The organism is Nitrosomonas sp. Nm132, from assembly GCF_900100485.1.
Classification (GTDB): domain Bacteria; phylum Pseudomonadota; class Gammaproteobacteria; order Burkholderiales; family Nitrosomonadaceae; genus Nitrosomonas.
On sequence record NZ_FNDH01000015.1, the window covers coordinates 1 to 57,671 of the forward strand.

Sequence of the window (57,671 nt, forward strand, 5' to 3'; positions counted from 1 at the left end):
TCTTGCCCGACTACTCAAACAAAACCTTAACCATCCGTTTGCACCACAGCGCACGCGCACATACTGATGAGGTCATCGCTAAGCTTTGCGAGGAGCTCAATGCTACTGAGACCTTCTTTCCTCGATCTGGACTTCGTCTGATCTTTAAATTGGGGTCATCTTAAAATCGTCGGGATCAGGTGGTCTGAGATTAGTGAAGGGGGATTGTAGCAATTACCGAGGTGCCTATAGCGGAAGAAGTTAAGCGCAAAGCTCCACCTTCAGCTTCAATTCGCTCTTTCATATTGCGCAAACCTAATCCCCGATTTGGAGCATTGTTGACACTAGCTATACCGAACCCGTGGCCATCATCATGGATTGTTAAGGTTACACTACGCGAATTGTTCTCCAACCTCATGGACACTTGCTTGGCCGACGAGTATTTTATGGCGTTGGTGATAGCCTCTTTTCTAAGTATTGAAGGATTAAGAATGAATTACCTAACCTATATTCAAACAAAGGAGAGCTGTGTCAAAGGAGGTCACATGATAGAAGAAATAATTAAGCGAAACTTGGAACATTGCTTTCGACCAAATTCAAACGTTAATTTGAAACGGAGCCTAAATAAGGCAAATAATTTAACCGGTACATATCCGGGCTTTAAGTTCTTAACCCAATCTACTGGCTTTAGCCAGGGTTATTTGGCCTTTCTCTACCTCAAATGTCGCCATCCATCGCTACTTTTAGCAATGGCAGTATTACTTCTTCTCAGTGGATGTAATGTTTGGGATGCCGAGATATCCTGTCTAAAGGTGCTCGTGCAGGGTGATATTCAGAGAGTTGCACAAATAAGAGAGCAGCGGTTTCTGGGAAAGGTCCCTGAGGGGAGAGCCCATTGTCTCGGCGGAGATCATGCTGTGACCTTTAGCCAGAGCCCGTGGCAGGATTGGCCAAATTACTGGGCTACTGGTGATAGCTCGTCACTATCTCCTCATACTCTGTTAGATAAAACATTTTTCGGTCCCAACGCGCGTGGTCTCAACGGCGCCCTCTATGAATTGGAGTTGCAACGGGTCGAGCTTATCAAATTCAACCTTTTCGACAATAGCGGAACCTACGAGGCCTATATCACAGGCCGTGATGGCACGGCGGGTCCAGTGTTGCAAGCCTGGCCAGAAATGCAGTTGCCTCCGAATCATCCTAATTATAAGGATATTGAGAGCAATCCGGAAAAGGTCTGTGGGGGTGAATTAATTCGTTTCCGTACCGTTACTGGAATCTGTAACGATATTTACAATCCATTGATGGGTTCAACTCATCAACTCTTTGCGCGTAACGTTCAGTTTGATACGACCTTTCCTGACCTGGATTTAAATGAAATAACTAAGAATCGCCATGGTAACCGATTAGGGCTATTGAAACCTGATCCACAGGTCATTAGTCGGAAACTGTTCACCCGCATGCAGTCTCAGCCTGACAAATGTCAAAGAGGCTATGGCTTGCCTGACAGCACAGCGGAGGCCGAGTGTGATTACAAAAAGGCGCTGACCTTTAATGTATTGGCGGTTTTTTGGATTCAATTCATGACCCACGATTGGTTCTCTCATGTGGATGAAGAACGCAATCAGCCACAGTGGATGACTGCTGGCTGCGCGACACAACTTGTCGACAACATCGAACAGCCATTGACGAGTGAGGATATCGAGAAGCTGGGCTGTCGGCCAGATGACAGGATCAATATCGCGCCTGTCGCTGACAACACGCCACCCAGGTCATTTACGCATGACGGCCAGCCCTATTTCACCCGGGCACCGAAGACAACACGCAACAATGTGACGGCTTGGTGGGATGCCTCGCAACTCTACGGCTATGATGAGCGGTCTAGCCAGCGAGTTAAGAGAGACCCCAAAGATTCAGCCAAATTGTTGTTGATGTCCGATAATGAAAGTGCGGGCGAAGTCGATAAATTAGGGTACTTGCCGACTTTTGAGTCAACCGATCCGATCAATCCGGAATGGTCAGGTCAAGAAGCTACTGCTTTTCCTGATAACTGGTCCATCGGACTGAGTTTCTTTCACAACGTCTTCGCGAGAGAGCACAATGCTTTTGTCGATGAATTTCGCAAGCTTGTCACCCAAACTCCTGATGCCGACAGTGGCTTGAGAAATCCAGCAAAACCCGAGGTCGTTATCCGCTATCAAGATGTTACACCGGACGAGTTATTCAATGTCGCTCGATTGGTTATTTCTGCTGAGATCGCCAAGATCCACACCATCGAATGGACCACGCAACTGCTTTATAACGAACCGCTGTACCGGGGGATGAATGCCAACTGGCACGGTCTTTTCCACGAACATGAAGCTGTATCCGAGGTGCTGAGAGAAATTATTCGTCAACTCGACAACACGGATGATGTCAGGAAAGCAAATAGTTTCTACGCAGCTTTCGCTGGCGGGGCTGGCATTTTTGGGTTAGGCAATCATCGCTATGAAGGAACGCCATTCTATTCTTTGGTCGATCGCGGCAGGAAGGATATCTGGACACTCACCAGCAATGATGACATCAATGGCGGAGTCAACCATTTTGGTTCTCCCTTTAATTTTCCCGAAGAATTTGTCACGGTATACCGGTTGCATCCTTTGCTGCCGGACTTGATCGAGTACCGTGAGTGGAATAAGGATCCAAACGTCATCAAGCAAAAAATACCCATAATGGAGACCTTCAGGGGGAAAGCAACCGAGGTGATGCGACGGAAGGGCCTGGCAAATTGGGCGCTCAGTATGGGCCGCCAGCGAGCAGGAGAGTTGACGCTCCAGAACCATCCACAATTCTTGCAAAACCTGAAGATGCCGCACTTGCAGTCACCCACTCAGCAGGTCGATATCGCTGCGCTTGATCTCATTCGGGATCGGGAACGAGGCATTCCACGTTATAACGAGTTTCGCCGGCAGTATGGGCTGAAACAATTGACCAGCTTCGAAGATTTCATTGATTCGCATTTACCCGAGAACTCGTCAATTCGGCGTGAGCAGGGACAGCTCGTGCAGACGCTGCGTGAGGTCTACGGACAACATCAGTGCGATGAATCCAAGGTAATCACACAGGCTCAACTGAACGATGACAAATCGCCCATCAACGATTGCCTGGGGCATCCAGATGGCAGCTTCATTGACAACATCGAGGACGTCGATACGGTAGTCGGATGGTTAGCGGAGTTCAAACGGCCGCATGGTTTTGCTATTTCTGAAACCCAGTTTGTCGTGTTCATTCTCAATGCTTCGCGCAGGCTCTTTAGCGACCGGTTCCTCACCTCGAGTTTTCGCCCAGAATTCTATACCACCCTTGGGGTAGAGTGGGTGATGCACAATGGACCGGGTCCGCAGATGATAGAGAAGGGAATGTCTAATGGTCATAAACAGCAGCCCGTGTCCCCGATGAAGCGTGTTCTGTTGAGAACGTTACCGGAACTAGCAGGCGAACTCCAGGGTGTGGTCAATGTATTCGATCCCTGGGCGCGAGATCGTGGAGAATATTACAGCACCCAATGGAGAGCCACGCCTGAGGCTGAAGGAGACGCAGCGTTCGCTAAATAAACGTAAATGAAACAGCCTGGCAAAACTGATTCGGTCAGATTTTGTAGATAACTATGCAATTCCTTTTTTCGCGTCTTCAGCAATAATCTCACTTGCTTTCTCACTGATCATGTAGACGGCTGAAACAATGAAGAAACCTGGGATTTTGGGAAAGATTGAGGCATCCACAATACGCAAATTTGTGGTTCCGTACACACGAAATTGGTTATCAACAACTGCCATTTCGTCGTTTTCCGGTCCCATTTTGCATGTACAGGAGGCGTGATGTCCCCAAGCTTGATCTTTGATGAATTGACGAATGTCTTCACGGCTTTTGATTTTTGCTCCGGGATAAATTTCCTCGTCAATTAAATCTCCACAATGTCCAATGATGTTACGCACAGTTTCCACGCCGTTTACCACTGATTCCAGATCTTCCCCTCCGTCATCTTCGGAAAAGTATTCGAAATTAATTTTAGGAACATCGCGAGGATCCTTGGACTGCAATGTCACACTGCCTCTGTTACTGGTGTGAGCTTTGAGAATGGCCCAGGTAAAGATATTTTCTTTGCACGCGTCTGAGGAGCCGCTATTTTCTTTACAAATATCATTTGGATAGTTGTTATTTTCTTTGCTGATATCATTTGAGTATCCCGGATAATACCCTCGGAAATTACCAAGTAATCCAAAAATCAATAAATCTGGATCATCATCGGAATGTTGGTAAAAAGAGCGTTTGATTAATGCGATCGTAGCACCATTGGTTGTATAGGGACCTATACCCTGAAGCCACAGGGCATATTGTGGATCCGGTTCATCTCCCGGTTCTGGAGGGTGCAATTTCATTCCCTTAATTAACGAAATATTCTCTTTAAGTCTCGTCACTACGCCTACTTCGTATCGATCCTGCAAATTTTTCCCTACGCCTGGCAAATCCACCTTTACTTCAATACCATGTTTTTCCAATTCTTTTCTAGGACCGATCCCGGAGAGCATGAGTAACTGAGGCGTATTGAAAGCGCCTGCTGATATAATTATTTCTCGTTCCACACAAACTGTTTTCGTTTCGGAAATGACCGCCTTTTCGTGTTGTGGATCAGCCCGATATTGATGAGCACCCACACGATATTCCACACCATAGGCTTTATTATTGGCGTCGAGCAGGATGCGGTGCACTAATGCGCGCGTTCTTACTACCAAATTGTCGGGGCATTGTTCACGAATCCGCGCTATGTATTCTCTGACTCCTACCCGCTTGCCGTTTTGGGTAGTAATCGGAATTTTGCATAAGCCTTCAGGGATTCTGCGAATTAAACGCCAATCATTGGGATCAAAGCGAATGATAAGTTTCAAAATCCCCAAAAAAAATCGATGTAGCGGATGCATCATGCGTCGAGATTCTTCTAATGCGGCGGCCGTTAATTTTTTTAATACCTTGTCCTTCCATAGCATGCAAGGATCAGCTTGATTGGTAGGCAGCCAGCCGTCAAAGCCATGACGGCTTCTGTAACAGGTCCACGCCAGCCACTTTGGGATGTATTCACAACGCTCCAGGCGCTTGAAATACTTGTGCATATGCTTGCTGTTCCAGTTTGGATCATTCATCAGTTCCGCAATTTTGTCCCAGTCACTATTGTGGGGATACATCAGGACCATGGCGTTATGGGCAGTACACCCGCCGAGTGTACCCGAGCGCGGGTAAAGCACGCCATCTTGCTGCGGGAGAAACTTGCAATCCCGTTGTTGTTGGATTCTGTTGGCATAATGCCGCACGAAATAGTCCCACCGAAGAGCCTCATGCTCAGAAGCACGTGCATGAAATGCCGGTACCTTATAATCGATAGGTTCGTCATCTCCTCCAGCCTCCAACAGTAATACACGGAAACCTTTCAGCGCTAGATTGCAGGCAAGCGGTCCTCCCCCAGCTCCGGAACCTACGACGATATAGTCAAATTTTTCGCAATCATTACCAGTCTGATTATTTTCCAAAGAGTCAGGCTTAATCACAAATTATCTCCAGCAAAATTATTTCAAAAATCTTTGACTGCTAACGGAGAATGCCAATTGAAAACCACGCAGGTTGAGAACACAGTAGTACCCCGCTTATAAATAGCGGGGCACTTTATTCACGAAAAATTACAGGGTCTTTAGAAACTCGATTAAAGCCCGCTTGTCGTCATCATTGAGCACCGCCCTGCCTTCCTCCACCGGCAGGTAATCCGTGCCAAAATAATGTCCCCTGTTCACCACGAAGTCTGGGCATTTGTTTACTTCCAGTAGCGGATCGACTATGCCACTCAGAATTTTGCGCAACTCTTCGTCGGTAATGCTCTTAGGATCTTCCTGTGCTTTCCACAAAGTAAAGATATCCCATCCAACGGCCTTTGAGATATTCCACAACAGGGAGGCTTTCTGACCCAAGTCCATTTCCATATTGATATTGGAAACCAGATTCACCGGAATACCTTCGGGAAATGGGCCAAGCTCCAGTCCGTCGCCAATAGGAAGAATTCTTACATACCAAGGTAGATAACCCCCAGGTATCTTTAACTCGCTTCTTTTTGTCGTCCGGTCGATAATACCTGGTATTTCTTTGCCTGATCGGGTGAGATAGGTTTGTCCCTCGCAACTACTCGCCGCTTCCGAACCATATGCATCTTCCCCCTCATATAAATCTTTTTGGTCGCAGTAGCGTTTCTCGGGCCATAGCAATTGCTTTATGCTGATATCGAAAGACTTCATGCGATCCTCTACTGAACCTGAAGGAAAAAACTTGCCTACCGTGTTATTCAGCAAAAACGGTGCTGTCGACCAGATGCTGGTGAGAGAAGGCGGACGGATATAGCCGCGCCCCCCATCTGGCATGACATAATCCTTAGGTTCTCGGGTAACCAGATCATGAATCTTCGCTTTTCCTACTGAAGGCAGATTTTTGTAGGAGGTAGACGAAAAATTATCCCAGGTATCTCCCTTGATTGCGTTAGTGGCTATGGAAGCGCAGATATTGGTTTCTAGCAGTGTAACCGGAACGCGCAAATCAGTAGAAAGGAAATTTTCATTGAGAAAATCTTCCTCCAATACGATCTTTGTCATTTTTTCTTTGAATTCGGAAGAGTTGGTCCAACTCCAATATTGATTCCAACAATTCAAGTAATTAGGGCCGACACATCCATTGTTTGGAAAAAACTTGAATGCTTCCTCCGGGAGCTTGCTCGAATGACAAGCGGCGCAGTTCTCAGCAAATACTTTCTTGCCGTGTTCCAGGATTTCTTCATCATCGGTCAAGTAGCGCTCGCCCTCAGGCGCTTTCTTTAGATAGTCTGGAGGAGTTGCAGCTAGAAAAAACAAAGCAGTGTCCAGCGTCTGTTGCTCTGTAGCCCGCCAATAGCTGGAATTTTGTTCTGCTGCTTTGATTGGGAAGGGAGTAAATGGCTTTCCTCCTACCAAAGGATTAATATGCTGTAGCCATTCCTCGCTGAATAAACCGATATTAACGAAGACACGATTCAATGCGCCTAGCGCACCCACTGAGTCTGAACCATCCTTGAGAACGCGCGGTGTCAGCACTTTACTAGGCTCTTTAAAAAATGCTCTGAGAGGGCTGTTAGGAGGCACTGCTTCAAAATGATTGAATTGTTTATTGTCTCTTTCACCACCGGTGATCTCTTCTTCACCCCAGCGTAAGGCATTCAGCATACGTGCAGGAAGATTATAAACAGCGTTCATAGTACGTGGATTGTTGATATAGTCGGTGGAGATGAGCGAGGTATCCAATGCGCCTGGCCGATTAGTATGAAGATGTTGGTAGGCGTAACTGGTTTTATCCGCTTCATAAGCGAATACCCGATCAAACCAGAAATATTGCGCGCCCGGATTGGAGTTGAGATTAGCCCACTCTGGATTTTCCGGGTCTTTGGGTGGGTTGGTTGGATTGGGTCCAACGTGACAGAATCCACAAGACATGCCCACCCGATAAGGTTTGACTAATTTAGGATCATTGTAGTATTCAGGATCAGAGTAGTATTTTTCTGGATTCCAGCGCTTCTTTGCTGTCTCATCGAAATCAGGATTTGGAAACAAACGAAGGCCTACAATCCCCGTAGCATAGCCATAATAAGATCCTACAGGCACGGTTTTACCACGTGCGCCGATTTGGATGCCTGGATATTTCTGCTCGTTCTCGAAAGGATCAGGAGAACAATTCCGGTCACGTATATCCAGATACAAACCAAAGCGGTCAGGGCGTCCGACCAGTTTGCCCTGCACATCGGTATTTTTCATAAAACACGGCTCATTGACCAGACCAAACCAATTCCACCGGTTGTCACGGCTGTATCCCGGGTTTTTCTGGAGCTCAGGATGATTCGACAATACTTTCAATAGATCGAAGCTACCAAAGCTTTTAGCATTCATATAATCCCAGAACTTGTCATTGCCGCCAGTCCAAACAATCCAATTGTTTCGACCTCTGATCACAGATTTGACGGCCTCATCCGGCGCTTGGGAGATACCAGGTACAAAAGGCTCTAGAGCGGCAACGACCTTATCAGCGTTCTGACTGATTCCATAATCCATATCCTTGAAATAATCTTCATCCGCCCCAGGAATGGTTTCTTCCGATCGATTCACACATTGTGCTTCATCCATAATTGATCCCGTCTTCGCATGACCACCTTTGATACATTCGGTTGCGATCCTTAAGGACTGTTCGTCAGAGCACCCGGAGAGAGATAAAGCTAGACCAAGTCCAAAGAAAAAGAGTATTTGGTTATATTTCTTCATAGGAACCTCCGAAAAAACCATTATTAAGAAGATTTGTACTGACTTATTCCTTTTGCAAATATCACTTGATTTGCTGCTCAACTAATAACAATTCCCTATCTTTGCTCTCTGTTTCAGTTCTTCATTGTCCTATAAAGTACTGAGTTATTGAAAAGCCAGTTTATACCTTGATGCTAATCGAACACCTCATCTCCGGTTGGTTCGAGGTGTGTAGTTTGATTCATTTCTTGACGGAATTTGGATAGCTCGTAATACATTCTAAATCGCGCCCTATTCAGATTGCCTAATGGCCGATGCTCAGGGAGACAATGCCAAGGATTCATTTTCAGCCGCTTAGCAAACTCAAACTGCGCATCCGAATCAAATTTCTGCTTCGGGATATGCACTGTGGCAGCGGGAATAAACGGGGAAAGGTTTTCTGGCCAGCGTACCGAGCCGTCTTCAATTGGCATTAAATGAGGGTCAGTCTGTATTTGAATCATAAGATCAAACTCAACATCTTTCTCATTCAAAGTCTTGATCATATTCTCCCGTAGATAATTGAACGGAGGCGTACCAAAAGGCAGGCCGGGAATATACCTTTCAACGTCCTTTGTTTTTGGCACGAATGAATACATCATCGCCTGTCCTTCACCCAGCAGATAAGGCGTGCAACTCCAGTAACGCTGTCCTAATGGGTTATACTGAGTGGCAGTCCACAGGCTTTGCATAAAGAAGTCAAGCAAATGGGAGTCCTTCGGATTGAGGAAGTAATAAAGTGTCATATCTACCAGACTCCAGTATTGCAATTTGGCATTTTCTCGGGTGTTGGGTGTGACAAACGTCGCGCCACCGCTGGTGGTGATAAAATCCTGGGTAAATTTCTCCTCACTCATGAGTTTTTCACCCGGAACACCCATGAGCTTCACCGCCATACTCATAAAACCGACATCGTTAATATCAGCCGGCACATTTGGCCCAGGTCCGGAGTAGCGTATATAGGCCGGATAACTGCGTGGGTTGGCAAAAATGCCTTTGCGGCAATGTTCTGGCAGGTCATCTCGTATGGTCACCGTGGCACGCACAATGCCGTGTGTTTTGGTATTACCACCCCGCTCATATCCCCCCGGTTTGAAACGTCCGCGCATCTGATCCATCATAAGGTCGACAATTTTATTTAAGCTCTTTTCTTCATCTGGGTCGAATTTTTCCTCAGCCAGTTGCAAACCTTCGTTCTTGCGTCGTCGATTAATTAGAAACTGGATAAATCTTGAACTGGGTTCGCGAAAGAGATAGTCCCACTGCGGGCGGAACCAAGGCTCTAACCGGCGCTCAATACGGAGCAGCAGAATCAGCAAATGGTGAATAGCTTTGAGTATTCGGTTCTTGATCGTCGTCATGATGAGTGATCGCTCCCGTTAGCAGGTAAGGCTGAAATGTACTTTAGCGCACGCAGCCCAGGCATAAAGAAATATCCGCCGCCATGTACAGTAATAAACTGTGGCAAATTACAGGTTTTTTGCATCGGTCCGGATGGCTCGGGATGATTAAAATGATCGGTGCTTTCACCGCTCATTAGCGGTTCGCGATTCCCCAGCAAGGGATCTCTTTCCTGCTGCAGTCCACTAAATTTACTACTCATGGTCCAGGCATTCTGAACAAATTCAAATTGCCGCGATATGTTGGCGACCAGACAGATAAACTGCAGACCATGCTCGGCGACAGGGGCGTCCAGTTTGACGGCGTCTTCCGGCGCAAGGATGGGACCATAACTGCGGCCACGCCGCAACAAACGATGAAAACGAGAGGAAGCAACCAGGTCCTCCTCCGGCTTTTGCCCAAACCCCAGGATTTTAATCAGCCGGCTGATAAAGCCGGTTACACCTGGCGGTAAATCACCGGTACGTGGATTAGACCTGCGAATATGCGCGCTAATCGGACAATGATTTCCTGTTGGGTCCAAGTCATAGGTAAAATGGTTACCGTGATCCTTGCGTGAGATTCCTGGAATGTGCTCCGCAATCAATGGTGTGCCATTACGTTCTCTACCCACCATCGATGCGGCAAGTTGTTCGCGTTTTTCCGGCACGGATCCCGATACCTTGTCAAGAAACTGCCAAAAACCGGGAACATTCTGATCCAGTTGCCGAAGCACTAGATATGTTCCATTACGACTAAAATCCTTCAGCGTGGGATCATCTTCGGCATTAGGCAGACCCGTTGCGTACCTGTCTTTTCTGGGATCAATGAGCGGTCGTGCAGTATATTGTCCATATTCATTACGGTAGCCAAGCACCATCTCTCCAACCGCCAATAAATTAGAGTAACGATCGCGTTCATGTAAGTCCGTGCTTTGTCGGCATGTCCAGTCAATCGTTGGTTGACTGATGCCGTCTTCGAACCCGAAAGGTTCAATCCGTCCCATATCCGAGGTGGGCAAATGTCTTAATAACTGAAATGCCTGTGAGAAATGCTCATCTTCAACTGTTCTCCGCCAAGCTTCGAGGCCTCCCTTTTTGGCATAAAGTAGCAGCAAAATATGCGGCATCTCTGCTGAATTATTACCCCACTTCCAGTACTTTGGAGCATTGCGCCCGATATCCCCAAGACGGCGAGAACAATTTTCATTTCTGGTCATACCGTAGATGAACTCATCGGAAAAACCATTAATAATCGATTCACTCACTCCCAGTTTCTTTAAACCTTGCACAGAAAAAGCAATCTGCAGCGCCGTATCAGGTGGCGGATTTGTTTTGATGGCCCTGCTGACTGGCGCCTTATCCAGCCATCGCTTAGCCGCATCGACATTGGCAATATTCAGCAGCATGAAACAGGTATCGGTTAATTTTCCATACCCAAAGTGTAGCAACCCTTGCAGATCATCAAATTCAAAATCGCTTGATTTTCTCATTTTCATACTCCCTGCTAGATCAGACTGAGCCATTCACGGATTTCCGCATCATTCGATTGACGAATTTCCACACCTTGCCGGATACGACTGTTACGCGCTAAATCAACGGCTGTTAACCCTGGATAAGCCTTATACCAGACCTCTGTAGGTATTTGATGTCGCCTTTGAGTATATTTGAAGGCATGCTCACGCTGTGCACCTTCTTTAATAATCCACTTCGTAGTAGGGTAGCCTACAGCATTACTAAAGACGAGATTGAGACCCCAGCCCACCTTATTAATAAAATCGTCCATATAGCTTTCGTGGCTACCATCGTAATTACTGGCAAAAAAGACTCTATGGTTATTATCCATGAACACCCAGCGGGCAAAATGGATGGTTTTGATTCGAGCAAGAAAGCCCCGGTTGTATACATGCCTGGCAAACCAGTCGGTCAACATGAGTATGAACTTGAAGGTCAACAAGCGAAACAGACCCGGTTTCACATCACCAAACACGCTATATTGATTACTGACATCCCAATCTTCCTGTGCTGAAAGTTCTTCTATGTGTTTGTAGTCAGGCCGAATGAAGAGTTCAGGGTCAGAACGCTCTAGCATTCTTAAACGTAATGCAAAGAAAGGCGCGATAACCAATAGCAATGGGGATAAGAGAAGTAGGGTTAACGGGACTCCAACCTTATGCAGCAGATTGCGGACTTTCCACTCAGTGAGTGTCGGTTCTGGCGGGGATAGCGTAAGTCTGCCTTGATATTTTTCCATTTCGACATAAGACAAAAGCTTCTGCCGTAAGGTACGGATATTCTCCCGGCCAACATCATCAACAATTTTCTGTAAATAGGCAGACAAACTTTGATGTAACGCTGCCTCTTCATGTATTTGTTTGACAGTTCGACCGATCCAGTTAACATAATTAGCCTTGGGATTGATATTGTGTTCGTTCATCCATCCCAGCAGATTCTGATTTTCCTCAGAAAAATCTTCGCAATGAGAGAAGATTTTTCTTAAACCTGAGTCCGCATGGTCTGCGAGTTCGGCTAAAAAAGCATGTGTATCCCCATCAATGTCACCAAGAAAGGCAAGGGTAGGTCGCCACGGTCTTGGTCTTACGCCAAATTCTTTAATTTCGTGTGTCGTATTGGCTTCTATGATCACAAAGCGCGCAAAATGCAACCGATCAAACCTGCTGAATGGAATCAAGCTATTACCAGGGTCAGCATGACCCGGCACTTTGTTCATCGAGGCCAACAAGGCGCGCAGGTTTTTCAGCTGCCCAACACGCACCGTCGCAGTAATCATGAAAGTAGATTGAGGTGTCATGGTTTTCTATCTCAAGTAAACATTTACACGACTTCTTATTTAATATCGCTTCGTGTCAAGGCGAAATCCAGGACACGCGTTTTACCCCACCACACTTTCCCAAGATAAACACCGGGTTCGACTTCACGAATCTCATCGCGGATCACTTTGGCAATGAATGAAGTTTTAGAATAATCAATGACGATGGTATCTTTCCCATCAAGCCAGCTTTTGTCGCGATATACTTTTGCGACAATAAATGTCAGACCAAACGGTGTAATTTTGTTGACAAGAACACCTGCCTGGCCACCTGGGCAAAATAGATCAAACACTTTGCCTTGCCAAGCAAAGAGGCGTGCAAAGGCAGCTACGATTTTTGAGAAGATTGACCCTGCCAGAATTGCTGTGCCACGGGTATCACCCGCTGGAATATTTCCCGGTGTGGCATTGCGATAGATTTCATCTAATTCCTCGCGTGACTTACTCAACCAGGCTCTTACCGTATTATTCATTTCAGTTACTCCTTATAACTCTTACAGAATTGATCAAAGTCACAAAGTCAATAATTTGAGTAACACTGCAATAGTTGCTGACTACAAATAACACTTGATTAGACTAAAAATTACGCTTCCTTGAAGAAAGCTGAAATAAGCAAAAACCTTAATTTAGTCTCAGGATAATGCTTAAAAAAACAAGAGCAAGAAAGTTTGTAAAGCGATGAAGTCGAACTTTAAAGTATCTCCTGTAACACTTCACGCGGAACTTGCTTGGCTTGCATGATGATGCTAAGACATAACAAAGAGGCAGGCAATAATGCAATAGCATACAATTTCTATTTCTCAGTGCACGATTTTGCAAGCACATGGCTGCGCTGTAATGCCTTGGTATGGAACACTCATTTACTGCGACGTTAATGTGACCGAAGGCATTATCTAATTTTCATGGATTCGCTGAGTGCAGGGATGCAAAGTTCTATGAAACAATAGGCATAATCGCGTAAATAGTGATTCTGGCGAATCGAGATATGGGTCGTATTTTTTTCAAATAGATGCGAACCATCGAGTCTGACGAGCATAGCGTCCCGTTCTGGCACAAATGCTACCGATGCGATGATGCCTACACCCAGCCCAAGTGCGACATAGGTTTTAATTACATCGGCATCCAGAGCAGACATGGCGATATCGGGCACTACGCCCGCTTGGGAAAATGCATGATCAATCCGTGACCGTCCGGTAAAGCCGTGGTGATAGGTAATAATCGGGTATTCTGCGATGGCTTCGAGCGTAAGGGGATGAACCGATTGCAGGGGATGGCCAGCAGGCACGATGATGGCATGGTGCCATGTGTAATAGGGAAAAGAGACTAAATCGACGGTGTTTTCCAGCGCTTCCGTCGCAATGCCGATGTCTGCCTGGCCGCCAAGCAGCATGGATACGATTTCACCCGGGCTGGATTGATGAAGCGCCAAGTGTACCTTGGGAAATATTTTCTTAAACTTTTCTACTACGGTTGGCAAGGCATATTGAGCCTGCGTGTGGGTTGTGGCGACAGTTAACTGGCCTTGATCGTGCTGACTGAACTGTTCGGCCAGGCGCTTGATATTTCGGGTATCCAGCAAGATACGTTCAACAATCTTGACCAGTTCTTTGCCCGGTTCAGTCAGTCCGGTCAGTCGCTTGCCTTTGCGGATAAATAATTCAATACCTAGCTCGTCTTCCAGGTCCTTGATATGCTTGCTGACGCCGGATTGCGAGGTAAACAAGGCATTGGCTACCTCCGTCAGATTGTAGTGCTGGCGAACGGTCTCACTGATGATGCGAAGTTGCTGGAAATTCAATGGTTAATTCCTTTGCTGATATTTGATTACGCTATCTTAGCCCGAATATTTCATAAATTCGCGTGATGATCACGCAGGATTTTGATTAATAGGGAAGTTTTGAGAAAGAGGGGTGTGGTGATTCATACACCCGACTGAACAAAATCTTTCTTATTAATCAAAAGGTAAGTGAGGACACGTGCCAATTTATGAAATATTCGGGTTAGTGTGATTGATGAGGAAACAGATCGAGACGGCGCGGTTTGATAAAAACCCGATCACCCTTTGCTAACTGTAATTCACGGAAACGTTCTTTGCTGATCTCGGCTTGGACAAGATTCCTGTCCTGATGATCTTCACGGGTGAGTTCCAGTCTCACTACCGGCCCAACTGAGAGAATATGACTGACACGCGCAGGCAATGCCGAGTCACCATTAAGGAACCGGTCGACTTCGATATCGTGCGGTCGCACATAAGCGATTGCAGCCAGATCTTCCGCTTCAGCGTGTTCGGGCGCATCGATTTCGATATCGCCAATCCAGGCGCGGCCTTGATGTATCCGGCCATGGAACAGATTGACATGCCCCAGAAATTCGTACACAAACGGGTTGACTGGCTGCTCATAGACTTCATCGGGTGTTCCAGCCTGCTCGATCCGCCCCTCGTTCATGACCACAACCCGATCGGATACTTCCAGTGCTTCTTCCTGATCATGGGTGACAAAAACACTGGTGATAGGCATCTCATCATGCAGTCTTCGCAGCCAGGAGCGTAATTCCTTGCGCACCTTGGCATCGAGTGCGCCGAATGGCTCATCCAATAGCAGTACTTTGGGTTCCACCGCTAAGGCGCGGGCCAAGGCAATACGCTGGCGCTGGCCGCCAGAGAGCTGATGGGGATAGCGGTCTGCCAGCCAGTCGAGTTGCACCAGTTTCAGCAGATGAGTGACGCGCTCGTGGATTTCCTGATTTTTCAGACGGCTATGCCGGGGGCGAACACGCAGTCCAAAAGCGACGTTCTCAAAAATCGTCATGTTACGGAACAGCGCATAATGCTGGAATACAAAACCTACTTGCCGGTCACGAACATGCTGACGGGTTGCATCTTCGTCATTAAACAGCACTTGGCCCGTATCGGCTGTTTCCAGTCCTGCAATGACGCGCAGTAAGGTGGTCTTGCCCGATCCTGAAGGTCCCAGTAACGCCAGCAGTTCGCCTGCATGGATTTTCAGGTTGATGTCGCGCAATGCGGCAAATGAGCCGAATTGCTTGTGGAGATGGCGTATTTCAATGCTCATGGCTTAATTTTCCTTTTTGTGGGGTTACTTTTGATTCGACGAAAGTTTTGATGGCAAGCGTAATTAAGGCGAGCAACGCCAGGAGCGATGCGACTGCAAATGATGCCGCATAGCTGTATTCGTTGTAGAGAATCTCGACATGCAGCGGTAAAGTATTGGTATTGCCGCGAATATGCCCAGACACCACCGAAACCGCGCCGAATTCACCCATTGCGCGCGCATTGCACAGGATGATGCCGTATAACAGACCCCATTTAATGTTAGGGAGTGTGATGCGCCATAACGTCTGCCAGCCACTTGCACCGAGTACCACAGCGGCTTCTTCCTCCTCCGTTCCCTGCGCCTGCATCAATGGGATCAGCTCACGGGCAATGAATGGCACCGTTACAAAAATCGTTGCGAGCACAATGCCGGGCACTGCAAAGATGATTTTGAGGTCATGTTCAATCAGCCAGGGTCCTAGCCAGCCTTGCAGACCGAACACCAGTACATAGATCAATCCGGCAACGACAGGTGATACCGAGAAGGGTAGATCAATCAGCGTGATCAGGATGTTCTTGCCATGGAATTCGAATTTGGCGATCGCCCAGGCAGCCGCTACGCCAAATACCAGGTTAAGCGGTACGGCAATCGCCGCGGCAGTCAGGGTAAGTTGAATCGCTGCAAGGGCATCTGGCTCCGTGATCGCGGCAAAATAGACATCCACTCCTTTCTTGAGCGCTTCGTAAAATACCGAAATCAGGGGCACGAACAGAAACAGCGCCAGAAACGTGAGCGCCAGCCCGATCAGCATCCAGCGTACCCAAGCTGGTTCCTGGGTAATGATCGTCTGCTGTTGTATTTTGATTGGGTGAGAAAGGGTTATCGTGGTCATTGAGGGTCTCTCAGGCTAATGCGTTGCGACGGCGGCTCCACCATTGCAACAGGTTGATAATGAGTAACAGAACAAAAGAGATGAGCAGCATGACGACCGCAATGGCGGTTGCACCAGCATAGTCATACTGTTCCAGTTTGGTAATGATCAGAAGCGGCGTGATTTCCGAAATCATGGGCATATTGCCAGCGATGAATATGACCGATCCGTATTCTCCGATAGCGCGCGCAAATGCCAGCGCAAAACCTGTCATGAGTGCCGGAAAAATAGTCGGAAAAATGATCCGCAAGAAAGTCTGTAGCCGGTTCGCACCCAGCATGGCTGCCGCTTCTTCCAGTTCGGTCTCGATATCTTCCAGCACCGGTTGCACCGTGCGCACCACGAACGGCAGGCCAATAAACGTCAGCGCTACGTAGACGCCAAGAGGGGTAAAAGCCACCTTGATGCCGAGCGGCTCGAGGAATTGACCGATCCAGCCATTGCCGGCATATAGGGCCGTAAGGGCAATGCCTGCCACAGCAGTGGGCAGGGCAAACGGCAAGTCTATCAGGGCATCAACGATCCGTTTGCCAGGAAATTGATAACGAACCAGCACCCAGGCCACCAGCAACCCGAATGCGGCGTTGGTCAGGGCAGCGGCAAATGAGGCGCCAAATGTCAGTTGATAGGAAGCCAGCACACGCGGCGAAGTCACTGTGGCCCAGAACTGCGGCCAGGGCAATTCAGCAGTACGGATGAACGCGGCCGAGAGCGGGATCAGGACGATCAGACTCAGATAGAGTAACGTAAATCCCAACGCCAGATTAAATCCTGGTAACACGCTATGCTGCTTGAATGTACTCACCTTATAACTCCTAAAGAATTCAATTTTTCTTATCTACTTAGGGCATTTGTACTCAATCCTGGTGCGGAATTTCTTGGGTCAATCGGGCGAAATCGTATGGATGGCCCGTGCTGGTTTGCTCAGATAATTTCCTTGCAGATAATCTGCCCCAGCACGTCTGGCGGCGGTTAACTGATCAAATGTTTCAATATTCCACACCAGGATACTTGCTCCGAAATGGTGTATTGTCTTGATGAGGGCATCAACTGCATTATGATGTAACAGATCGTATGCCTCGATCCGCACGATGTCCGGATACAAACTGCCCAGTTCTGATATCCAATTGCTGCTTGAGTCGCTGTAATGAGCCGCAATCTGGTAGCCGCGTGAGCGATAGTTATTAATGACCCTGCGCAGTAATTCCTTGTAACGATTGATGATGGGGGGAATTTCAATCGTGACTCGAGAAGTTCTCACGCCAATCAGGTTAAGGAAATCTTCAAACGCACGACCATGATCAGTTTTAACGTTCTCCAGAAGACGAGGATGCACGCTTATAAACAATTTGCCTGGACTGGAAGTTTTATTGAAATAATTGAGGGCATGAATTGCTCGGCATAAACGATCCAGGTTAACCAGTTGTGCATCATTGGCAGCCTGGGCAAAAATTTGCCAGGGTGAAAGTGCAATTTCTCGATTCGACTCTGAACGGATATAGGCGGTATGCCCAATGGTTTTATTTTGAATCGTATTGACAATGGGCTGAAAAGCACTGGTTAGCTTGCAACGATAGAAATGCCCACTTATCCAATCGTCTTCGGCACGTTCCAGCGGATAGTCTGTAGCCGATTGAATCAACTCAAATTCATCTTCAGCGATAAAAATATTGGTTGAGGGGATGTTCATAGGAAAATTCCTGTTAGATAAGGTGTTGATCTGCGCGGCAGGAGCCGTCTCTTGCTCATGTTAATTTCTCAAAAGCTGTAGCAATGACAGCAACCTTCATCGATTTTTTCCTTGTTCAATAATTTATGTTTGAGTTCATGTGCGGAATGACGGCAATAGATCAGGGGAATACCTTTACGGCTGGCCTTGTTCTTCAGCGAGTTCGCCAAACTATGACTGACGTAGTCACACACCATGACAATCAGCCGCGTGTTATTGGATAGTGAACGTTTGAGAAATCCTTTTTTGCGGCCGCTCCAGTGTTCGACATGGGTATGCCCTTGCGCAATCACTTGGCGTTTAAGCGACTCAACTTGATCTCCGCCTACAATTAATACACTCATGTTTTTTCCTTACATTACGTTTATCGCTCATATTGGGGATGTGCTTGCACAATATCCCCTGTCTGGTTATTTCAGATAGATTTGGTCAAATGTCCCGCCGTCATCAAAGTGAACTGTCTGTGCATTTTTCCAGCTGCCGAACGCATCATCGATTTTGAACAGTTTGATGGCCGGGAATTGCTTGGCATACTTTGCGGCAATTTTTTCATCCGTTGGCCGGTAGAAATGTTTGGCGGCAATTTCCTGGCCTTCCTCCGAATAGAGATACTGGAGATAAGCTTCAGCGATCTTGCGTGTGCCTTTCTTGTCGACGATCTTGTCGACCAGGGTAACAGCGGGTTCTGCCAGGACGCTGAAGGAAGGCACGACGATTTCAAATTTATCCTGACCATATTCCTTGAGCGCCAGAAATGCTTCGTTCTCCCAGGAAATGAGCACATCGCCAATGCCACGCTCTATGAATGTGGTCGCTGAACCCCGTGCACCGGAATCCAGTACCGGCACGTTCTTGATCATATCTGCGACAAATTCTTTTGCTTTGGCTTCACCAAATTGCTGTCTGCCGTATTCCCAGGCAGCGAGATAATTCCAGCGTGCGCCGCCGGATGTTTTAGGGTTAGGCGTGATTACTGAAAGACCTGGTCTGGCGAGATCGTTCCAGTCTTTGATGCCTTTCGGGTTTCCTTTGCGTACCAAAAGAATGATGGTTGAGGTATAAGGCGCGCTGTTACGGGGCAAACGTGTTTGCCAATTTTCTGGGAGCAGCTTCCCATGCGCTGCAATCGCATCAATATCGCCCGCCAATGCGAGCGTGACTACATCGGCATCCAGTCCATCGATCACGGAGCGGGCTTGCTTGCCGGAGCCACCATGAGATTGCCGGATGGTGACTTTTTCTCCGGTCTGTGCTTGCCAGTGTTTGCTGAATGCAGGATTGAATTCCTGATAGAGCTCGCGCGTTGGATCATAGGAAACATTCAATAATGTCTTGTCTGCAGATGCATGACTTCCCATCAGTAAGCTTGTTACCAACAGAGTGATTTTTAGCCATTTGTTTGTTTTCATATTTTTTCCTTTAATAGATAAGGTATGGGTTATTTGAACGCTTTATTTAAATGCGCGAATCGATACTTCAACATAGAAAAAGTTTGAACTGTCTCTATGTTCTCCAAGTGCCGCCAATTGCCTGTTTTTGGTGAATTCACCGTTTATAAAGTGCGAATACCCTATGGTGGTGTCGACCAGCGGTGCCAATTTGTAATTGATGCGGGCATTGATCGATTGCCCGATAAAATCTCCACTCTCTCCGGTCTTGTCGCGATTGTTGGGATTGGGAGTTGAAATGTTCAAAAGATTGTTGAGCCGATCGGTGTCACTGGCTAGCCAGAACCAGCTATAGCCCCCGTCGATGGAAATATCCTTGTGCGGAGAAAACTCAAATACCAGCTTGGGCGCTTTGACGTTCTCCATGATGAGATAGTCATCGGGTGACCAGGGACGTGCAAACCCGAAGAATCGTTCGAAACGATTGTCGACACGGTCGTTAGGATCACGGTCACCACTGACAAAGCCATAAAAGGCGCTGAGCCGCGGCTTCCAGTCATGTTTGAAGCTGTAGCCAAATTCAAGCAGGTAAGACCAGGCAGACTTTTTCACACCATTATCTCGGCCAAACTGATAGATGGCACCCAGATCGAAATCGATGTTGGTATTCGGCAACACGCCGTAAGCACGTATGGCTGGTGAATAGATATCGCGTTCAGCCTGCTTGCCATCTCGGGCATCTTGCTTGAGGCCCATGAAATAGGGCTGCAGCGTGATCACATCGGACCACTTGCGCCAATTTCCCACTGCACCGTAAAACCATTGACTTTTATTGCGGCCATCAAAATCATCGATGTCGCGGAGGATCGGCTGCATTCCCCAGGTATCGAGTTCCCAGTCATTGGCTTCTTGTCCGAACGTGACGCGAAAGCCTTCAAAATTGTTGGTGGTGTTACGCCACTGGTTGTTACCGAGCAAACGTCGGTCTACTGCTTCCCAGGACATACGGCCACCGCGAATTCTGATTGGGCGCTGATTCCCCAGATCATCCTGTCCCAGGGCGCCTTTAAAATACAGTTCACCATAGGTCTGAATCAGCTCATAGGGATTCCAGTCACGATTATCCCTTGGAAACTCACTGTTATAGCCCCGCGAATCCTGAAATTCGATCGCCATGCGAAACGGATCCACAATATTTCTGATGCCTAGATACGCACGGGTCCGCATCAGGAATTGGTGATCGGTTAGGAGATTGTTGCGCCGGATATCGCCATCACGCAGCTCATAGCGTGTACGGTGATCCAATCCGAGATCCAGCCAGTCGAGATCCTTGAAAGCTTCGATATCTGTCTTGGCCAGGTTACGCACATACCGGGGAGGATCAGACTCTGGGTGTGTGCTATAGCTGCGCGCACGCTGAAAATAAGTCGTTTTCCGGGGTGCTTCGGGTTTGGCTGCTGCAGGTTGCGCAGTCGGTTGCGTAACTGGCTGCATTGCTGGTTGCTCTTTGGGTTTAGTCGCCCACTTGTAGGGATCCTCGCTGCCTGCTTGAGTGACTTGCAGGGCGACCTGCTGGGTAGCTCGAGTATCCTCAGGTAGTAAAGAGCGTTCATTTGCCTGGATTGAGGTAATAGGCAATATGTTGGCTGTAACAAGCAATAGGGTTCGCCAAGCGTATTTCATTCATCTCTCCCAAATGTCCTTCCGGTAATCCGGTCAGGCCATTGCTGTATATTTTCTTCTTTCTCCAGTTTTCTGGTCGAGGTGATGGTTGGCTTTAGATGAAACATGATTTGAATATATTAAATTTTTAATTCATTATTTAATTTTGTGAATAGAGCCAGCGTGATGGATGCGAATCTTTTCTCGGCACTCGATCTGCACGATCTGGCCGTCATGAATCACGATCTCGACTGAGCCGTATTGAATACTGGTAATGGCTCGCAGAATCTCCTGCTTGATGTTCTGGGAAACTGGCCGGCCGTTTTCTGGTGTCGTGCTGTTTGTCATTGCGCTGGAATAATGTGTTGACTCAATGGTTGGGCACTTTACCAGTCATTCTATATATATAAAAATAATATTAATTCATTTCTTTATCACTATTTCATATATGTAAAATTGGCTCTGCAAAAATTGATTTGCGGATCAATTCGTGAAAATGATTCCAGGCGGTTTTTTCACAAATTATGAGAACATGTCTAATAGCCCGAATATTTCATAAATTGGCACGTGCCCTCACTTGTCTTTTGATTAATAAGAAAGATTTTGCTCAGTCGGGTGTATGAATCACTACACCCCTCCTTCTCAAAACTTCCCTATTAATCAAAATCCTGCGTGATCATCACGCGAATTTGTGAAATATTCGGGATAGACGCGATACGCTAGAGCGGTTGATTCAAAGTAGCTCATTATTTTCTTGCAGTTGTTGAGAAATGTATTTTGGGCAGTATGGTAGACTCTAACCATGGTTGCAGACATCATAAAATCTAGCTGAATTGTCACATGGAAGAACGGTAAGCACGCGATGAATGAAAGAAGCTGGGACCGTTTATTGAAGTCGATAGAAGACGGATTGGTTGTGCCTGTGCTGGGTCCGCAAACTCTGATTGCTGAGGGTCGCAATGATTCCTTTCAGGCACAGGTTGCGCGTCGACTTCTGCAATTTTATGACAGTGATGCTGGCAGTAATCCGCTGCCGCCCTTTCACGAATTGAACGAAGCCGTCACGCGCCTCAAGCGCGATCATTCTATCCAGGATTTGTATGGTGATATTCATGATGCGATCGAGCAACTCACCCCTAGAAGCGAAGCGGCTATACCGGAGCCGGTCAAGCAAATTGCCGCCATTACGCACTTCCGGTTGTTTGTAACCCTGACGCCGGATGAGCTGCTTGCCCGCAGTCTGAGGACGCGGTGTGCAGTCAATGAGATCGTTCATTCTCCCTATTTGCCCACGAGCGAAGGCACGGATTTACCCACCGACTGGCTGTCGCGCCAGGGAGAAGTGTATCTGCTCTATTTGTTTGGCAAATCCAGGCCTGCTCCCATGTTCGCGATCCACGATGAAGACATTCTGGAATACGTGCATAACATCATCGCGCGCGGCAGTCATGTACCGGTCAAATTTTTTGCCGAATTGCAGCAGCGTAACTTGCTGCTGATCGGTTGCAATTTTCCTGAGTGGCTGAGCCGATTCTTCCTGCGTTTGACCAACCAGCGACGGCTCTCGGATACGCAAAGAAAACGCGAGTGGTTGATCGAAGCGTTGAAGCCTGAAGAGGAGCTGATTTATTTCTTGAAAAGCTACAGCGAAGGAACCGAAATGCTGTCTGATATCTCGCCGGCAGCATTTATTGCCGAATTGCATCAACGCTGGCTGGCACGCCATGGTGCGGTAGACGCGTCCGTATCCCCGCAAACCGAGGTGATTCCCCTCAATACCCTGTTTTTCATCAGCTATTGCCGTACGCCTGATTTTCCTGCAGCTGCTAAATTGGTGGAATCATTAAAATCGTTGGGTGTGGCAGACAATGAAATCTGGTTCGACAAATCAGCGATCGAGCCGGGGCAGAATTTCCGCGAACGTATTCTGAAGGGAATCCGCACATGCCGCTATTTCGTACCGCTGATCTCCAGTTCGGCTGATCAACTGGATGAAAAGTTTTTCCGGCGTGAGTGGAACGAAGCCCTGGACCGGAGTAAATCGATTCAAGGCAGAACATTCGTCATTCCCATGATCGTTGATCAAGCTTATGATCCCGAGCAATATCAGCGTGTACCGCGCGAGTGGAAGGATGCTCTGGATTTTGGCCATGCGCCGGGCGGTGTTCCTAATGAACAGACAAATGCGTTATTAAAAAAACTCATCCGGTCCGAGCGACAACGCGATATTTAAGCGATGAATAACCTTCCTACACCGCTAGCGACAGGCATTCCTGATTCAATTCCCACTCATAGCGATACGAGAACGGGAGTTACGCTGACGGCGCAATCGCCATGGCCAGGGCTGGCGGCTTACGATGAGAGCGCGAGCGATTTCTTTTTTGGCCGTAAAGAGGAAGCTGCCGAGCTCGCGCGGATGATTCGTCCGGCGCCCCTGACTGTGCTGTATGGTAAATCGGGGCTTGGCAAGACATCATTGTTACAGGCAGGGCTTTATCCGCTCTTGCGTGCTGAACATTATTTTCCTGTGCACCTGCGGCTTGATTTTGCGCCATCGGCATTACTGTCTCCACTCGAGCAGGCGGTGCAGAAACTGCAGGAAGCGCTTATAGCAGCGGGTGCGGAATTTCCGGAGCCGGCAAAAAACGAAAGCTTGTGGGGCTATCTGCATCGACGCGGGTTGGAAATCTGGAGTCAAGACAATTATCTACTGACACCGGTGCTGGTTTTCGATCAATTCGAAGAAATTTTCTCTCAAGGCGAGCGGGCGCCTGATCAGGTGCAGCTTACGCTGAATGCGCTGGCCGATCTGATCGAGAACCGCATTCCCAGTGAATTCACCGCCGGAGAAACCAGCCGGCGTGTCCTCTCTGAATTGGATTTACAGGCGCAACGCTATCGTGTTGTGCTGTCCTTCCGCGAAGATTTTCTACCCGAGATTGAAGGCTGGCAGAGGCAAGTGCCTTCCTTGTTGCGTAATCGTTTGCGTTTGCTGCCCATGTCTCGCGAGCGGGCCATTGAGGCTGTCACGGCGGCGGGGGCTGCCGTGCTGGCAGCAGGGGTCGCCGGACCGCTGGTCGATTTCGTCGGTAATCTCGATTCAGCTACAGCGAGTGCGTTGCCGGTGATCGAGCCTGTGCTGCTGAGTCTCTGTTGCTACCAACTTAATCAGCGCCGCCCACCCGATGGCAAGATTGATATTGAGTTATTGCGTCAGGCTGGCCAGGATATTCTTCAGGATTTTTATGACGAAGCGCTGGCAGGGATGCCCGCATCTGTTTCAGAGTTTATCGAAACCCATTTGATTCAGGGTGATCGTTATCGCAGCAGCTATCCTGTCGATCAGGCATTACAGGATGGATTCTTGACAAAGGTGCAGCTTTCGCTGCTGGCAAGTAAGCACCGGTTGCTACGTATCGACCCGCAATTAGGCGTCAACCGCATCGAGTTGATTCACGATCGGCTGGTCAGTGTCGTCAGCAAAGCCCGTGATGAGCGTTTACGACAGCTGGAGCTGCAGCGTCTCCGGGCGGAGGAAGAAGAGCACCGTCGCCGGATGGCGCTCGAGACCGCGCTGGAAAAACAGGCTACGGCAGAAGCGCTGGCAGCGGAACGGCTGAAAGCAACAGAAAGGGCGCAAGCGGATGCAGCACGGTTACGTAAGCAGGCGCGGCAACTGCAAGGTGCATTATTGACGGTCTTTATTCTGGCGGCAGTGGCTACTTATTTGTATTATGATGCCAGCACCGAAAAAAAAGAGAGAAAGCTGGCGCAGCGCGAAGCACTCAGCCTCCGTCTGGTATCAGAGAGTCTGGATATTTCTGGAGGTGCACGTCCAGGCGGAGACGAACGTGCAATCTTGCAACTGCTTGCCGCGCAACAGATCGTCCCTGGTAACAAGAAAGTGGATGCGGCGCTTATTACGACCTTGAATAGGAAACATAATACTCAAAAAATCTGGGCTGTAGGCGCGCCAATCACTGCCATTGCGTTCAATCCTGATGGGACACGCTTGATTTCTATTGGCGATGATGGGGTGCTGCGCTGGTGGGATCCTCTTACAGGACAAGTGCTCGGTGAATCGCTGGCTATTACCGAGAAAGAGATAGTGAGTGTCGCCATTTCACCTGATGGTAAGCGATTGGCAACCGGGAATGCCGATAAGATGCTGAGTCTGTGGAATATCGATACAGGGCAACTTGTCAGCGAGTTAAAAAGCGATGAGCCTACCTACAGCATGGCTTTTTCACCTGATGGCAACCGCTTGATCACAGGAAGTAAGGGCATGTTTCGACTGTGGGAGCTTCGAACTGGCCAACCGATTGGCGAGCCCTGGCATGGGCATGAAGGAGCTATCCGCAGTATCGCCTTTTCCTCTGACGGTAGCCGGATTGTTTCGGGGGGCGAGGATAAGATGCTACGCCTTTGGAATATTCGCACGAGACAGCCGATAGGCGAACCGCTACGGGGTCATAACGGCACTATTACCAGTGTTTTTTTCTCCCTTGATGGCGCCCGAGTGGTTTCAGGTAGCGAAGATAAAACGCTGCGACTGTGGGATAGCCGTACCGGTCAACTGATTGGCGAGCCCTTGCGCGGACATGAAAGCGCAGTTATGAATACTATATTTTCACTTGACGGCAAACTGATTGCATCAGCCAGTCGTGATGCCACGCTGCGATTATGGGATGCCAGCAATGTTCAGTTTGTCGATGTGCCGCTGCAAGGACACGAAGATATGGTGACGAGCGTGGTATTTAGTCCGGATGGCACACGCATTTTATCGGGTAGCGACGATAAAACGCTGCGGTTATGGGATGCCAAAACCGGTGAACCGATTGGTGAGCCGATGCGAGGCCATGAAGGAACACTCAATGGCGCCGTATACAGCCCCGATGGCGCACGTATTGTCTCGGCTGCAAGCGATAAGACGCTGCGGCTATGGAATGCGCATACCGGTCAGCCGATCGGCAAACCCTTGGAAGGGCATGAAGACGGTGTGGAGAGTGTTGCCTTCAGTCCCGATGGCACACGGATTGCCTCAGGCGGTAAAGACAATACAGTGCGACTGTGGGATGCAAATAGCGCTCAGCCGATCGGTGAACCGATGCGGGGGCATAAGGAAATGGTGAGAAGCGTGGCTTTCAGTCCTGATGGTGCGTTCATCGTTTCAGGAAGTTACGATCATACCTTGCAGCGATGGGACGTGAATACGCGTCAGCCCGTCGGCGGGCCGATGCATGGACACACAGGGCATGTGGTCAATGTCACCTATAGTCCGGATGGGCAATATATTGTTTCAGGTAGCAAAGATAAAACCGTGCGGTTGTGGAATGCGCATACCGGTCAACCTGTCGGCGAGCCGTTAGTGGGGCACGAAGAGCGCGTCAACAGCGTAGCTTTCAGCCCTGATAGCCGTCGTATTGTTTCAGGCAGTCACGATGGCATGCTCCGGCTATGGGATGTAAACAGCGGCCTGCCGATAGGTAATCCGATGCCTGGACACCTGGGATCGGTATCGAGCGCGGTATTTAGTCCCGATGGTACGCGCATCGTATCCGGCAGTGCCGACAAGACACTGCGCCTATGGCCTGCCACCACGGCATGGGTCGATGCGCTTTGTGGCAAACTGACTCGCAACATGAGTTCAATGGAATGGCATGAGTGGGTGTCGCCTGATATTACCTACCGAAAACAATGTGCTGATTTGCCGGTTTCCGAAGACAAAGCTCCGCTCAATGAAGCATCCCCGTCATAACCTATTACCAATATACGATTATTGCGACTATGATGCATTAAGAATCCGTCGTGATCCAGCTCTGCATCTACGATTTCATCCATAATCCCAGCCAGGTGCTGTTTTCTGCTGCCAGCACTGTTTCGCATTCCATTACCCAGTCTGCTGATGTCGTTTCATCAATCGATATTCTCAGTTTGATGTCTTCAAGCTGATTGGCCGTGGCACGATAAGCTGGAATCAGTTTATCAAAACGGCCAGCTTCAAGATGCGATACCACCACGCCCCCCAGCGTAGTCAGAACAGCAGCAATAGCTGCCAGATCAATGGCAACGAGGGGAGTGGCTGCTAATGCTGCAATAAGGGCGGCTGCGAGCGAAAATCCCCATTCCAAAGTATGCAATCTCCGGGAGTAGATATCATATTGCGTGGATCGATCGCGGTAATACTTGATCTGTGTATCGATTCGCTGCGCCATATATTCATTCAGGCCCAGATCTTGCCTGGGACAACTGCCTACACTTTGAGCTTTTTTCTCAAAGAGGAGCAGATCGCTTACTTTGTTTTCGATCTCGTTTTTTTGGTTAAGAAGAAGACTGTCGCGTGTATGAGAATCGTGGTATTGGCCAGCCTGGGTAGCATAGAGGAAAGCTTCTCTTTTTAAGACTTCAGACGCCATGCGTGCACGCAAGTGGCGATCGATGACATCCTTGTTCAGCCACCTTGCGGTGATAAACGTGGCAAACGCAAGACTGACCGCACTCAGCACGGCAAGGTAGGTCGCAATATCCGGGCTGATTTGCTGCGCGGCAAATGCTGCAAATAAAGCGCCCAGGATGGAAGCGATAAAGGTTGAGTAGCGCGCGCGATCAGTCGCTGATTTTAGAGCATTCGCTGTTTCTGACCAGGTGGCCTGGCGGTCGGCGACGGATTCTAAGATGGACATCATGAGGTCTCTCCTGTCGATCAGTTGCAAACAGACACATCGCTGCCCTATGAGCTTATGGCTGTTCAATTGTAATACTGAAATGTGGTGTATTGTAAAGTTGTTCTGAAGTGAGTTTTCTTACAATGCCTAAATTACTGCAAAACAATCTGACATAGAATTTATGAATAGTGATAAGGTTATCTCGACATTATCCATATGGTTGATCGATTTCATGAAAGGAATGAAGGGTATGCATGATTGCCTTGGGAATAGCTCATGTTGAGTATTCGTGCATATCATGCATGGATTAACCGTCTGCAAACCCTGCTGTTGATTTGTTTGCTGCTGGGTATTTTGATCCTCACGGGTTGGTTATTATTCGGTGAAGAGGGCCTGTGGTTAATCATTCTGGTCAGCGTGACCATCCTGCTGATAGGGCCCGCTGTGGCCTCGCGACTGACCCTGATACTCTACCGTGCTCGCCCTATTACACAGCATGAAGCGCCTGAGCTGTGGCGCATCATAGCGTTCCTCGCGGCACGGGCCGAATTAACCAGTGTGCCAACGTTGTACTATGTGGCGAGTCCCCTGGTCAATGCATTCACCGTTGGTCACCGGCGACATGCTGCCATTGCACTTACCGACGGTTTATTGCGTTACCTGTCGATACGTGAGCTTGCTGCTGTGCTGGCTCATGAGACTGCGCACGTCGCGAACGGTGACCTTTTTGTCATGGGTTTGGCAGCTTATATAAGCCGACTCATACGTGTACTTGCATTGGCTGGCCAGATCCTGTTGTTCTTCATGCTACCTTTCGTATTTTTCGGCTATGTGACAATTAACTGGATGGTTCTCCTTCTGCTATTCTTCTCACCTCATTTGGCTTTGCTGCTACAACTGGGGCTTTCGCGCGTGCGGGAATTTGACGCTGATCTCAAGGCTAGCCAACTCACTGGTGATCCTGAAGCGCTGGCATTGGCACTTGCCAAGATCGAGCGAGTCAGCCGTTCTTGGCAAGCGTGGCTGTTTCCTGGCTGGAGCAATCCTCAATCTTCTTGGCTCAGAACACACCCTGCCACTGAGGAACGCATCTGGCGTTTACGATTACTTCGTGCTACCTCCAATATTCAGTAGCTGGCCTAGTTTATCTCCCATGCTGTCTGCTCGCCGGCGCATTCATCGTCACGCTGGTATCTTGGCGGTATTTGGCATTAACATCACCCAAAAAAACAGAAGGTTTTTTTTACGATAGGCAAAAACTTTAACCTGGATTGCAATTTGTTTCAGCAAATCGTCTGCTGGTTAATGCAAAATTCATACACCCAGGCTGCAGAACCACTTCGATTTCCTGCGTTTGCCCATCGCGCATGACTGATAGTCGTACTGTATCGCCAACCTTGAAGTCATCGATACGCGCAAATAGCTTGGAAACGGAATGGATGCTTTTACCCTGAACAGCCACGATCACATCATTCGGAATAATGCGGCCGTCACGGGTCAAGATGGCTGCTTTTAAACCCGCTCTATCGGCTGCTGAACCAGGGGATATCCGTAGCACGACCACACCTTCGATGCCAAGCATAGCCATGATTCGCTCATTGAGCCGCTCATCAACTTCAATACCCAGCGAGGGGCGGATGTATCGACCTTTGTCGATGAGTTGCGGTACTACGCGCATGACAGTATCGACCGGCACAGCGAAGCCGATACCCGCGGATGTGCCGCTTGGACTGTAGATGGCGGTGTTGATGCCAATCAGGCGCCCTGCTGAATCCAGCAGGGGGCCACCAGAATTACCAGGGTTGATTGCTGCATCGGTCTGAATCAAATGCTCGATGGTAGATCTGCCACTTTCGCTAGTGAGCGCACGATCCAGCGCAGAGACAATGCCAGTGGTCAACGTCCAGTCGAGTCCAAAGGGGTTGCCGATGGCGAAGACTTTTTGCCCAACTTTCAGGTCATGGCTGGTGCCTATCGGAACAGGGGGTGGGCGCTTGAAGCCAACGCCAATTTTCAATACTGCTATATCATGTGCCGGACTTACGCCCACCAGAGCGGCTTTGTAGTCACGCCCATCAGCCAGTTTGACCATTGCTTCACTGGCATCCTCAATCACATGGAAATTAGTCACGACGTGGCCTGCATCATCCCAAACAAAGCCTGAGCCTGTGCCTCTGGGAACGGAAAATACGTTGCGCGTCCAAATATCACGGACTAGCGTGGCCGTTGAGATAAATACCACCGAGTCGCGGGATTTCTCGAAAAGCTCGATGGTCGTGCGCTCATCCGCAGCCAAGTCACCACGCGCCGTCACCGTACGTACGCCACCCTCGTGAGGCGTGAAAAGTGATTCAATGAGAGGCAATGACCACCATAGCAGTATCAAAGCCGCAACGGCCCCTGTGAACATCATTAGCCGACGCAAAAAAGGATCAGGACTTGCGGGAGGGGAGGGGTACATAGCGGCTTCCTCTTGAATAATGTAAATTAACTGTGACTGGGATAAGGCATAAGAGACTTCATTCTAGTAAGAAAGCTTCTACCTGAACAGTAAAAAATCTCACCGATTATCAAGGATAAACCTTCCTGAAAGGACTGGAAAAAACTGTTACTGGACGATTGGCTAAAAGTCCATGATCTCTGCTTTGTATTTTTTGATATATTGAGCATTGTAAAAATAAATTTTATAGACAGTGAATCATGACATATTCAATTATTACTTCATTACTCGCCATCCTGATATTCCCAGCAGCAGCTCATGCTGAGAGTAAGGGGGAGGTGACGGGCTTGTGGTTAACCAAAAAACAGGACGTTGCCGTGCAGATCGGGCACTGTGGAGACGAGGGTTTGTGCGGTCATATTGCCTGGCTCAGTCCTGAAGAAGATGCAGAAAATCCAGCTTTATGCGGAACAAAAGTGCTATGGAATATGCGATCCAAGAAAGATGATCCCACCGAATGGGTAGGAGGGACGCTTTACAAAGCTGATGAGAAAAAGTATTACAGCGCCAACTTACGTTTGACAGATGCAAATACCTTGGCTCTGCGCGCGTATATTGGCGTTCCCATGCTCGGTAAGACTAAAAAGTTAACCCGTACAACAGAAAGCGCTCATCCACCTTGTCATATGCTGGATAAAGATTAGGATCTTTATCCGACGCCTTATCAAACAGATTTATGCCGATAGAGATGGCAGGTTATATCATCATGAACTGTTGGGCAGGGATTTCCAGTGCGGCTGACAAGATGCTCCGTAATGATGGGATCAAGTCGTCGCTAGTTGAGGTGGTAAAAACGGGTAGCGGATAAAAGTATGATGATAGTGCACTAACCCGAATATTTCATAAATTGGCGCGTGCCCTCACTTGCCTTTTGATTAATAAGAAAGATTTTGCTCAGTCGGGTGTATGAGTCACTACACCCCTCTTTCTCAAAACTTCCCTACTAATCAAAATCCTGCGTGATCATCACGCGAATTTATGGAATATTCGGGCTAATTCCGTATCAATTGTGCCATAACGGAAATTCAGGCAAGGTTCTGAAGAAAGTCATATCGTGATTGGGCCATAGCTGCGCATTCTCGGCGAGAGCAAGTGATTTCAGCTTGCGAATACTGGAGAGCGCTTGCTCCACGTTATCCTGCCAACAGCAGCCAGGTGCAATCTCATCAGATAAGTTCTCATTAAGATCGGCTGCATCGCCGCAGAGAATGACGGGGCGGCCTTTGGGCAAGCGAATGAACAGTGACATATGCCCTGCGGTATGTCCGGGAGTGGTGATGGCCTGGATACCGGGAGCCAGCTCATATTCACCGGCCTGCAAGCGCCATTGGTTCGAGTTGGCCAGTTCATCGGCAAATACCCCGCCATCCAATCCACTCCGGGCTGTTGCCAGCTCATCCTGGTGCACATGAACTTCACACCCGGGTAAATCATACAGACCGCCTGCGTGATCGAAATGCAGATGGCTAATAAATACTAAATCAATGTCGGAAGGCGTTAACCCTAATCGTTCAAGGTAGTGTGGAATACGCTGGTCTGCCTGCATCCTGGGTGCTTCGATAGTAGGATGCATGAAATCAAAATAACGTGTGCGCAAGGTGGGATCCGCCAGTTTGCGGTAGTCGCACCCCACGTCATACAGGATGCGACCATTGGGTGTTTCAATCAGATAAGCCAGTATGGGTGCTTCAATCCACTGTCCATGGCCACGGTTACGCGTTGAAATGATTTTTTCATAGCGTACGGTTCCGGTGAGCAATGTCCAGATTTTGAGTGCACTGGACATATTTTTGATCGCCGTAACCTGCTAATTAACGTGCGATTGGTTTATAGCGGATCCGTTTTGGCTTGGCGCCTTCTTCACCCAAACGCTGGCGTTTGTCGGCCTCATATTCCTGATAATTACCGGCATAGAAAGTAACTTGTGAATTGCCTTCAAACGCCAGGATATGCGTTGCAATCCTATCCAGAAACCAGCGATCGTGCGAGATAACCAGCACGCAACCTGCAAATTCCAGCAGCGCATCTTCCAATGCTCGCAGCGTTTCTACATCGAGGTCATTGGAGGGTTCGTCGAGCAGCAGGACGTTACCGCCGGAAATCAGCGTTTTAGCTAAGTGCAAACGCCCACGCTCCCCTCCGGAAAGCTGTCCCACCATTTTCTGCTGGTCTGGGCCCTTAAAGTTAAAACGGCCAATGTAAGCACGTGATGGCGTTTCATATTTTCCAACGGTGAGGATATCGTTCCCATCGGATACTGCTTCGAAAACGGTTTTGTCACTATCAAGGATATCGCGCGCTTGGTCGACATAGGCGATTTTAACCGTTTCCCCAATTTTGATTTCACCTGTATCAGGTTGTTCTCGACCCATGATCATGCGAAACAACGTTGATTTACCTGCGCCATTGGGCCCGATGATACCGACAATAGCACCGGGCGGTATTTTGAAGCTCAAATTGTCAATCAGTAATCGATCGCCAAAGGCTTTGGAAACATTGGTAAATTCAAAGACCTCGTTACCCAGCCTATCGGCCACTGGGATATAGATTTCCTGTGTTTCGTTACGTTTCTGATATTCCTGCGAATTGAGCTCTTCAAAACGCGCAATCCGAGCTTTGGATTTAGCTTGCCGCCCCTTGGGGTTTTGTCGTACCCACTCCAGTTCCTTTTTAAGTGCTTTCTGCCGGGCAGACTCGGAGGATTCTTCCTGTTTCAGACGAACTTGCTTCTGATCCAGCCAGCTTGAATAATTCCCTTTCCAGGGAATGCCGTGACCACGGTCAAGTTCTAAAATCCATTCGGCGGCATTATCGAGGAAGTAGCGATCATGCGTGACAGCCACCACCGTCCCAGGAAAACGTACCAGGAATTGCTCCAGCCACTCTACGGACTCGGCATCTAGATGGTTGGTGGGTTCATCGAGCAATAACATGTCCGGTTTCGACAACAGCAGCCTGCATAGCGCGACACGACGCTTTTCACCGCCTGAAAGATTCTTAATGATAGTCTCCCATTCAGGAAGACGCAAAGCATTAGCGGCTACTTCCATTTGTTGGGCAGTATCGCCACCGCTGGTTGCAATGATGGCTTCAAGGCGGGTCTGTTCTGTGGCAAGCGCATCAAAATCCGCATCTGGCTCAGCGTAAGCCGCGTAGATTTCTTCCAGCTTTTGCTGGGCACTGAATATATCACCCAATCCTTCCTGCACGGATTCGCGTACAGTCTGTTCCGGGTTAAGTTGGGGTTCCTGAGGCAAATGCCCAATCTTAAGATTGGGCATTGGCGTGACTTCACCTTCAAAATCCTTGTCTACACCGGCCATGATTTTTAATAACGTGGATTTGCCTGAGCCATTCAGACCAAGCAGCCCTATTTTTGCACCGGGAAAGAAACTGAGTGAAATATCTTTAAGAATCGCGCGCTTAGGTGGAATAACCTTGCTTACACGATTCATGATCAAAACATATTGAGCCATAAAGTAGGGGTAAAAATGTGGATTATTAGAAACTTAAATTTATATCGTTACCCTAAAATTGGGAGTTTTTTGTTGCTGATAGATTAAATACCAGAGACTTGGCCTCCAAAGCCATAGAGGGCAGTCATGCGTAAGCTGGTACATTTATTTGATTGATGGCGTTATTAACCCGAATATTTCATAAATTGGCACGTGCCCTCACTTGTCTTTTGATTAATAAGAAAGATTTTGCTCAGTCGGGTGTATGAGTCACTACACCCCTCTTTCTCAAAACTTCCCTATTAATCAAAATCCTGCGTGATCATCACGTGAATTTATGAAATATTCGGGTTAAATCAGAATAACCATCTCATGCAAGCTTCAATCCTTCAGCACCTGCATTCAAGACGGTATTTGACTTAATTCATGTTACCATGAATTAAGTATTATAAAGCATGTAATATAAGAATGAATCTTTACGTGCTTGCACGTATTTAATCACTTCCTGTTTTAATATAGTCTATCGCTGGTATTTGGCAATTTATCTTGATGGAATCAGGTAGTTAGCTGTTTGAGCTACCTCATCGGATCTCACTGTTTTTTATAAGACAAAAAAATTGCCACCATTGATGAGGCATATTATAAACATGTAAAGTTGGTCGGCAGAGAGGGTATCGAGCTCGTTCGAGGTGAGTGACTATCCCCCCCATTCTTTGCCGGAGCAGGAAAAGAAATTGGATTGAATAAAAACGAGCTACTGGGAGGAACATCATGAGAGTTCTGGTTTATTTCAGATCAGGGGCTAGTCAAGTATTTATCATTCCCCAGGACATTCCTACGATTGAATTTCGACGCGTCGCGGAAGCTGTAGGAGGGTGCCTTCATCGAGTCGAATTTATACAAAAAGAAGTAAAATTACAAAAACTGAACAAGTCTTGTTAGAGAGAAATTCAATTTCTTTGGTTTTCTACTTAAAGAAAAATAACAGCCCAGTCTATAATGCTTCAAATACGCCGGCTGCTCCCATTCCGCTGCCCACGCACATTGTGACCATGCCATATTTCTGATGGTGCCGACGTAATCCGTGCAGCAATGTCGCTACGCGAATTGCGCCGGTTGCGCCAAGTGGATGGCCGAGTGCGATTGCCCCTCCCAGTGGATTCACTTTAGCGCGATCCAGGCCTAATTCATTGATAACAGCGAGACTCTGCGCAGCAAATGCTTCATTCAGCTCAATCCAGTCAAGATCATCCAGTTTCAAACCAACCTGCTTCAGTGCCTTGGGAATCGCCTTGATTGGACCAATGCCCATTATCTCTGGCGGGACGCCAGCAACCGTATATCCGATAAACCGTCCGATTGGCGTGAGATTGAAGCGCTGCAGTGCGGCTGCGCTCATGACTACTACCGCGCCTGCACCATCCGACATTTGTGAGCTATTTCCTGCTGTGACCGAGCCATCTGCTGCAAAGACCGATCTTAATTTTGCAAGTACTTCCAGGCTGGTATCGGCGCGGGGTCCTTCGTCCGTGTCCTTCACAGATTTCACCGTCATGACTTCGTGTGAAGTTAAATCCGGTCTTTTTTCTTCAATAGGGTAGGGAGCAATTTCCTGCTTGAATTCACCTGTTTCGATGGCTTTCAGAGCCCGTATGTGGCTCGTCATCGCAAACTCATCCTGCTGTTCGCGATGGATCTTCCATTGCTGAGCCACTTTTTCGGCAGTCATCCCCATGCCATAGGCGATGGCCACATTTTCATCGTGTGCGAACATAACTGGATTCATGGCGACCTTGTTACCCATCATCGGTATCATGCTCATGCTTTCGGTGCCGGCGGCAATGATCACGTCCGCTTCACCCAGGCGGATACGGTCCGCAGCCAATGCAACTGCCTGCAACCCAGATGCGCAGAACCGATTGATGGTCATACCTGACACGCTATTGGGCAATCCAGCCAGTAGCAATGCCACGCGCGCTACATTGATTCCTTGTTCTGCCTCCGGCATGGCGCAACCGGCGATCACATCATCAATCGCTGCGGGATCAAGTCCCTCGCATTGTTTCATGACTGCTTGCAGAACGTGAACAAGCATGTCATCGGGGCGAACATTTTTAAACATTCCGCGCGGGGCCTTACCGACAGGTGTGCGTAAGGCAGCGACTATGTAGGCTTCTTGAGTTTGCTTGGCCATGGGTTTCTCCATCAATCTTTAAATATCGTATAGGGTCAGTATGACTAGTTTCTGAGTGGTTTACCTGTTTTCAGGGTATGCGCGATGCGTGCCTGTGTTTTCTCTGTTGCCAGCAATTCAATAAACGCAGTTCTTTCCAATCTTAGAAACCATTCTTCATCGACCAGGCTACCTGGCGTCAAATCGCCTCCACACATGACGTGAGCGATTTTGCTGCCAATCAGATAATCGTGCTCGGAAATAAAGTGTCCCTCCAGCATATTGACGAGCGTTCCTTTAATCGTTGCAATCCCTGTTGATCCAGCTACTGGAATTCCGCGTGGCATCAAAGGGGGGCGATAACCCGATTCTGCCAAGGCAAGTGCTTGCATCTTTGCTGCATGGAGAAGCTCAAAACGGTTCATGATGATCGGATCAGCCGGGCGTAAATAGCCCAGTTCTTTTGCTTGCTCAGCACTTTTTGCGAGTTGCGCCATCGCGACGGTCTGGAAATAATGCTTCAATTGCGGAAAAGGATCGCCATCGATCGCATTCCGTCCTGCTCTTAACGCCAGCTCCTTACAGCCACCGCCAGCGGGTAATAATCCCACTCCTGCCTCAACCAGGCCGATATAACTTTCCAGGGTAGCCACGGCGCGATCGCAATGCATCGCAAATTCACAGCCTCCTCCTAGAGCGAGCCCATCTACTGCGGCGACAGTTGGAATCATGGAGTATCGGAGACGTTGCGATAGCTGCTGGAAGCGCGTGATCAGCGTTTCTACTTCTGCGAGTTTGCCGGCCATCAGGGCATCCGCCAGATCCAGGCTGCGCGCGGCTTGTAAAATAGTTGATTGTGCCGTTCTCTTGATTTTCTTCATGAACTGATCGAAAGCAGAAGGCGGCTCTTCACTTTTGGGCTTCTCTGTCTTAGGTTTCTCTGTGGCTTTTTGCAGATTGGCGCCTGCCGAGAAAGGAGGTTCGGTTTGCCAAATGACGAGGGCACGCCAGTGATGCTCTGCTTCCTCGATTGCCCGTTGCAGCCCATTGAGTACTTCGATATCGATCGTGTGCATCTTGCTTTTGAAGCTGACAATGGCAATCTCATCGCCAGTGTGCCACATCCGTACTGCATCGGTTTCGAGGATGCTTTCACCGTAAACGATCTCTTCGCCAAACAAACGATCAGGAAACGATTGTTTGCGATACACCGGCAATGTGGACCGGGGTTGCATTGCATGCGCTACCGGTGCGTAGGAGCCTTGGGCTGTATGCACACCTTGCACGCCATTTTGTCCTGCTTCCTGTACCCAGGCAGGTAAGGGGATGTTACTCATGCTTTTGCCAGCAGCAATATCTTCATTGATCCAGCCAGTGACCTGATTCCATCCGACGGTTTGCCAGATTTCAAAGGGTCCCTGATTCCAGCCAAACCCCCAGCGGATAGCGAGATCGAGATCACGTGCATTCTCTGCAATCGCAGTTAAATGGACCGCGCAGTAATGAAACAGATCGCGGTGGATCGCCCACAAAAATTGTGCTTGTGGATGCGCGCTGGCGCGCAGGGCTGAGAACTTTTCAACTGGATTTTTCAGCTTGAGTAGCGATGTAACATCGTCATCCAAGGTATCTACAGAAAGCCGATAGGCATTCGTAGTGAGATCGAGCACATGAATTTCTCGGCCCACTTTTTGGTAGATTCCTTTTCCAGCTTTCTGTCCGAGTGCGCCTTGATCGATCAAGGCTTGGAGCCAGGCGGGGGGCGTGTAATAAGCATGCCATGGATCATTGGTCAGTGTGCTCTGCATGGTATTGATGACGTGCGCTAGAATATCCAGGCCTACCACATCCGCAGTCCGAAAAGTAGCGCTCTTAGGGCGGCCAATGAGTGAGCCAGTCAGCTTATCAACCAGATCAAAGCCTAAACCAAATGCTCTTGCATGATGGATGGTCGCCAGCATGGAAAATATACCTACCCGATTAGCGATAAAGTTGGGCGTATCTTTCGTGCGAATGACGCCCTTGCCGAGATAAGTGACCAAAAATGCTTCCAGATCATCGAGTATTCTGGCATCGCTCTCCTTGCAAGGAATCATCTCGACCAAATGCATATAACGCGGCGGATTGAAAAAATGGATGCCACAAAAGTGATGACGTAATTCCTCAGGGAATGCTTGCGCCAATTGATTGATCGATAGCCCGGAGGTGTTGCTGGCAAAAATGGTATGCTGGCCAAGATGCGGTGCAACTTTAGTATACAGATCGGTTTTCCAGTCCATGCGTTCGGCAATCGCCTCGATGACAAGATCACAGTCCGTGAGCATGCCGAGATGCTGGTCATAATTGGCGGGTTGAATGCAAGCGGCTTTGGAAGTTACAGAGAGCGGAGCGGGCTCAAGTTTTTTTAGTTTCTCGATTGCTTTCGTGGCGGGCGTACTCGGATCACCCGATTCAGCGGGGAGTTCAAACAACAGTGTTTCGATATTAGCATTTACCAAATGTGCAGCAATCTGCGCGCCCATGACTCCTGCTCCCAGTACTGCAGCTTTGCGCACAATAAAGCGATGGTTACTCAATTTTCCTCCCGCTTGATCTGATTATTGGATAACGCTGCCAATGCAGCCAATTCCCGCTTGTTTTTCATCCTGTTCAGATGACAATTTCACGCCTATTGATTAAGAGATTACAAGCATGAGCACCAAAGAGCAAGTGGGAATCGCTTCATCTTTCTGCAGAATGTATGCAGTCCTATTTTTTTATTCTTTTCGGCTTATTCAGCTTGTGTTTATTTTCTTCAGTATAAAGTAGTCGCCAATGGAAGAAATTCTGATCAAAAAAAACAACCAAGGAGGTGTACCATGAAAACGAGAACTGAAATGATCACGTCAGTAAAATTATTAACAGGAATGTTGTTGAGCGTCGCGCTAGCGGTTCCTATGGTAGTTGAAGCTGGAAGAGGCCATCACCGCCACCACCATCATCATCATGACCATCACGATCACCATGACCATCATTATTACAGCCCTGGGCCGGGGTATGGTGGCTATGGATACGGCAGACCGCAGCATCACAAACATCGTCATGTACAGCATAATCATTACAACACGCGAAATATCTATTACAACCAACCTTATTATCCGCCGGCCTATGGCGGCTATTATGGTGCAGCGCCAGGTAACTTTTTCCTGGGCATTAGCACGGGAGATGCCCGTTTTATGTTAGGCTATTAAGAATCATACCCAATGGCAGAACGATCCTCGTTCTGCCATTGGGCGGCTTATAGCTTTTAGAGAATGATGACATATCGACATTGCTTGCTGATTACTGTTTTTATCGCGGGTTTCATTTCTGAAGTCACTGCCGCACAGGAAACATTCCTTCATTCCCAAACGAGCAATCAACACGCAGAAATTTCCCAGCAACAAGCAGTCACAATCGCCCGCCAACACATTCCAGGACGCCTTCTATCTGTCCAGCATACGGCCAACAGTTATCGTGTCAAGATACTAAGTAGTAAGGGGACTGTGCGTATTGTGACAATAGACGCGAATAGTGGTGCAGTGATTGCTACTCATTAAATGAAGCAGGTAATGTCAGCCTTGTAAATTTCTACCGCATGGCGTTTGGTGCAAAATTTATTTATCAAAATGACTCAATGACACTATGCGTATCTTGATTATTGAAGATGAAATCAAGCTGCAAAAGCAAATTTGTCAGCAGCTGCAAGAAGATGGGTATATGGTTGATACTTGTGATAACGGTAAGGAAGGTTTGTATATCGCCAGTGAATATCCATTGGATGCGGCCATCATTGATACTGGCTTACCTGGATTATCAGGCCTGGAAGTGATTGCTGCTTTACGAAAGCAAGGAAGCTTACTACCCATACTTATTCTCACTGCGCGTAATAGCTGGCAAGACAAGGTTAAAGGCTTGGAAACCGGTGCGGATGATTATCTCGCCAAGCCATTCCAGATGGAAGAGTTGCAAGCCAGACTTAAGGCGCTTTTGCGTCGTGCAACGGCTGTTCCAAGTACGGTATTGAAATCTGGACCCATCACGCTGGATATGGCCGGACAAACGGTCAAGTTAAACAATGATATTGTCGATCTGACTATGTTTGAATATCGCCTGCTGGAGCATTTGTTGCGCCATCAAGGTGAAGTGATCTCCAAACCAACACTTACCGATTATCTCTATCCTCACGACGACAGTCATGATAGTAACGTGTTAGAAGTCATGATTGGCCGTTTGCGCCGCAAACTTGATCCTGACGGAAAACTCAATCCAATAGAAACGCTACGGGGACGTGGCTATCGCTTTGCCATCAAAATTTCATCATGAGATCACTCAATCAGCGTATCCTGCTCAGCGCATCATTCGTGCTGCTGATTTTTATTGTTGGGACTGCCTTGACTTTGGATCGCGCCTTTTACGATAGCGCTCAGACGGCGCTGCAAGATCGTATGCTCGGCAAGCTTTTTTTACTGATGGGGGAGGTTGAAGTTGATGACGATGGCAATTTATCCATGCCTGAAGAACTCCCCGCCCTGACTGAATTCGAGCAACTCAATTCGGGTGTTTATGCATTCGTTACAGATCGAACAAACATACCCATCTGGAAATCGTTTTCTACCTTGAGTATCCCGCTACCGTCACGCGCTATTCTATTAGAGGGAGAAAGAAAGTTTGAGCAGATCCTGCTTAATGATGAACCTCATTTTATCTATAGTTTTGCTGTGGCCTGGGAAACAGATGGAGGTGACTATCCGTTTACGTTTCATGTGATCATGGATAGCACCTCGCTAGAAGCGCAGATAGACAGCTATCGCAGAGACTTATGGGGCTGGCTGAGCGTGATGGGATTATTATTACTGATTATGCAGATGCTGGTATTGGGCTGGGGGCTGCGGCCGGTGCGGCAGGTTTCAACTGAACTGAATGCGGTCGAAGCCGGCTTGCAAGAAAGCGTGCAGGGGGTCTATCCAGTCGAGTTAAAACGCCTTACCGACAATATCAATTCGCTGATCCATCACGAACGGGAGCATCAGCAACGTTACCGCAATGCACTGGCCGATCTGGCGCACAGCCTTAAAACCCCCTTGGCTATCCTGCGAGGTGCAATCAGAACAGAAAATCTTTCACCAACAATCAAAACCGTGCTCGATGAGCAGATTGACCGGATGGATAACATCATTCAATATCAGTTGCGCCGAGCTGCCACTGCTGGCAGCTCGCCTGGTACACGGCTGATTGCGTTACGCCCCGTCGTTGAAAAAATTGTGAATACAGTCAATCGCGCCCACTACGAGAAAGATCCACAAATTGCCATTGAAATTGCGGCTGAGCTTTGCTTGAGAATGGATGAAGGGGACCTGATGGAATTACTCGGGAACCTGATAGATAATGCTTTCAAATGGTGCCGGCAGACAGTTGCCATCTGCGCTCAATACGAACATGACGATATCGTGCTTAAAGTAGCAGACGACGGTCCCGGCATTAAGCATGAGGAAATAGGCAGGATCATCGAACGCGGGGTGAGGGCTGATCAATCGATGCCAGGTCATGGCATTGGTCTGGCCATTGTTCGTGATATTGCCCAAGCATACGAGGGGGCTTTATCTATTGATCCAAACAAAAACAGCGGCGCATCTTTTATCGTCAGATTAAAACGTTAAGAGTAAGAAGCCGTTCTGAAACAACACATCGGAGTCGCGAATCAAGAAAAATAAGAGCGATGATTGGGGTTATTGTTTATAAGAGTAAGCATTCTTAGTTCTGGATCTGACCCTGAGGTGTAGGAAATGTGTTTTTGCAAGATCTGACACCTCAATGTTTCTTATCCACCTTGGGGGCAATTTCACTTTGCAGTAAGGTAAAAACTTTTTCACGCAATGCCTCGTTCAGGTACAGGTGCTGTAAGCCGCGCAGTATCTTCGGTATGTCGTCTCATGATCTCAAATCGAATTTGATTTCAGAGACGTCAATTTCACCTAGTTCCATCTGGGTATTTTGCACTACGCGCATTTGAGTTCCACTTGAACGAAGTTTGTCTTTGAGGACAATATTTTCGCTGATTTCAAGCGAAGTTTGATATTGTTTTGCTTGAAAATGCGTCAAAACCAGCTAATTTTGTCGATTTAACTCAATTTTTGAGAAATCTTCATTTCTTAAATTAGACGCAACCCCATGTTTCTTATCGGAGATGAGAGTTTCCGGGCTGGCACTAAATAAGTTCTGTTAATTTTGGAAACAATCGTGGTCTGTCCCCTATTAATACCTATTAATAGTCGTGGCTTTGTTAGGGTCTCCGAGCAGCAATCCAAGCAGAGCTTCGTAAAAGTGCCTGACTTTTGATTCAACCCAAACGCCCAAGCTTCTTTGCTCAAGTAAGTCGCTCACCCAAGAAGATACGTCGCCCTCAACGAATGTGGAGTTGCTCACAATTTTGAGCTGAGACATTAGGCCACGAATTCTATTGTTCGGTGCATTGTTCTTCTCAAGGAATTGTCCTTTGAAATGAACCAACTCATTGCGAAGCGCGACGATCGTTTCGTAGGATTGGAATGGTTCCATTCCGCCGTTCCAGATCTCCCCTCCATGAACGGACGCGATGAGGTTCCATTTTCGTTCGAGCGACAGCGTCTTCTGGAGCACCGTCATTTCTTCCCAGAATTCAGATGGCTGCGGGCCACCTTCGATTTCTCGCGCGAGAGCAATCCATTCGTTTACCCGACTTTCAATGGCGCTGGCTGCAAACATCACGCATGCGGAGTTCCAGCAGCGCATGTCTCCGGGCTCTTTAGCCGACTGTGCGAGCAAGGCAAATCGTTTGCACCCTGCGATTAAGTCTGTTGAGAAGGGAAACATCGCTGTCTTAGCTTGCACTCCTGCGCATGTGGCGTCTGATTGGTCTGGCATGATTCTTAGATTGGCCCTAACGTAGAGTTCACCGGAACGGCACCAGCTTGCTGGCGGAGCGTCCGGCGGAACACCATGTTGGGCATTTGTTAAATAAATAATCGGTGCATTTCAAATGCAGAATATATTTGGAAGCCAATCTTTATTTATCTCATTGTTTTTAAAAGGGCCAGAAATTGAAGATATACCGCCAGGCCCTTTTTTAGGGACTCGTCTAGACATTTCTTTTGTAGAATCTCCTTTTAGAGGTAATAGCCAGTCAACGTAAACGCGCCATTCTTTCGTGTCCACTACCTTAACTATGCCAATTGCACGAATTTCTATGAATGAGGCATTCTCACCAGAGCCCAATTGTTTTTTGATTGCTATCCTGTCACCGGGATTAATAGAGCGCAATAGGTTGCGCATTTCTTCAACCTTTGGAGACTCCTCTGATGCTGAATCAGGTTCCCAGCAGTACCAATAGCCTCTTTCAATGCAATCCTGAAAGATATCTCCATCTTTTGTTCCGCCAAGCATTGCGGCAACAACCCAATAATTAAGTGTATCTTGTATCATTCGATGCCTTTTTGTAACTTTAAATTATGATGTCCAACTAGGGTCTGTTGACGTTTTAAGATAAGTATTTCATAGATAGAAACAAACTCGTAATATTGGGGTTCCTATACCACCAACAAAACGAGTTTGCGATGCCCCGATTGATGCTCAGTGATGAGTTCTGGTCGAAGCTGGAGAAGATTCTGCTTCAAGAAGCGATTTATAACAAGCGCAATCTGCGCATGACGATAGAAGGAATACTGTATCGAATGCGGGTTGGCTGTCCGTGGCGAGACCTGCCCAAGGCGTTCGGCTGCTGGAATTCCATCTATAAAAGATTCAATGCATGGTCATTGAGCAGGAAATGGTTCAATATTTTCAAAGCGTTGGCTATTGATCCGGATTGGGAATGGGAATTTATTGATGGCAGCTATGTTAAAGCACATCAGCATAGTGCGGGAGCAGCGAGTCAAGAATCGCAAGAAAGGGTCAGGTCCATAATAAAGAATTCTTATTCTTGTGAACAATAGCCACAATCGTCGTTGGGTGCAATTGATAAAACTCAGCGATTTCTCGCTGGTTGTATACCCCTGTTTTGTAAGCAGCAATGATAGCCATTTTGCGGTCTTTGTGTTGTGCTGCAATCGCCGGTAAAAATTTTGCAACCGGTCGCTTTTGCTGCTTGGGTATATTTAAATCGTCTTTTTCTTTTCCAATTCGTTTCTGCATTTCAGTTACGAAAGCTTTATCTCCTTAATAAATCTGGTTCTTCTGGTAAATGCGTACAAAGTAAATAAATGAGGTAGTCCCCGGCTTTGCCTGGGGATTGCTAAAGGTTTAACTGCCCGAATCACAGGTAGCAGGTCGAAGCCAAAAAAAAGGCTATCACAGCTTAATTCGCTACTTCACTGCGAAATTCCTATAGCCTAATTTCGCTTTCAAACTAAGTTATACCAATCACAGAATTTGCAGCATGCTTTTCTTTATAGCGATGCGATATCAATGAAATGATGTGAGATAATTGGAAGCAAATATTTACTCAGCCAATTCATTGAACAATATAAGTAAGCATGCCTAGATTTATTGCTTTGATCCCTGCCGCAGGCTCCGGTGCGCGCATGGGTAACCAGTTGCCAAAACAGTATTTATCGCTGGCGGGGAAACCGATGATTTACCATGCTTTGCACACGCTGTGCAGTTCCGCAAGCATTTTTAGGGTATTTGTCATTCTCGCACCGGATGATCATGAATGGCTACGCTACGACTGGTCACCCTTCTCTGACAAGCTGGTGGTGCGCTATTGCGGCGGTGCAACGCGCGCTGACAGCGTGTTGAACGGACTGAAGGCCATGCAATCAGAGGCATCGATTTGTAATGATGATTGGGTGCTCGTGCATGATGCGGCAAGGCCTTGCCTGAGTGTCGCTCAGGTCGAACAACTGATCGATGTGCTAACGCCTGATGAGGTTGGTGGATTACTGGCTATTCCGGTTGCAGATACCTTGAAACGTGCTGATCCGAATCAGCGTGCCATGGACACAGCATCCAGAGAGGGCTTGTGGCAGGCACAAACACCGCAAATGTTTCGCCTGGGTTTGTTAAAGGAGGCGCTGAGCAAAGTGGACAGTGCTACTATTACGGACGATGCGAGCGCGATCGAGGCTATGGGTCTTCATCCCAGATTGGTGCTGAGCGATGCCTATAATTTCAAAGTTACGTATCCGCAAGATTTGGCTTTGGCGGAACTCATTTTGCAGAAGAGGGAAACAAGGTGAAAAATATTAGAATTGGTCAGGGTTTTGATGTGCATCAGCTGGTAGCAGGCCGCGATCTGATCATCGGTGGCGTAACGATTCCTTACGACAAAGGTTTGCTAGGACATTCTGACGCGGATGTGCTGCTGCATGCGCTGTGCGATGCATTGCTGGGTGCGGCAGCGTTAGGGGATATCGGCCAGCATTTTTCAGACAGTGATGCACGCTATAAAAATATCGACAGCCGTTTGCTACTGCGCGAGGTACACCGCTTGCTGATCAGTAAGCGCTACAGGGTCACAAACATCGATGCAACCATTATCGCGCAGGCGCCTAAAATGGCTCCGCATATCCTGGCAATGATTGCCAATATTGCTCAAGATTTGAACATGTCTACCAGCGATATCAATATCAAAGCAAAAACTGCGGAGAAGCTTGGTTTTATTGGGCGGGGCGAAGGCATTGTAGCTGAGGTGGTCTGTCTGATTACGCATATTGACGACATTTGTGATTGAAGCAAATACTTCTCCAGAAACAACCGTAAAAGTTTTTTTTGCAGTCTGGCCTGATGTCGCTGCTCAGGAAAGATTGAGCAAACTGGCTGGGCAACTGGTAGATGTCTGCGGCGGCAGAAAAATCAGTTTGCCGCTGATCCATCTCACCTTGGTATTTATTGGAAATGTAGAGAGTCAACAGCTGGAAACGCTCCGGCAGGTAGCGAATCAAGTCAAGCAGTTTAGCTTCGATTTGACTGTGGATGAAATCCAATACTGGCGACATAATCGCATTGTCCATGTTGGTTCAAGCCAATGCCCCGCTGGGCTTTCTGTGCTGGTAGCCGATTTACAGAATAGATTGTCTCAGGCAGGCTTCTCGCTCGAGAAACGCCGCTATATTCCCCACATTACTTTAATAAGAAAAGCCTTGTGCAATACTTTGCCCAATTTGACGATGCCCATTACCTGGCATGTAAATGAATGGGCGTTGGTACAATCCAAGCAGACCGATGAAGGCATTGTGTATGTTTCACTTGATCGCTGGCCTCTGGAAAAAGTCTGAATACGGTATAACATTACTTTTCTGAAAAAACTCTTTTAATCCTAATGAAAATTCTTGCGCTCGATACTTCCACTGAATATTGCTCACTTGCCTTATGGTTGGATGGGGTTGTACTGAGCAAAGAAGTGCTGGCTGGGCAAAAGCATACCGAGTTACTGCTGCCTATGCTGCAGGAAATGCTGACTGAATCTGGGCTGGCTCTGACCCAATTGGATGGCTTCGCTTTCGGCGCCGGACCGGGATCATTTACTGGCTTACGTATCGCTTGCGGGATAGTGCAAGGACTGGCGTTTGCTACTGACCTGCCTGTTATCGGAATCAGTACGTTAGAAGCGATGGCGCAAAAAGTTGGCGCAAGTCACGTCATGACGGCGCTCGATGCGCGGATGGGTGAAATTTATTATGCCGCTTATCTTCATACTGGTGAAGATTGGTCAATTGTACAAGCACCCATACTCTGTTTGCCCCAGCATATTCCTCAGGTTCCAGGGAAGGGCTGCTGGGTGGGGTGTGGTAGCGGTTTTGACCAGTACTATGAGACGCTCAGCCATCTTTACCGTGACAGTTTGTGCCGAATTGATCTGGGGTGTTACCCGCACGCCCAAGAAATAGCGCAGCTCGCTGCGCCCAAATTAATGAAGGGATTAGGCGTTGCTGCCGAAGAGGCTGCTCCTGTTTATATACGAAACAAGGTGGCTTTGAAGGAAAGCGAACGATGAGCGATGCTTTGCAGCAAGCATGTCAGATCAGGGAAATGCGCTTGGAGGATGTGAGTCGGGTCATTCTCATTGAGCGTGAAATTTTTCTTTTTCCCTGGACGGAGATGAATTTTGCTGATTCGGTTAAAGCAGGCTACCACTGCCGCGTGCTAGAGCAAAATGATGTGCTTATTGGTTACGGTATCATGATGATGGGCCCAGATGAGGCCCATATTCTGACTATTGGCATCTCAGCGCAATGGCAGCATCAGGGCTGGGGTGGCAAGCTACTGCAGTATTTCATCGATCTTGCTAAACAGCAGGAAGCTGTATCAGTATTGCTGGATGTGCGAGAGTCCAATATCGGTGCCGCCAATTTATACCGGCGCTTGGGTTTTAAACAAATCGCAGTTCGTAAAGGGTATTATCCCGCCATGTGTGGGCGTGAGGATGCGTTGGTGATGAGACTGGAATTATGAAGCAACGGCGCCGCAAGGAGATATTGCACGAACTCGGTTTGACTCCTATCTGGCGCAGCAGGGCAGATAGCATTCTGAATGAGGGCGCACCGATGACTATCCCTGTTGATCAATCCATTCCAGTGGCCACCGCTACAGCGCCGGAGAATGATGATCGGGCGGCACGGATTGCAAAGATGGACTGGGTGCAGCTTGAAGCTGCAGTTGCTTGCTGTACTGCGTGTCCATTATGTCAGTCAAGAACGCGAACGGTATTTGGAGTAGGTGATGAACAGGCTGATTGGTTGTTTATCGGAGAAGGACCTGGTGCGAAAGAAGATGAAATAGGCGAGCCTTTCGTCGGTCAAGCAGGCAAATTACTGGATAATATGCTGAAGTCCATTCAATTGCAGCGCGGCGACCGGGTCTATATCACCAATATCGTAAAATGCCGACCGCCTAATAACAGAAATCCCGAACCCAGCGAAGCCGAGCAGTGTCATCCTTATCTGGCAAGGCAGATCGTATTGATTAAACCTAAACTGATTGTCGCGTTAGGAAAAATTGCAGCGCAGAATTTATTGCATACCAGCGAGAGTATCGCCAATTTACGTGGTAAATTACACCGCTATTCAGACATTCCTTTGATTGTTACTTATCATCCTGCATATCTGTTACGCTCACTCTCAGATAAAGCCAAAGCATGGGAGGATTTATGCTTTGCCAAGGCGACCATGCAATCATTGTTGGTTCAATGATTTTGAAGCGTTCTACAGAAAAAGTGAAAGCATAATGGTGTCAATGTATTTTATGCATCCCAATCAGATGAAGTGAGTCCTGCTTGCTCTGGTTAAGCAAGTGCCATTTATGGATGAGGATCATGCTCACGGCGACAAATAGGCCAAATAGTGCAATCACAACGTAAATATGCACATCCATCATGATGAACAACGCATACAGCAATATCATGGCAAGAATACTGAGATTCTCGTTGAAATTCTGTACTGCGATCGAATGACCGGCGCCCATCAAAATATGTCCGCGATGCTGTAAGAGGGCATTCATCGGTACCACAAAAAATCCAGCCAGACTTCCGATCAGGATCAGCAGCACAATCGCAATCCACAAATCCTGCACAGTGATCATCATCATCACGACTATTCCCATGGCAATGCCCAGTGGAATGACTTTTACCGAATCACGCAGCGAGACTAATTTAGCCGCCAAGACCGCTCCCAGCGCAATGCCGAGCGCTACTACGCCCTGTAGTTGTGCCGCTTCATTGAGTGGGAACCCAAGCGCGATATCAGCCCACTTCAAGACAATAAATTGCAAGGTGGCGCCTGCTCCCCAGAACAAGGTTGTGACAGCAAGTGAGATCTGGCCAAGCTTGTCGGTCCATAATAGCTTGACGCAATGTGCGAATTCGTGGATCAGAAATGACGGATTCTTTCTGAGTATTCGATGATCAATTCCAGTATTGGGTATGAATAAGTTAAAAGTGGCTGCAATCGTATAAAATGCTGCAACAAGTAGAATGGCCGCTTCTAGCCGCGTATCCAGACCTGTATCAATGAAAGGAAAATCAATCGACAACAGAACGGACGAAATGGCAGGCGTGATGAGAAGTCCGCCGAGCACTGTGCCAAGCACGATAGAACCGACAGTTAGCCCTTCAATCCAGCCATTGGCAATCACCAGTTTTTCCGGAGGCAACAACTCGGTCAGTATGCCGTATTTTGCGGGAGAGTAGGCTGCTGCACCTAGCCCGACAATGGCATAGGCGCCGAGTGCAAAATACTGATGCATCGCAAAGAACAAAAGGATACAGCCAGCAATTTTAATCGAGTTGCTGATGAACATGACCCGTCCCTTGGCCATGGAATCCGCAAATGCGCCTACAAATGGTGCCAGAATGACATAGAACAGCACAAATACGAATTTGAGCATAGGAGTAAGATAAGCGGGCGCATGCAAATCAATCAACAGGGCGATCGCCACTACCAGTAATGCATTATCAGCTAATGACGAAAAAAATTGCGCCGCCATTATCGTATAGAATCCGCGCTCCAAATGTCCTCCCTTAATAACCTCTATTTATAATCTTTTCTGTCATGTCTATCAGAAAATAACAGGTTTATATCATAAAAATAATGAGCCAGTCCTAAGCATAAGCTGAATAATAACTATTCTGTGCTTCATCCAGATGAAAATTTTATCTTGTTTTAGCAAGGGTAGAATGCCCATACTATGGCGACAGTTCCAGTGAAACTGGATAGGCTGCTATGGATTGCTGGCCACGTTTTCGAGGTATTCCACTTTGACTTCAGTAAGACCACGTAGCCCAATTTTTTTAGCTGCACCATGCGACAGATCAATCAATCTATTTCTCTTGAAAGGACCACGATCATTGACAATTACATCGATAGCGCGGCCATTACGAAGATTGGTCACTCTTACCTTAGTGGGTAAGGGGAGAGTTTTATGCGCGGCTGATATCCCTTGTGGGTAAAAACGTGTTCCCATCGCAGTTCGGTTGCCCGATTCCGCGCCATACCATGAAGCAATGCCCTTCTCACTGTAGCCCACCGCTGAAGACATTGGATAATAGGTCTTACCCCGTACTTTGTAGGGTTTATTATAGGGGGCATGTTGCTGTGTTCGGGATACTGTTGGGGTGGGCGTTTTTATGGGAGCAGAGCAACCACTAAATAAGCAGATGATCAATAATACTAATGCTCCGGTAGGCATCAGAGAGCGTGATTTTCCAGATCTTCGCGATTCAGCCAGCTTAATCACGTATTGCTTAGGAAAAGATCCCATTCCCATTTTGAAAAAACCAATTTTTGATTCAATCATCATCGTAACAATCTTTGTTTTATATTATTTAATTTTAATAGTACCTTGATTGCTTAATGTGTCTGACTTGGGAGTCAGTGCACTAGATTATATCTACTGCATGTTCAAACATCGTATTGGGTAGCACTTCTTTCAATTTGGCTATTACGCAAGCTATCAACTTTTAGTTCAATATTTTTTATAATAAGAAATATCCATTTTAGCATTATAACGATTGTTTCCAGATTAGCTAAACCCGATATATCCGTGAATTGCGCGCAACAGCATCAGAAAAATTATGTTTTTAGGGAATTCTCTGGCAATTTGCATAAAAGAAGCGCATAGACACTGACAATATTTGGGTAAGCAGCTTTGAAACTTGCTGTTGAACACGGCAGCAGAAATGTTTCTCTTATCAACGCCAATCTTTAATTAAAAATAAATAATAGGAATAACACTATGCCAGCTCCTACGACCTCAAGCGAGGTCATTCCGGTTAATTTGACAGGAAATATCAGTATCGATGCGCTCATTTTTGGCAAGCGATGGGCAAGCTCGACGATTACTTATAGCTTTCCAGGCAATGATTCTTACTGGTCAACCGATCCCTCAAAAGGCTATGGTCCGACTAACGGCGAAGGAGAGCCCTGGAATCTACAGGCTTTTATGCCGCTTGCTGCCTCTGATCAGACTTACTTCAGTACTGCGCTGCAGCAGTGGGTGAATGTTGCAAATGTACAGTTTAGATTAGTCGCCGAATCCCAATACGCTGTCGGCGATATTCGTGTCGCCTACAGCGAAGCAAAGGATATGGCTGATGCAGAAGCTTGGTCATATTTGCCACTTGGGACGGGTTTTGCCGCTGGAGGGGATATCTGGATCAAAAGTTCGAGTAGTAGCGCTCAAGAGCCATGGATTCCCGGGAGCTATGCCTTTCTGACAGTCATGCATGAAATCGGTCATGCGCTGGGCCTTGATCACCCTTTCGAGGCGCGTGGATTTCCATCTTCGATGGATACCATGTCTTCAACGATCATGAGCTATTCTGCGTTGCCAGGAAATCAAAATTCAGCTTTTGATTTCTATCCTACTACCCCGATGCCATTGGACATATTGGCAATCCAGCATGTGTACGGAGCCAATACTACTTATCATCGTGAGGATAATCGCTATCAGTATGATGATGCCAGAACTTACCATGAGACGATCTGGGACAGTGGGGGAATCGACTGGATTGAGTATAGCGGCGCGCAGATTGCGATTATTGATCTGAGGGAGGGAGAAGGATCATTGATCGGTAACGCTGTGTTGGTAGGGGATAGTGTAAGCGCGGATTTGGCTCAGAATATCTGGATTGCTTATGGTGCAGTTATCGAAAATGCATCAGGTGGTCAAGGAGATGATCTACTGATCGGTAACAGGTATAACAATATTTTGTCAGGTAGTGGTGGGCATGATGATCTGATCGGCAGAGAAGGCGATGATACTTTGTCGGGTGGGACAGGAATGGATACTGCGGTATTTCTAGGACCGCGCGCTCATTATGCCGTGAGTAAGTCTCAGGGAGGCTATACTGTAATTGATCAAACGGGAGCCGATGGTCAGGACTCTGTTGCGGAGATAGAGCGCCTGGAATTTAGTGACATTGGGTTAGCGCTTGATATGGAGGGGCACGCTGGACAGGTCGCCAAATTCCTCGGGGCAGTATTTGGCGCTGAATCGGTCAATAATAAAGAGTATGTCAGCATTGGCTTATCCTTGCTTGATAACGGCATGAGTAATGAGGCGCTGGCCACGGTAGCGCTCGATGCAGCAGGCGCGCGTACCCATAATGAAACAGTCATGCTGTTATGGCGTAATTTATTTGGTATCAATCCAGCGCAGGAGCAGAAACGGCCTTACTTGCAGATGCTGGATAGTGGGGAAGTGTCGGCTGCTGCTTTGACAGTATTTGCAGCGGATACCCCAATCAATACTGACAATATCCATCTCGTGGGTTTGATGCAATCAGGAATTGAGTTCGCCTTGCAATCAGGTAATTTGGCTTAAATAGCGCTACAATATTCAATTAAATCTTTTTCGGATTGTCACCATATGGATGCAGAACAACTCAATAGCTTAATTCATCATCTTGCCGATCTCAATGATCGGGAAACAGCATTGCGGAGGTATCTTTGACTTCGATACCAAGAAATTACGGTTGACCGAAGTCGCCAGGCGAGCAGAAGATCCGTCTGTCTGGAATGATGCCCAACGCGCCCAGGAATTAGGGCGCGAGAAGAAGGCGCTGGAAAGCGTGGTGTTGACGCTCGAGGGGCTCGACAGGCAATTGCAAGATGCCAATGAATTGCTTCAGATTGCGAAAGAAGAAAATGACGATGCGACCTTGCAAAGTATCGTATCTGATGTCGCACAGATCGAAAAAATAGTGGCTGATATCGAATTTCGCCGCATGTTCTCAGATCCGATGGATCCCAACAACTGTTTTATCGATATTCAATCTGGTTCGGGAGGGACGGAAGCTCAGGATTGGGCATCCATGCTGGAAAGGATGTATTTGCGCTATTGCGAGCGCCGTGACTTTGAGGTGGAGGTGCTCGAGGAATCTGCAGGTGATACTGCAGGAATCAAAAGTGCTACGCTCAAAGTAAGCGGCGATTATGCCTATGGTTATTTACGAACTGAAACCGGGGTGCATCGCCTCGTGCGTAAATCGCCGTTCGATTCGGGAAACCGCCGTCATACTTCTTTTGCCAGTGTGTTCGTTTATCCCGAAGTCGATGACAGTATCGAGATCGACATCAATCCTGCCGATTTACGGATAGATACTTTCCGCGCCTCCGGTGCAGGTGGCCAGCACATCAATAAGACCGATTCGGCTGTGCGAATTACGCACCTTCCCACCAATATCGTGGTGCAATGCCAAAGCGGCCGCTCGCAACATCGGAATAAAGCCGATGCCATGGCCATGCTGAAATCCCGTCTTTATGAGGCTGAATTGCGCAAACGCAATGAGACCAAGCAGGCAGTAGAGGATGCCAAGACCGATATCGCATGGGGTTACCAGATCCGCTCCTATGTGCTGGACCAATCCCGCATTAAGGACTTGCGGACCAATGTTGAAATCGGCAATACCCAGGCCGTGCTCGATGGGGATCTGGATGATTTTATTCAAGCGAGCCTCAAGCAGGGAGTGGATGCTTGAAGCCAAGTGAAAGCTTGCGCTGCATTGGACATATCAATCACGCAGCAGCACGCTCATATGATGCTTAACGCTGAAGCTAAAGGGCGCGCTTTAGCGCGTCCCATTTGAGCGCCGAGTTAGGCAGAGGAGCCCAGTCGGACGCCGTGATTGAAGGTTATATAAATCATGTGGTTAGCTATAATGGGCCTGCCGATGACAGTTTGGACAAAGAGCTACTGCATTGGCAACCGTATCTTCACCACCTTCCGCAAGCATTTTAATGTGATGGACCTCAAGGTATGGCGTATTGTCCGCGCGGCGAATAAATGGTGCCGGATTGTTGCAGTGCTCACAGTATCCATTTGCACGTAAAAGAACTTCGGCTACCACATCAGGATTGCGAGTAAAGGAAATGGATGCGATTTTGATTTTGTTGGGAATTGTTTCGGTGTTTTCCAGTCGTTTGCGCCGTGCTTCTCGGGTGTCGAGCAATGCGGCACGAACCGAGTTTTGGAATTGTTCGTTAGTAATTTTTTCTGTTTTGTTTTTCCAGAACTCACTTAGACGCGTTTTTTTTCGTCGCTCTTGGATAGAGTCCTTGTCGCTTGCAATCGGTGATGCGAAAATTTTTTCGGTAGCTGATGAAAATGAATTCCATAAAAGTTTGTTGTCGAGTAATTTTGGGATTATTTCTAATGATACAGAATGAGCCCAGATCAATGGATGTCTTGACTTTTGCGTAGACTTTACTGGTCTATATTCAATATTCTCGATTGGCGGAGCTTGTTGGTCGACCAACAGCCAAAATCCTTGATCTTCCCCTGAGCGTTGGATGGCTGCGAGGTAAATTCCTCCAACAACGAGACTTGCTCTTGAAGTATGAACTCCAAACCACGCACGTTCTGGGCAGTTCGTGTGTTCAAAGGTAACTTCGAAGAAGGCAATAATGCTATTTGCTAGTTCTGCCGAAATGTCGCGACGCGAATTTAACCATCGATTTAATTCCGTTTCCCATTCAAAGCCGCTCATGGATGAAATGCCTTTTCCTAACGTCGAAGCTCAGGGGCGCGCTGCTTGCGGCGTGCCCCTTGGAGCGCAGTGTTAGCCATAGTGGGCCTCCCTGTGGCAGTTGGGGCATAGAGCAATAGCATTTACCACTGTGTCCTCGCCGCCAAATGCGAGGGGAATTTTGTGATGGACTTCAAGATAGGGGGAGCCGTCATGCTTCCGAATGAACGGCGCGGGATCTCCGCACCGCTGGCATTTCCCAGATGCCTGGGCCAAGACCTCAGCTACGACATCCGGGTTTCGATCAAAGTCCAAGATGGTCGTGATCCTTACGGTGGGCTTTTTCGGTGCGGCAGCCAGTCGCTTGGCTCTTGCTGCAGAATCTTGTGCGGATACCTTTACCTTGAACAAGAAGTCTTCGTCGGGGTGTGCACCGATATACCAAGCCTCTACGTCTTTTCGAAGCGTCCAGACAAAACCGTGTTTTTCATCTCGGCCCTTGAAGAGACAAAGCCACTATCTTTTTTGTCCGTTGGCGCGAGCAGTCGGGCTATACGAGAGGAAGCCGGCAATATCTTTGGCAAGGCGAGCGACATGCAGGTTGACCGCTCCGACCGATGGGTAGTCAAGTGCAACCATTACCTCGGCAGCTGTAGCTTCTTTCTGCGGCTGCCCTCGGAAGTAGGAGATCAGCTTTCTATCTTGTTCGGAGAGCATGATGCGTAACTATGGCTAACTAGAATTAGACTGGATCGGCAGTGTTAACGCGATTAAATAGCCTGCTACTTTTTCTCCTTAGCCCGTGCCAGCGCCAGTGCAAACGCGCTCACCGGCTCAGGTTTGTGCGATGTCGTTTGCTGTGAATGACGCGATTGCCGCTTGCGTCCTGCATGAGGCTGGGGGGTGCGGGTGTCAGTGCTGGGAGCGGGGGTGTCCGCCTTGTCCTCCAGGCGCATGGTGAGACCGATACGCTGCCGGGCAGCATCGACTTCCAGTACTTTTACTTTGACGATCTGGCCGGGTTTGACGATTTGATGCGGATCTTTGACGAATTTATTTGCCAGGGCAGATACGTGCACCAGACCATCCTGATGCACGCCGATATCGACGAAGGCGCCAAAGGCCGCCACATTGGTCACCACGCCTTCGAGTATCATTCCAGAATGCAGGTCTGCTAGCGTTTCTATGCCGTCTTGAAAGATGGCCGTTTTGAATTCCGGACGTGGATCGCGCCCGGGCTTTTCCAACTCAGTGAGGATATCCCGGACGGTCGGCAGACCAAAGCTGTCGTCGGTAAATTCGGTGGGGGAGAGGTCCTTCAATATTTCCGGTCGGCCCATGACGTGTTCGATGCCTTTTTTCAGGTGTGCCAAGATACGCTCGACGACGGGGTAGGCTTCCGGGTGGACCGCGGAGCGATCCAACGGATTGTCACCGTCATTGATACGTAAAAAACCGGCTGCTTGTTCGAATGTTTTTTCACCTACACGCGGCACTTTGCGTATTGTTTGGCGACTCGGAAATGGACCATGGCTATCGCGGTATTCCACAATGTTCTGAGCCAATACGCGATTTAGGCCAGAAACCCGTGCCAGCAAGGGTGCCGATGCGGTGTTGACATCTACGCCGACTGCGTTGACACAGTCTTCGACGGTCGCGTCGAGTGAACGCGCTAAGATCCGTTGATTGACATCATGCTGATACTGGCCGACACCGATCGACTTGGGTTCGATTTTGACGAGTTCAGCAAGCGGGTCTTGCAAACGCCTGGCAATGGATGCAGCACCGCGCAGACTCACATCCAAATCGGGAAACTCGGCTGCGGCAAAGGCCGAGGCTGAATAGACTGAAGCGCCTGCTTCGCTGACGACAATTTTGGTTACCTTCAGCTCAGGTTTTTGTTCTGCAACGAGCTTGATGACGTCAGTGGCCAGCTTATCCGTTTCACGGCTGGCGGTGCCATTTCCGATCGAAATCAATTCGACGCCATGCCGGATCACTAATTGTGCGATGGTTGCCAATGATCCCTGCCAGTCATTGCGTGGCTGGTGGGGATAGATGGTATCTGTCTCCAGCAGCTTGCCGGTTGAGTCGACTACGGCCACTTTGCAGCCGGTACGGTAGCCGGGATCAAGGCCGAGCACGGCCTTGGGGCCTGCGGGGGCGGCGAGCAGTAATTCACGCAGGTTGCGGCTGAAAATCTTGATGGCTTCTACTTCGGCTGCTTCCCGCAATTGCAGCAGCAATTCGGTGCTGAGATGCAGGTGCGCTTTGACACGCCAAGTCCATTGGCAGACATCTCCCAGCCATTTATCTGCGTTGCGTCCCCGATTCTCGATACCGAAATGGGCCGCGATCATAGCGACACAAGGGTGCGGCACCATGGTTTCTGACGCCTCATCCAGACCGAGCTCAATTCTGAGTATTCCCAAGGCACGGCCACGGAACAACGCCAATGCGCGGTGTGAGGGGATGGTGCGGATCGGTTCAGCATAGGCGTAGTAGTCACGAAACTTTTCTTCTTCCGCCGTTTCCTTGCCTGCTACGACTGTAGAAGTCACGATTCCTTCATGCCAAAGTTTGTTGCGCAGGGCGGCGAGCAAATCAGCGGTTTCGGCGAAACGTTCAGCCAGAATATCGCGCGCGCCCTCGAGGGCAGTTTTTACGTCGGGCACATTGATCGCTTCAACCCCTTCGGCGGCTGGCTGAACTTTTATATATTTCGTAGCTTCCTGCTCAGGAATCAATGTTGGATCATGCAGAAGCGCATCAGCCAAAGGTTCCAGGCCTGCTTCCCGTGCGATTTGCGCACGCGTGCGACGTTTGGGTTTGTAGGGCAGGTAAATATCCTCTAGGAGCTGTTTCGTTGCCGCTTGCTCAATCGCGTGACGCAATTCATCGGTTAGCTTGCCCTGCTCCTCGATCGAAGCCAGAATCGTTATGCGCCGTTCTTCCAGTTCGCGCAAATATTGCAGACGCTCTTCTATGTTTCGCAGATGCGTATCATCCAAGTTTTGGGTCACTTCCTTGCGGTAGCGCGCAATGAAAGGTACGGTTGCGCCACTATCGAGCAGGGTGACTGCTGCTGCTACCTG

General features: G+C 48.1%; 48 protein-coding genes and 2 pseudogenes (1 of these 50 running past the window's edge). 19 read left to right on the top strand and 31 right to left on the bottom strand.

What is annotated here, in order from left to right:
* Positions 1-190 precede the first annotated feature (190 nt).
* Complete coding sequence (locus BLP80_RS16640; RefSeq protein ID WP_090541846.1) at positions 191-472, bottom strand: sensor histidine kinase; 282 nt, start codon at positions 470-472, stop codon at positions 191-193.
* A gap of 256 nt (positions 473-728) precedes the next feature.
* Here BLP80_RS16640 and BLP80_RS07370 point away from each other — a divergent pair, with 256 nt between their 5' ends.
* The gene (locus BLP80_RS07370) at positions 729-3,572 is read left to right on the top strand and encodes a peroxidase family protein (protein WP_090541936.1); all 2,844 of its coding nucleotides are present in this window, start codon (positions 729-731) and stop codon (positions 3,570-3,572) included.
* A gap of 51 nt (positions 3,573-3,623) precedes the next feature.
* Here the strand turns inward: BLP80_RS07370 and BLP80_RS07375 are convergent, their stop codons facing one another.
* From BLP80_RS07375 to BLP80_RS07445, 15 genes are all read right to left on the bottom strand, one after another.
* Complete coding sequence (locus tag BLP80_RS07375) at positions 3,624-5,558, bottom strand: GMC family oxidoreductase (RefSeq protein ID WP_090541847.1); 1,935 nt, start codon at positions 5,556-5,558, stop codon at positions 3,624-3,626.
* Positions 5,559-5,687: 129 nt separating this feature from the next.
* Entirely contained in the window at positions 5,688-8,333 is a 2,646-nt protein-coding gene (locus tag BLP80_RS07380; RefSeq protein ID WP_090541849.1) for a c-type cytochrome, read from the bottom strand.
* 173 nt (positions 8,334-8,506) lie between these two features.
* The gene (locus tag BLP80_RS07385; RefSeq protein ID WP_090541851.1) at positions 8,507-9,712 is read right to left on the bottom strand and encodes a catalase family protein; all 1,206 of its coding nucleotides are present in this window, start codon (positions 9,710-9,712) and stop codon (positions 8,507-8,509) included.
* Positions 9,709-11,223 (bottom strand): Dyp-type peroxidase, encoded by a 1,515-nt coding sequence (locus BLP80_RS07390; RefSeq protein WP_090541938.1) that lies wholly within the window; start codon positions 11,221-11,223, stop codon positions 9,709-9,711. Before BLP80_RS07390 ends, BLP80_RS07385 begins: the two co-directional genes overlap by 4 nt.
* Before the next feature lie 14 nt (positions 11,224-11,237).
* Positions 11,238-12,542, bottom strand: a complete 1,305-nt coding sequence (locus tag BLP80_RS07395) for a hypothetical protein (protein WP_090541853.1) — start codon at positions 12,540-12,542, stop codon at positions 11,238-11,240.
* A 35-nt stretch (positions 12,543-12,577) separates the two neighbouring features.
* Positions 12,578-13,033 (bottom strand): hypothetical protein, encoded by a 456-nt coding sequence (locus tag BLP80_RS07400; protein ID WP_090541855.1) that lies wholly within the window; start codon positions 13,031-13,033, stop codon positions 12,578-12,580.
* Between the two features lie 416 nt (positions 13,034-13,449).
* Entirely contained in the window at positions 13,450-14,358 is a 909-nt protein-coding gene (locus BLP80_RS07405; protein ID WP_090541857.1) for a CysB family HTH-type transcriptional regulator, read from the bottom strand.
* A gap of 202 nt (positions 14,359-14,560) precedes the next feature.
* A complete protein-coding gene (locus BLP80_RS07410) occupies positions 14,561-15,634 on the bottom strand; it encodes a sulfate/molybdate ABC transporter ATP-binding protein (protein ID WP_090541859.1) in 1,074 nt (357 codons plus the stop codon).
* On the bottom strand, positions 15,624-16,508 hold the full coding sequence (gene cysW / locus BLP80_RS07415; RefSeq protein WP_090541861.1) for a sulfate ABC transporter permease subunit CysW: 885 nt from the start codon (positions 16,506-16,508) through the stop codon (positions 15,624-15,626). The genes BLP80_RS07410 and cysW overlap by 11 nt, the downstream gene beginning before the upstream one ends.
* A 10-nt stretch (positions 16,509-16,518) precedes the next feature.
* Positions 16,519-17,352: a sulfate ABC transporter permease subunit CysT gene (gene cysT / locus BLP80_RS07420; RefSeq protein WP_090541863.1), complete on the bottom strand. Its 834-nt coding sequence runs from the start codon at positions 17,350-17,352 to the stop codon at positions 16,519-16,521.
* 78 nt (positions 17,353-17,430) lie between these two features.
* Positions 17,431-18,237 carry an EAL domain-containing protein gene (locus BLP80_RS07425; RefSeq protein WP_090541865.1) on the bottom strand — a complete coding sequence of 269 codons (807 nt, stop codon included), beginning with the start codon at positions 18,235-18,237 and terminating at the stop codon, positions 17,431-17,433.
* 68 nt (positions 18,238-18,305) lie between these two features.
* A complete protein-coding gene (locus BLP80_RS07430; RefSeq protein ID WP_090541867.1) occupies positions 18,306-18,620 on the bottom strand; it encodes a DUF2325 domain-containing protein in 315 nt (104 codons plus the stop codon).
* 66 nt (positions 18,621-18,686) lie between these two features.
* Positions 18,687-19,685: a sulfate ABC transporter substrate-binding protein gene (locus BLP80_RS07435; protein ID WP_090541868.1), complete on the bottom strand. Its 999-nt coding sequence runs from the start codon at positions 19,683-19,685 to the stop codon at positions 18,687-18,689.
* A gap of 42 nt (positions 19,686-19,727) precedes the next feature.
* Positions 19,728-21,347, bottom strand: coding sequence for an alginate export family protein (locus tag BLP80_RS07440; RefSeq protein WP_218120406.1), 1,620 nt, complete (start codon positions 21,345-21,347; stop codon positions 19,728-19,730).
* A 135-nt stretch (positions 21,348-21,482) separates the two neighbouring features.
* Complete coding sequence (locus BLP80_RS07445; RefSeq protein WP_090541869.1) at positions 21,483-21,674, bottom strand: YezD family protein; 192 nt, start codon at positions 21,672-21,674, stop codon at positions 21,483-21,485.
* A 514-nt stretch (positions 21,675-22,188) separates the two neighbouring features.
* Between BLP80_RS07445 and BLP80_RS07450 the strand changes: the two genes are divergently transcribed.
* Together BLP80_RS07450 and BLP80_RS07455 are read left to right on the top strand one after the other, a co-directional pair.
* The gene (locus BLP80_RS07450; protein ID WP_090541871.1) at positions 22,189-23,559 is read left to right on the top strand and encodes a toll/interleukin-1 receptor domain-containing protein; all 1,371 of its coding nucleotides are present in this window, start codon (positions 22,189-22,191) and stop codon (positions 23,557-23,559) included.
* Between the two features lie 3 nt (positions 23,560-23,562).
* Positions 23,563-27,084, top strand: coding sequence for an nSTAND1 domain-containing NTPase (locus BLP80_RS07455; protein WP_090541873.1), 3,522 nt, complete (start codon positions 23,563-23,565; stop codon positions 27,082-27,084).
* 67 nt (positions 27,085-27,151) lie between these two features.
* Here the strand turns inward: BLP80_RS07455 and BLP80_RS07460 are convergent, their stop codons facing one another.
* Positions 27,152-28,012 carry a DUF4231 domain-containing protein gene (locus tag BLP80_RS07460; protein ID WP_090541875.1) on the bottom strand — a complete coding sequence of 287 codons (861 nt, stop codon included), beginning with the start codon at positions 28,010-28,012 and terminating at the stop codon, positions 27,152-27,154.
* A gap of 255 nt (positions 28,013-28,267) precedes the next feature.
* Here BLP80_RS07460 and BLP80_RS07465 point away from each other — a divergent pair, with 255 nt between their 5' ends.
* Positions 28,268-29,125, top strand: a complete 858-nt coding sequence (locus BLP80_RS07465) for a zinc metalloprotease HtpX (RefSeq protein ID WP_090541877.1) — start codon at positions 28,268-28,270, stop codon at positions 29,123-29,125.
* A gap of 127 nt (positions 29,126-29,252) precedes the next feature.
* Here BLP80_RS07465 and BLP80_RS07470 read toward each other — a convergent pair whose 3' ends face one another.
* A complete protein-coding gene (locus tag BLP80_RS07470; RefSeq protein ID WP_090541879.1) occupies positions 29,253-30,452 on the bottom strand; it encodes a S1C family serine protease in 1,200 nt (399 codons plus the stop codon).
* 239 nt (positions 30,453-30,691) lie between these two features.
* Here BLP80_RS07470 and BLP80_RS07475 point away from each other — a divergent pair, with 239 nt between their 5' ends.
* Entirely contained in the window at positions 30,692-31,135 is a 444-nt protein-coding gene (locus BLP80_RS07475; RefSeq protein ID WP_090541881.1) for a DUF2147 domain-containing protein, read from the top strand.
* A gap of 359 nt (positions 31,136-31,494) precedes the next feature.
* On the opposite strand, the gene BLP80_RS07480 is transcribed toward BLP80_RS07475, so the two are convergent.
* The 4 genes from BLP80_RS07480 to BLP80_RS07495 all read right to left on the bottom strand — a co-directional run bounded on the left by BLP80_RS07480 (position 31,495) and on the right by BLP80_RS07495 (position 38,695).
* Positions 31,495-32,277 (bottom strand): N-acyl homoserine lactonase family protein, encoded by a 783-nt coding sequence (locus BLP80_RS07480; protein ID WP_090541883.1) that lies wholly within the window; start codon positions 32,275-32,277, stop codon positions 31,495-31,497.
* Between the two features lie 25 nt (positions 32,278-32,302).
* Complete coding sequence (gene ettA / locus BLP80_RS07485) at positions 32,303-33,967, bottom strand: energy-dependent translational throttle protein EttA (RefSeq protein ID WP_090541885.1); 1,665 nt, start codon at positions 33,965-33,967, stop codon at positions 32,303-32,305.
* A gap of 973 nt (positions 33,968-34,940) precedes the next feature.
* Positions 34,941-36,140 carry an acetyl-CoA C-acyltransferase gene (locus BLP80_RS07490; protein ID WP_090541887.1) on the bottom strand — a complete coding sequence of 400 codons (1,200 nt, stop codon included), beginning with the start codon at positions 36,138-36,140 and terminating at the stop codon, positions 34,941-34,943.
* A gap of 44 nt (positions 36,141-36,184) precedes the next feature.
* On the bottom strand, positions 36,185-38,695 hold the full coding sequence (locus tag BLP80_RS07495) for a 3-hydroxyacyl-CoA dehydrogenase/enoyl-CoA hydratase family protein (protein WP_090541888.1): 2,511 nt from the start codon (positions 38,693-38,695) through the stop codon (positions 36,185-36,187).
* A gap of 282 nt (positions 38,696-38,977) precedes the next feature.
* Here BLP80_RS07495 and BLP80_RS07500 point away from each other — a divergent pair, with 282 nt between their 5' ends.
* The 4 genes from BLP80_RS07500 to BLP80_RS07515 all read left to right on the top strand — a co-directional run bounded on the left by BLP80_RS07500 (position 38,978) and on the right by BLP80_RS07515 (position 41,797).
* Positions 38,978-39,349, top strand: a complete 372-nt coding sequence (locus BLP80_RS07500) for a hypothetical protein (RefSeq protein ID WP_090541890.1) — start codon at positions 38,978-38,980, stop codon at positions 39,347-39,349.
* Between the two features lie 63 nt (positions 39,350-39,412).
* Positions 39,413-39,697, top strand: a complete 285-nt coding sequence (locus tag BLP80_RS07505; RefSeq protein WP_090541891.1) for a PepSY domain-containing protein — start codon at positions 39,413-39,415, stop codon at positions 39,695-39,697.
* 85 nt (positions 39,698-39,782) lie between these two features.
* Positions 39,783-40,463, top strand: a complete 681-nt coding sequence (locus tag BLP80_RS07510) for a response regulator transcription factor (RefSeq protein WP_090541893.1) — start codon at positions 39,783-39,785, stop codon at positions 40,461-40,463.
* On the top strand, positions 40,460-41,797 hold the full coding sequence (locus BLP80_RS07515; RefSeq protein ID WP_090541895.1) for an ATP-binding protein: 1,338 nt from the start codon (positions 40,460-40,462) through the stop codon (positions 41,795-41,797). The genes BLP80_RS07510 and BLP80_RS07515 overlap by 4 nt, the downstream gene beginning before the upstream one ends.
* A 160-nt stretch (positions 41,798-41,957) precedes the next feature.
* Here the strand turns inward: BLP80_RS07515 and BLP80_RS07520 are convergent.
* From BLP80_RS07520 to BLP80_RS07530, 3 genes and pseudogenes are all read right to left on the bottom strand, one after another.
* Positions 41,958-42,146 (bottom strand): annotated as a pseudogene (locus BLP80_RS07520) (ISNCY family transposase); the annotation flags it as partial.
* A gap of 246 nt (positions 42,147-42,392) precedes the next feature.
* Positions 42,393-43,007, bottom strand: coding sequence for a hypothetical protein (locus BLP80_RS07525; protein WP_143002251.1), 615 nt, complete (start codon positions 43,005-43,007; stop codon positions 42,393-42,395).
* 144 nt (positions 43,008-43,151) lie between these two features.
* A complete protein-coding gene (locus BLP80_RS07530; protein ID WP_090541899.1) occupies positions 43,152-43,598 on the bottom strand; it encodes a hypothetical protein in 447 nt (148 codons plus the stop codon).
* 131 nt (positions 43,599-43,729) lie between these two features.
* Here BLP80_RS07530 and BLP80_RS07535 point away from each other — a divergent pair.
* A pseudogene (locus BLP80_RS07535) lies at positions 43,730-44,047 on the top strand (transposase); the annotation flags it as partial.
* Positions 44,048-44,066: 19 nt separating this feature from the next.
* On the opposite strand, the gene BLP80_RS07540 reads toward BLP80_RS07535, so the two are convergent.
* Positions 44,067-44,306, bottom strand: coding sequence for a hypothetical protein (locus BLP80_RS07540; protein WP_090541901.1), 240 nt, complete (start codon positions 44,304-44,306; stop codon positions 44,067-44,069).
* Positions 44,307-44,647: 341 nt separating this feature from the next.
* Between BLP80_RS07540 and ispD the strand changes: the two genes are divergently transcribed.
* The 6 genes from ispD to BLP80_RS07570 are packed head-to-tail and all read left to right on the top strand — an operon-like array spanning position 44,648 to position 48,304.
* Positions 44,648-45,352, top strand: a complete 705-nt coding sequence (gene ispD / locus BLP80_RS07545; RefSeq protein ID WP_090541903.1) for a 2-C-methyl-D-erythritol 4-phosphate cytidylyltransferase — start codon at positions 44,648-44,650, stop codon at positions 45,350-45,352.
* On the top strand, positions 45,349-45,846 hold the full coding sequence (gene ispF, locus BLP80_RS07550) for a 2-C-methyl-D-erythritol 2,4-cyclodiphosphate synthase (RefSeq protein ID WP_090541904.1): 498 nt from the start codon (positions 45,349-45,351) through the stop codon (positions 45,844-45,846). The genes ispD and ispF overlap by 4 nt, the downstream gene beginning before the upstream one ends.
* The gene (gene thpR, locus BLP80_RS07555) at positions 45,827-46,390 is read left to right on the top strand and encodes an RNA 2',3'-cyclic phosphodiesterase (RefSeq protein ID WP_256325002.1); all 564 of its coding nucleotides are present in this window, start codon (positions 45,827-45,829) and stop codon (positions 46,388-46,390) included. Before ispF ends, thpR begins: the two co-directional genes overlap by 20 nt.
* 44 nt (positions 46,391-46,434) lie before the next feature.
* A complete protein-coding gene (gene tsaB / locus BLP80_RS07560) occupies positions 46,435-47,109 on the top strand; it encodes a tRNA (adenosine(37)-N6)-threonylcarbamoyltransferase complex dimerization subunit type 1 TsaB (protein ID WP_090541908.1) in 675 nt (224 codons plus the stop codon).
* Positions 47,106-47,567, top strand: coding sequence for a ribosomal protein S18-alanine N-acetyltransferase (gene rimI / locus BLP80_RS07565; RefSeq protein WP_090541910.1), 462 nt, complete (start codon positions 47,106-47,108; stop codon positions 47,565-47,567). The genes tsaB and rimI overlap by 4 nt, the downstream gene beginning before the upstream one ends.
* On the top strand, positions 47,564-48,304 hold the full coding sequence (locus BLP80_RS07570) for a uracil-DNA glycosylase (RefSeq protein ID WP_090541913.1): 741 nt from the start codon (positions 47,564-47,566) through the stop codon (positions 48,302-48,304). Before rimI ends, BLP80_RS07570 begins: the two co-directional genes overlap by 4 nt.
* Before the next feature lie 40 nt (positions 48,305-48,344).
* Here the strand turns inward: BLP80_RS07570 and lplT are convergent, their stop codons facing one another.
* Both lplT and BLP80_RS07580 read right to left on the bottom strand, forming a co-directional pair.
* The gene (lplT, locus tag BLP80_RS07575; RefSeq protein WP_090541915.1) at positions 48,345-49,619 is read right to left on the bottom strand and encodes a lysophospholipid transporter LplT; all 1,275 of its coding nucleotides are present in this window, start codon (positions 49,617-49,619) and stop codon (positions 48,345-48,347) included.
* Between the two features lie 210 nt (positions 49,620-49,829).
* Positions 49,830-50,408, bottom strand: a complete 579-nt coding sequence (locus tag BLP80_RS07580; protein WP_256325003.1) for a septal ring lytic transglycosylase RlpA family protein — start codon at positions 50,406-50,408, stop codon at positions 49,830-49,832.
* Between the two features lie 435 nt (positions 50,409-50,843).
* Here BLP80_RS07580 and BLP80_RS07585 point away from each other — a divergent pair, with 435 nt between their 5' ends.
* The gene (locus BLP80_RS07585) at positions 50,844-52,433 is read left to right on the top strand and encodes a M10 family metallopeptidase (RefSeq protein WP_090541917.1); all 1,590 of its coding nucleotides are present in this window, start codon (positions 50,844-50,846) and stop codon (positions 52,431-52,433) included.
* A gap of 45 nt (positions 52,434-52,478) precedes the next feature.
* A protein-coding gene (prfB, locus tag BLP80_RS07590) for a peptide chain release factor 2 (protein ID WP_143002252.1) occupies positions 52,479-53,589 on the top strand; the annotation gives its coding sequence in 2 pieces (ribosomal slippage) (positions 52,479-52,559 and positions 52,561-53,589; 1,110 coding nt in all).
* Between the two features lie 171 nt (positions 53,590-53,760).
* On the opposite strand, the gene BLP80_RS07595 is transcribed toward prfB, so the two are convergent.
* Together BLP80_RS07595 and BLP80_RS16245 are read right to left on the bottom strand one after the other, a co-directional pair.
* The gene (locus BLP80_RS07595; RefSeq protein ID WP_090541921.1) at positions 53,761-54,597 is read right to left on the bottom strand and encodes an HNH endonuclease; all 837 of its coding nucleotides are present in this window, start codon (positions 54,595-54,597) and stop codon (positions 53,761-53,763) included.
* 72 nt (positions 54,598-54,669) lie between these two features.
* Positions 54,670-54,801 (bottom strand): HNH endonuclease signature motif containing protein, encoded by a 132-nt coding sequence (locus BLP80_RS16245; protein WP_256325004.1) that lies wholly within the window; start codon positions 54,799-54,801, stop codon positions 54,670-54,672.
* Between BLP80_RS16245 and BLP80_RS16250 the strand changes: the two genes are divergently transcribed.
* Entirely contained in the window at positions 54,763-55,302 is a 540-nt protein-coding gene (locus tag BLP80_RS16250) for a hypothetical protein (protein WP_256325007.1), read from the top strand. The genes BLP80_RS16245 and BLP80_RS16250 overlap by 39 nt on opposite strands.
* A 56-nt stretch (positions 55,303-55,358) precedes the next feature.
* On the opposite strand, the gene BLP80_RS07610 is transcribed toward BLP80_RS16250, so the two are convergent.
* Positions 55,359-57,671, bottom strand: the 3' portion of a protein-coding gene (locus BLP80_RS07610; protein ID WP_090541928.1) for a Tex family protein. It continues 90 nt past the right edge of the window; 2,313 of the gene's 2,403 nt are visible here — the last part of the coding sequence; the start codon falls outside the window, past its right edge; it ends in the stop codon at positions 55,359-55,361.

Bases quoted from the DNA above. Each gene is read 5' to 3' on its own strand.
- BLP80_RS07370 (WP_090541936.1), top strand. From the start codon at position 729: ATGGCAGTATTACTTCTTCTCAGTGGATGTAATGTTTGGGATGCCGAG.
- BLP80_RS07380 (WP_090541849.1), bottom strand. From the start codon at position 8,333: ATGAAGAAATATAACCAAATACTCTTTTTCTTTGGACTTGGTCTAGCT.
- BLP80_RS07385 (WP_090541851.1), bottom strand. From the start codon at position 9,712: ATGACGACGATCAAGAACCGAATACTCAAAGCTATTCACCATTTGCTG.
- BLP80_RS07390 (WP_090541938.1), bottom strand. From the start codon at position 11,223: ATGAGAAAATCAAGCGATTTTGAATTTGATGATCTGCAAGGGTTGCTA.
- BLP80_RS07395 (WP_090541853.1), bottom strand. From the start codon at position 12,542: ATGACACCTCAATCTACTTTCATGATTACTGCGACGGTGCGTGTTGGG.
- BLP80_RS07400 (WP_090541855.1), bottom strand. From the start codon at position 13,033: ATGAATAATACGGTAAGAGCCTGGTTGAGTAAGTCACGCGAGGAATTA.
- BLP80_RS07410 (WP_090541859.1), bottom strand. From the start codon at position 15,634: ATGAGCATTGAAATACGCCATCTCCACAAGCAATTCGGCTCATTTGCC.
- cysW (WP_090541861.1), bottom strand. From the start codon at position 16,508: ATGACCACGATAACCCTTTCTCACCCAATCAAAATACAACAGCAGACG.
- BLP80_RS07425 (WP_090541865.1), bottom strand. From the start codon at position 18,237: ATGAACATCCCCTCAACCAATATTTTTATCGCTGAAGATGAATTTGAG.
- BLP80_RS07430 (WP_090541867.1), bottom strand. From the start codon at position 18,620: ATGAGTGTATTAATTGTAGGCGGAGATCAAGTTGAGTCGCTTAAACGC.
- BLP80_RS07435 (WP_090541868.1), bottom strand. From the start codon at position 19,685: ATGAAAACAAACAAATGGCTAAAAATCACTCTGTTGGTAACAAGCTTA.
- BLP80_RS07440 (WP_218120406.1), bottom strand. From the start codon at position 21,347: ATGAAATACGCTTGGCGAACCCTATTGCTTGTTACAGCCAACATATTG.
- BLP80_RS07445 (WP_090541869.1), bottom strand. From the start codon at position 21,674: ATGACAAACAGCACGACACCAGAAAACGGCCGGCCAGTTTCCCAGAAC.
- BLP80_RS07450 (WP_090541871.1), top strand. From the start codon at position 22,189: ATGAATGAAAGAAGCTGGGACCGTTTATTGAAGTCGATAGAAGACGGA.
- BLP80_RS07455 (WP_090541873.1), top strand. From the start codon at position 23,563: ATGAATAACCTTCCTACACCGCTAGCGACAGGCATTCCTGATTCAATT.
- BLP80_RS07460 (WP_090541875.1), bottom strand. From the start codon at position 28,012: ATGATGTCCATCTTAGAATCCGTCGCCGACCGCCAGGCCACCTGGTCA.
- BLP80_RS07465 (WP_090541877.1), top strand. From the start codon at position 28,268: ATGTTGAGTATTCGTGCATATCATGCATGGATTAACCGTCTGCAAACC.
- BLP80_RS07470 (WP_090541879.1), bottom strand. From the start codon at position 30,452: ATGTACCCCTCCCCTCCCGCAAGTCCTGATCCTTTTTTGCGTCGGCTA.
- BLP80_RS07475 (WP_090541881.1), top strand. From the start codon at position 30,692: ATGACATATTCAATTATTACTTCATTACTCGCCATCCTGATATTCCCA.
- BLP80_RS07480 (WP_090541883.1), bottom strand. From the start codon at position 32,277: ATGTCCAGTGCACTCAAAATCTGGACATTGCTCACCGGAACCGTACGC.
- ettA (WP_090541885.1), bottom strand. From the start codon at position 33,967: ATGGCTCAATATGTTTTGATCATGAATCGTGTAAGCAAGGTTATTCCA.
- BLP80_RS07490 (WP_090541887.1), bottom strand. From the start codon at position 36,140: ATGGCCAAGCAAACTCAAGAAGCCTACATAGTCGCTGCCTTACGCACA.
- BLP80_RS07500 (WP_090541890.1), top strand. From the start codon at position 38,978: ATGAAAACGAGAACTGAAATGATCACGTCAGTAAAATTATTAACAGGA.
- BLP80_RS07505 (WP_090541891.1), top strand. From the start codon at position 39,413: ATGATGACATATCGACATTGCTTGCTGATTACTGTTTTTATCGCGGGT.
- BLP80_RS07510 (WP_090541893.1), top strand. From the start codon at position 39,783: ATGCGTATCTTGATTATTGAAGATGAAATCAAGCTGCAAAAGCAAATT.
- BLP80_RS07515 (WP_090541895.1), top strand. From the start codon at position 40,460: ATGAGATCACTCAATCAGCGTATCCTGCTCAGCGCATCATTCGTGCTG.
- BLP80_RS07530 (WP_090541899.1), bottom strand. From the start codon at position 43,598: ATGATACAAGATACACTTAATTATTGGGTTGTTGCCGCAATGCTTGGC.
- BLP80_RS07540 (WP_090541901.1), bottom strand. From the start codon at position 44,306: ATGCAGAAACGAATTGGAAAAGAAAAAGACGATTTAAATATACCCAAG.
- ispD (WP_090541903.1), top strand. From the start codon at position 44,648: ATGCCTAGATTTATTGCTTTGATCCCTGCCGCAGGCTCCGGTGCGCGC.
- tsaB (WP_090541908.1), top strand. From the start codon at position 46,435: ATGAAAATTCTTGCGCTCGATACTTCCACTGAATATTGCTCACTTGCC.
- rimI (WP_090541910.1), top strand. From the start codon at position 47,106: ATGAGCGATGCTTTGCAGCAAGCATGTCAGATCAGGGAAATGCGCTTG.
- BLP80_RS07570 (WP_090541913.1), top strand. From the start codon at position 47,564: ATGAAGCAACGGCGCCGCAAGGAGATATTGCACGAACTCGGTTTGACT.
- BLP80_RS07580 (WP_256325003.1), bottom strand. From the start codon at position 50,408: ATGATGATTGAATCAAAAATTGGTTTTTTCAAAATGGGAATGGGATCT.
- BLP80_RS07585 (WP_090541917.1), top strand. From the start codon at position 50,844: ATGCCAGCTCCTACGACCTCAAGCGAGGTCATTCCGGTTAATTTGACA.
- BLP80_RS07595 (WP_090541921.1), bottom strand. From the start codon at position 54,597: ATGAGCGGCTTTGAATGGGAAACGGAATTAAATCGATGGTTAAATTCG.
- BLP80_RS16250 (WP_256325007.1), top strand. From the start codon at position 54,763: ATGGACTTCAAGATAGGGGGAGCCGTCATGCTTCCGAATGAACGGCGC.